The sequence below is a fragment of the Streptomyces sp. NPDC003697 genome (assembly GCF_053587115.1).
The window spans coordinates 1-57671 of the sequence record NZ_JBSFNN010000026.1; the positions used below are offsets into that span (position 1 = coordinate 1).

Annotated in this window: 44 protein-coding genes and 1 pseudogene (1 of these 45 running past the window's edge); 23 read left to right on the forward strand and 22 right to left on the reverse strand. The window is 72.5% G+C overall.

Features of this window, described 5'->3' with window-relative positions; translation table 11 throughout:
- Positions 1-332: 332 nt before the first annotated feature.
- Entirely contained in the window at positions 333-1067 is a 735-nt protein-coding gene (locus ACWDNY_RS13470) for a dienelactone hydrolase family protein (RefSeq protein ID WP_451645877.1), read from the reverse strand.
- 607 nt (positions 1068-1674) lie between these two features.
- Between ACWDNY_RS13470 and ACWDNY_RS13475 the strand changes: the two genes are divergently transcribed.
- Positions 1675-4470 carry an aconitate hydratase gene (locus ACWDNY_RS13475; RefSeq protein ID WP_451645878.1) on the forward strand — a complete coding sequence of 932 codons (2796 nt, stop codon included), beginning with the start codon at positions 1675-1677 and terminating at the stop codon, positions 4468-4470.
- 126 nt (positions 4471-4596) lie between these two features.
- Here the strand turns inward: ACWDNY_RS13475 and ACWDNY_RS13480 are convergent, their stop codons facing one another.
- Together ACWDNY_RS13480 and ACWDNY_RS13485 are read right to left on the reverse strand one after the other, a co-directional pair.
- Positions 4597-5670, reverse strand: a complete 1074-nt coding sequence (locus tag ACWDNY_RS13480) for an NAD(+)/NADH kinase (RefSeq protein ID WP_451645879.1) — start codon at positions 5668-5670, stop codon at positions 4597-4599.
- Between the two features lie 339 nt (positions 5671-6009).
- Positions 6010-9813 (reverse strand): GH92 family glycosyl hydrolase, encoded by a 3804-nt coding sequence (locus ACWDNY_RS13485; RefSeq protein WP_451645880.1) that lies wholly within the window; start codon positions 9811-9813, stop codon positions 6010-6012.
- A 574-nt stretch (positions 9814-10387) separates the two neighbouring features.
- On the opposite strand from ACWDNY_RS13485, the gene ngcE reads away from it, so the two are divergent.
- The 9 genes from ngcE (at position 10388) to ACWDNY_RS13530 (ending at position 22514) form a co-directional block, all read left to right on the forward strand.
- Positions 10388-11839, forward strand: a complete 1452-nt coding sequence (gene ngcE, locus ACWDNY_RS13490; RefSeq protein ID WP_451645881.1) for an N-acetylglucosamine/diacetylchitobiose ABC transporter substrate-binding protein — start codon at positions 10388-10390, stop codon at positions 11837-11839.
- A gap of 49 nt (positions 11840-11888) precedes the next feature.
- On the forward strand, positions 11889-12815 hold the full coding sequence (locus tag ACWDNY_RS13495) for a carbohydrate ABC transporter permease (RefSeq protein WP_451645882.1): 927 nt from the start codon (positions 11889-11891) through the stop codon (positions 12813-12815).
- A 2-nt stretch (positions 12816-12817) separates the two neighbouring features.
- Positions 12818-13741: a carbohydrate ABC transporter permease gene (locus ACWDNY_RS13500; RefSeq protein WP_451645883.1), complete on the forward strand. Its 924-nt coding sequence runs from the start codon at positions 12818-12820 to the stop codon at positions 13739-13741.
- A 246-nt stretch (positions 13742-13987) separates the two neighbouring features.
- On the forward strand, positions 13988-15187 hold the full coding sequence (locus ACWDNY_RS13505) for an ROK family transcriptional regulator (RefSeq protein ID WP_451645884.1): 1200 nt from the start codon (positions 13988-13990) through the stop codon (positions 15185-15187).
- Positions 15188-15308: 121 nt separating this feature from the next.
- Positions 15309-16430 (forward strand): sugar ABC transporter substrate-binding protein, encoded by a 1122-nt coding sequence (locus tag ACWDNY_RS13510; RefSeq protein WP_451645885.1) that lies wholly within the window; start codon positions 15309-15311, stop codon positions 16428-16430.
- A gap of 203 nt (positions 16431-16633) precedes the next feature.
- Complete coding sequence (locus ACWDNY_RS13515) at positions 16634-17425, forward strand: ATP-binding cassette domain-containing protein (RefSeq protein ID WP_451645886.1); 792 nt, start codon at positions 16634-16636, stop codon at positions 17423-17425.
- Positions 17422-18711 carry a sugar ABC transporter permease gene (locus ACWDNY_RS13520; RefSeq protein WP_451645887.1) on the forward strand — a complete coding sequence of 430 codons (1290 nt, stop codon included), beginning with the start codon at positions 17422-17424 and terminating at the stop codon, positions 18709-18711. The genes ACWDNY_RS13515 and ACWDNY_RS13520 overlap by 4 nt, the downstream gene beginning before the upstream one ends.
- A gap of 195 nt (positions 18712-18906) precedes the next feature.
- Positions 18907-20835, forward strand: coding sequence for a 1-deoxy-D-xylulose-5-phosphate synthase (gene dxs / locus ACWDNY_RS13525; RefSeq protein ID WP_451645888.1), 1929 nt, complete (start codon positions 18907-18909; stop codon positions 20833-20835).
- 152 nt (positions 20836-20987) lie between these two features.
- Entirely contained in the window at positions 20988-22514 is a 1527-nt protein-coding gene (locus ACWDNY_RS13530) for an amino acid permease (protein ID WP_451645889.1), read from the forward strand.
- An 88-nt stretch (positions 22515-22602) separates the two neighbouring features.
- On the opposite strand, the gene ACWDNY_RS13535 is transcribed toward ACWDNY_RS13530, so the two are convergent.
- The 6 genes from ACWDNY_RS13535 to ACWDNY_RS13560 form a co-directional block, all read right to left on the reverse strand.
- Entirely contained in the window at positions 22603-22974 is a 372-nt protein-coding gene (locus ACWDNY_RS13535) for an NTP pyrophosphohydrolase (RefSeq protein ID WP_451645890.1), read from the reverse strand.
- 312 nt (positions 22975-23286) lie between these two features.
- Complete coding sequence (locus tag ACWDNY_RS13540) at positions 23287-25416, reverse strand: 3-hydroxyacyl-CoA dehydrogenase NAD-binding domain-containing protein (protein ID WP_451645891.1); 2130 nt, start codon at positions 25414-25416, stop codon at positions 23287-23289.
- Positions 25413-26639 (reverse strand): thiolase family protein, encoded by a 1227-nt coding sequence (locus ACWDNY_RS13545; RefSeq protein WP_451645892.1) that lies wholly within the window; start codon positions 26637-26639, stop codon positions 25413-25415. Before ACWDNY_RS13545 ends, ACWDNY_RS13540 begins: the two co-directional genes overlap by 4 nt.
- A 362-nt stretch (positions 26640-27001) precedes the next feature.
- Positions 27002-28291 carry an HRDC domain-containing protein gene (locus tag ACWDNY_RS13550; RefSeq protein WP_451645893.1) on the reverse strand — a complete coding sequence of 430 codons (1290 nt, stop codon included), beginning with the start codon at positions 28289-28291 and terminating at the stop codon, positions 27002-27004.
- Between the two features lie 395 nt (positions 28292-28686).
- Positions 28687-29349: a LuxR C-terminal-related transcriptional regulator gene (locus tag ACWDNY_RS13555; RefSeq protein WP_451645894.1), complete on the reverse strand. Its 663-nt coding sequence runs from the start codon at positions 29347-29349 to the stop codon at positions 28687-28689.
- 518 nt (positions 29350-29867) lie between these two features.
- The gene (locus ACWDNY_RS13560) at positions 29868-30536 is read right to left on the reverse strand and encodes a DUF3000 domain-containing protein (protein ID WP_451645895.1); all 669 of its coding nucleotides are present in this window, start codon (positions 30534-30536) and stop codon (positions 29868-29870) included.
- Between the two features lie 152 nt (positions 30537-30688).
- Here ACWDNY_RS13560 and hemE point away from each other — a divergent pair, with 152 nt between their 5' ends.
- The gene (gene hemE, locus ACWDNY_RS13565) at positions 30689-31771 is read left to right on the forward strand and encodes a uroporphyrinogen decarboxylase (RefSeq protein ID WP_451645896.1); all 1083 of its coding nucleotides are present in this window, start codon (positions 30689-30691) and stop codon (positions 31769-31771) included.
- A gap of 7 nt (positions 31772-31778) precedes the next feature.
- Here hemE and ACWDNY_RS13570 read toward each other — a convergent pair whose 3' ends face one another.
- The gene (locus ACWDNY_RS13570) at positions 31779-32603 is read right to left on the reverse strand and encodes a rhomboid family intramembrane serine protease (RefSeq protein ID WP_451645897.1); all 825 of its coding nucleotides are present in this window, start codon (positions 32601-32603) and stop codon (positions 31779-31781) included.
- A gap of 124 nt (positions 32604-32727) precedes the next feature.
- On the opposite strand from ACWDNY_RS13570, the gene ACWDNY_RS13575 reads away from it, so the two are divergent.
- Positions 32728-33018, forward strand: coding sequence for a hypothetical protein (locus tag ACWDNY_RS13575; RefSeq protein WP_451645898.1), 291 nt, complete (start codon positions 32728-32730; stop codon positions 33016-33018).
- 268 nt (positions 33019-33286) lie between these two features.
- On the opposite strand, the gene ACWDNY_RS13580 is transcribed toward ACWDNY_RS13575, so the two are convergent.
- A complete protein-coding gene (locus tag ACWDNY_RS13580) occupies positions 33287-34705 on the reverse strand; it encodes an FAD-dependent oxidoreductase (protein ID WP_451645899.1) in 1419 nt (472 codons plus the stop codon).
- Between the two features lie 27 nt (positions 34706-34732).
- Positions 34733-35764 (reverse strand): DUF4349 domain-containing protein, encoded by a 1032-nt coding sequence (locus tag ACWDNY_RS13585; protein WP_451645900.1) that lies wholly within the window; start codon positions 35762-35764, stop codon positions 34733-34735.
- 176 nt (positions 35765-35940) lie between these two features.
- Between ACWDNY_RS13585 and hemG the strand changes: the two genes are divergently transcribed.
- Together hemG and hemQ are read left to right on the forward strand one after the other, a co-directional pair.
- Positions 35941-37395 carry a protoporphyrinogen oxidase gene (hemG, locus tag ACWDNY_RS13590; RefSeq protein ID WP_451645901.1) on the forward strand — a complete coding sequence of 485 codons (1455 nt, stop codon included), beginning with the start codon at positions 35941-35943 and terminating at the stop codon, positions 37393-37395.
- A 4-nt stretch (positions 37396-37399) separates the two neighbouring features.
- A complete protein-coding gene (hemQ, locus tag ACWDNY_RS13595) occupies positions 37400-38131 on the forward strand; it encodes a hydrogen peroxide-dependent heme synthase (protein ID WP_451645902.1) in 732 nt (243 codons plus the stop codon).
- Between the two features lie 46 nt (positions 38132-38177).
- Here the strand turns inward: hemQ and ACWDNY_RS13600 are convergent, their stop codons facing one another.
- The 10 genes and pseudogenes from ACWDNY_RS13600 to zapE all read right to left on the reverse strand — a co-directional run bounded on the left by ACWDNY_RS13600 (position 38178) and on the right by zapE (position 50204).
- Positions 38178-39833: an alpha/beta hydrolase gene (locus ACWDNY_RS13600; RefSeq protein WP_451645903.1), complete on the reverse strand. Its 1656-nt coding sequence runs from the start codon at positions 39831-39833 to the stop codon at positions 38178-38180.
- A 246-nt stretch (positions 39834-40079) separates the two neighbouring features.
- Positions 40080-40850: a TIGR04222 domain-containing membrane protein gene (locus tag ACWDNY_RS13605; RefSeq protein ID WP_451645904.1), complete on the reverse strand. Its 771-nt coding sequence runs from the start codon at positions 40848-40850 to the stop codon at positions 40080-40082.
- A 94-nt stretch (positions 40851-40944) separates the two neighbouring features.
- The gene (locus tag ACWDNY_RS13610) at positions 40945-41751 is read right to left on the reverse strand and encodes a DUF4142 domain-containing protein (RefSeq protein ID WP_451645905.1); all 807 of its coding nucleotides are present in this window, start codon (positions 41749-41751) and stop codon (positions 40945-40947) included.
- A 681-nt stretch (positions 41752-42432) separates the two neighbouring features.
- Positions 42433-43878, reverse strand: coding sequence for a DUF692 domain-containing protein (locus ACWDNY_RS13615; protein WP_451645906.1), 1446 nt, complete (start codon positions 43876-43878; stop codon positions 42433-42435).
- Positions 43879-44157: 279 nt separating this feature from the next.
- Entirely contained in the window at positions 44158-44886 is a 729-nt protein-coding gene (locus ACWDNY_RS13620; RefSeq protein WP_451645907.1) for a peptidyl-tRNA hydrolase, read from the reverse strand.
- A gap of 119 nt (positions 44887-45005) precedes the next feature.
- On the reverse strand, positions 45006-45203 hold the full coding sequence (locus ACWDNY_RS13625; protein ID WP_451645908.1) for a hypothetical protein: 198 nt from the start codon (positions 45201-45203) through the stop codon (positions 45006-45008).
- A gap of 17 nt (positions 45204-45220) precedes the next feature.
- Positions 45221-46060 (reverse strand): annotated as a pseudogene (locus ACWDNY_RS13630) (polysaccharide deacetylase family protein).
- Between the two features lie 156 nt (positions 46061-46216).
- Positions 46217-47737 (reverse strand): FAD-dependent oxidoreductase, encoded by a 1521-nt coding sequence (locus ACWDNY_RS13635; RefSeq protein ID WP_451645909.1) that lies wholly within the window; start codon positions 47735-47737, stop codon positions 46217-46219.
- A 208-nt stretch (positions 47738-47945) separates the two neighbouring features.
- Positions 47946-48917: a slipin family protein gene (locus ACWDNY_RS13640; protein WP_451645910.1), complete on the reverse strand. Its 972-nt coding sequence runs from the start codon at positions 48915-48917 to the stop codon at positions 47946-47948.
- Between the two features lie 180 nt (positions 48918-49097).
- Entirely contained in the window at positions 49098-50204 is a 1107-nt protein-coding gene (gene zapE, locus ACWDNY_RS13645) for a cell division protein ZapE (protein ID WP_451645911.1), read from the reverse strand.
- Between the two features lie 37 nt (positions 50205-50241).
- Between zapE and ACWDNY_RS13650 the strand changes: the two genes are divergently transcribed.
- From ACWDNY_RS13650 to ACWDNY_RS13690, 9 genes are all read left to right on the forward strand, one after another.
- Positions 50242-51072, forward strand: a complete 831-nt coding sequence (locus tag ACWDNY_RS13650; RefSeq protein WP_451645912.1) for a pyrimidine reductase family protein — start codon at positions 50242-50244, stop codon at positions 51070-51072.
- Between the two features lie 220 nt (positions 51073-51292).
- The gene (locus ACWDNY_RS13655) at positions 51293-51766 is read left to right on the forward strand and encodes an indole-3-glycerol phosphate synthase (protein WP_451645913.1); all 474 of its coding nucleotides are present in this window, start codon (positions 51293-51295) and stop codon (positions 51764-51766) included.
- Positions 51767-52092: 326 nt separating this feature from the next.
- Positions 52093-53481, forward strand: coding sequence for a UDP-N-acetylmuramate--L-alanine ligase (gene murC, locus ACWDNY_RS13660; protein ID WP_451645914.1), 1389 nt, complete (start codon positions 52093-52095; stop codon positions 53479-53481).
- A gap of 15 nt (positions 53482-53496) precedes the next feature.
- Positions 53497-53904: a peptide-methionine (R)-S-oxide reductase MsrB gene (msrB, locus tag ACWDNY_RS13665; protein WP_451645915.1), complete on the forward strand. Its 408-nt coding sequence runs from the start codon at positions 53497-53499 to the stop codon at positions 53902-53904.
- Between the two features lie 137 nt (positions 53905-54041).
- Entirely contained in the window at positions 54042-54401 is a 360-nt protein-coding gene (locus tag ACWDNY_RS13670; protein WP_451645916.1) for a DUF6479 family protein, read from the forward strand.
- Between the two features lie 210 nt (positions 54402-54611).
- Complete coding sequence (locus ACWDNY_RS13675; protein ID WP_451645917.1) at positions 54612-55838, forward strand: ABC transporter ATP-binding protein; 1227 nt, start codon at positions 54612-54614, stop codon at positions 55836-55838.
- 5 nt (positions 55839-55843) lie between these two features.
- Complete coding sequence (locus ACWDNY_RS13680; RefSeq protein ID WP_451645937.1) at positions 55844-56560, forward strand: ABC transporter permease; 717 nt, start codon at positions 55844-55846, stop codon at positions 56558-56560.
- Positions 56557-57225, forward strand: a complete 669-nt coding sequence (locus ACWDNY_RS13685) for an ABC transporter permease (protein WP_451645918.1) — start codon at positions 56557-56559, stop codon at positions 57223-57225. Before ACWDNY_RS13680 ends, ACWDNY_RS13685 begins: the two co-directional genes overlap by 4 nt.
- A 237-nt stretch (positions 57226-57462) precedes the next feature.
- On the forward strand, positions 57463-57671 hold the beginning of the coding sequence (locus tag ACWDNY_RS13690) for an ABC transporter substrate-binding protein (protein WP_451645919.1). The gene runs 763 nt beyond the window's last position; the window shows 209 of its 972 coding nt (coding positions 1-209); it begins with the start codon at positions 57463-57465; its stop codon lies off the right edge, out of view.

Here is a 57671-nt window from a genome sequence, read left to right on the forward strand (position 1 = left end):
GGCCGGCCGTATGGGGCCGCTGGGCCGATCGGGTGACCCACCCGTCCCCGACCGCGTGGCCCGGCGCGCCCCCGGGGGCGCGCCGGGCCGCATGGCGCGTGCGGCCGCCCCGGCCGTGTGGGCCCACCCCGGCCCGTGCGGGTTCGGCGCCCCATGCGAGGGCGGCGGCGAGTGAGCGATTTTGCCGTGCCAGTCGAGAGCTCCCGGACGAAGTCGGGCTGCTCGCCGGCCATCCATCGCTCGGTGGCCAGGCGGGCCGACGGGTCGGTCATGTCGACATCGGTGCGGCCCGCCCAGCCGTCTGCTTCAGGTTCGGTTTCCGAGTGGGAGCTTCAGTTGTCGGCCAGTGTGCGGTTGAGGAGGGGGAGCAGGCGGTCCCAGTGGCGACGCAGTCCGGCGGGGTCGAAGGCGTCGGTGTCGGACATGGTGAACCCGTGGACGGTGCCGGGGTAGATCTCGGAGGTGTAGCCGACGCCCGCGGCGTCCAGGTCCCGGTTGAGTTCCTCCAGGGCCTCGGGCGTCAGGTCGCTCTCGGCGTGGCCGAAGTGGACCTGCGCGGTGAGGTCAGCGAGTGCATCGGGCCCGTCCGCGCCCACGGGACCGTGGAATGCGGCGACGGCGGCCACCTGCCCGGGGTGGGCCGAGGCGGTGCGCACCGCCAGGAGGCCGCCTATGCAGTAGCCGGTCACCGCGACCGGTCCGGCGGCGACCTCCGGCTGGGCGGTGAGGAACTTGAGGTAGGCGTCGGCGTCGCTCAGGGCACGTTCGGCGGTGTGCGCCTCGATCAAGGGCATCAACTGGGTCATGAGCGCCGGCCGGGCCTCTTCCCCGATGTGCTCGGGAAGGCCGATGACCGGTGCCGGGCCGTGCCGGTAGAAGAGGTTCGGAACGAGCACGTAGTACCCGTGCCCGGCCAGTTCACGGGCCATCTCCCGCAGCACCGGCCGGATGCCGAAGGCGTCCGGGTACATCAGTACCCCTGGGTGCTGGTCGCCGCGGTCCGGGAAGGCGGCGAAGGCGTCGGCCTGGCCGTCCGTGGTGGAAATCCGGAGCGTCTTGGCGGGCATGCATTCTCCTGTCGTGGTCGATGTGTCGAGCCTGTGATCAACACGACGGAGGCGGAGCCCGCGCGGCAGCGCCGGACCCTCGACCGAGTAGTGGGGCCGCACCGGCCCGTACGGCGCTCAGAAGGGCACCGGGTAACCGATCCGTGTGTGGCGCAGTGCCGTCCCGGTATTCATGACCGCACAGCCTAACCCGCCGGGCAGAAGCCGTCGCGGCGCCGGGTGGGGGGCAGAGGGCGGCGCTGCCGATGACCTGCGGCGTCCACGTACGACAGCTCGACGTACGGCCCTGCGAGATGCACCCCAGCCGGTACGGCCACCAGCACCCGCAGCGCGATCACGTACGGCTACGTTCACTGAGGCGGAAGGCGGAACGACCGGGTTCGCTGAGTAAACGCCTCGATTCGATGAGAGCGGTCACCCAGGGCGGGGCATGACCATTCGGCCCCCATGTACTAGAGTTATCTCGACATCGAGATATCTGCCGAGTCGCCCCGCAGCGGCCGACGCCAGTAAGGGCGACCTAACTTAGCCTTACCTTAGCGGATCGGCCGATCCGTCCTGGCGGCAGGATTGCGGTGGTACGCGCACATCAATGAAGGAGACTGTCGTGTCGGCGAACAGCTTCGACGCCCGCAGCACGCTGCAGGTGGGCGACGAGTCGTACGAGATCTTCCGGCTTGACAAGGTCGAGGGCTCGGCCCGACTGCCTTACAGCCTGAAGGTCCTGCTGGAGAACCTGCTCCGTACCGAGGACGGCGCGAACATCACCGCCGACCACATCCGCGCGCTCGGCAGCTGGGACTCCCAGGCCCAGCCGTCGCAGGAGATCCAGTTCACGCCGGCCCGCGTGATCATGCAGGACTTCACCGGCGTGCCCTGCGTCGTCGACCTCGCCACCATGCGTGAGGCCGTCAAGGAGCTCGGCGGCGACCCGGCGAAGATCAACCCGCTCGCCCCCGCCGAGCTGGTGATCGACCACTCCGTCATCGCCGACAAGTTCGGTACCAACGACGCCTTCAAGCAGAACGTCGAGCTCGAGTACGGCCGCAACAAGGAGCGCTACCAGTTCCTGCGCTGGGGCCAGACCGCCTTCGACGAGTTCAAGGTCGTCCCGCCGGGCACCGGCATCGTCCACCAGGTGAACATCGAGCACCTGGCCCGGGTCGTCATGGTCCGCGACGGCAAGGCCTACCCCGACACCCTGGTCGGCACCGACTCGCACACCACGATGGTCAACGGCCTCGGCGTCCTCGGCTGGGGCGTCGGCGGCATCGAGGCCGAGGCCGCCATGCTCGGCCAGCCGGTCTCCATGCTCATCCCGCGCGTCGTCGGCTTCAAGCTGACCGGCGAGCTGCCCGCCGGCACCACCGCCACCGACCTGGTGCTGACCATCACCGAGATGCTGCGCGAGCACGGCGTCGTCGGCAAGTTCGTCGAGTTCTACGGCGAGGGCGTCGCCGCCACCTCGCTGGCCAACCGCGCCACCATCGGCAACATGTCGCCGGAGTTCGGCTCCACCGCCGCGATCTTCCCGATCGACGACGAGACCCTGAACTACCTGCGCCTGACCGGCCGCTCCGAGCAGCAGGTCGCCCTCGTCGAGGCGTACGCCAAGGAGCAGGGCCTCTGGCTGGACCCGAACGCCGAGCCGGACTTCTCCGAGAAGCTCGAGCTGGACCTGTCCACGGTCGTTCCGTCCATCGCCGGCCCGAAGCGCCCGCAGGACCGCATCGTCCTCGCCAACGCAGCCGCGCAGTTCAACAGCGACGTCCTCAACTACGTCCAGGCCCCCGAGCAGGAGTCGAACGGCGTCGAGTCCCCGGTGGACGAGGCCGTCGCCGAGTCCTTCCCGGCCAGCGACCCGCCCGCCTACGGCGACACGGAGAACGGCGCCGGCGCGCCGCGCCACAGCGCCGTCGTCCCGGGCCCGGGCCCGTCCAAGCCGGTGACCGTCACCGCCCCCGACGGCACGCAGTACGACCTGGACCACGGCGCCGTCACGGTCGCCGCCATCACGTCCTGCACCAACACCTCCAACCCGTATGTCATGGTCGGCGCCGCCCTGGTCGCCAAGAAGGCCGTGGAGAAGGGCCTGACCCGCAAGCCGTGGGTCAAGACCACCCTGGCCCCGGGCTCCAAGGTCGTCATGGACTACTACGACCGGGCCGGCCTCACCCCGTACCTGGACAAGCTGGGCTTCAACCTGGTCGGCTACGGCTGCACCACCTGCATCGGCAACTCCGGCCCGCTGCCGGAGGAGGTCTCCAAGGCCGTCAACGACAACGACCTCGCCGTCGTCTCGGTGCTGTCCGGCAACCGCAACTTCGAGGGCCGGATCAACCCCGACGTCAAGATGAACTACCTGGCGTCCCCGCCGCTGGTCGTCGCCTACGCCATCGCCGGTTCCATGAAGGTGGACATCACCAAGGATCCGATCGGCACCGACACCGAGGGCAGGCCGGTCCACCTGAAGGACATCTGGCCCTCCGAGCAGGAGGTCAACGAGGTCGTCGCCTCCGCGATCGGCCAGGACATGTTCGCCACCTCCTACCAGGACGTGTTCGCCGGCGACGCCCAGTGGCAGTCGCTGCCGATCCCGACCGGCGACACCTTCGAGTGGGACCCGGAGTCCACCTACGTCCGCAAGCCCCCGTACTTCGAGGGCATGACGACGGACCCGGCCCCGGTCGAGGACATCGCCGGCGCCCGGGTGCTCGCCAAGCTCGGCGACTCGGTCACCACCGACCACATCTCGCCGGCCGGTGCCATCAAGGCCGACACCCCGGCGGGCCAGTACCTCACCGAGCACGGCGTCGAGCGCCGCGACTTCAACTCCTACGGTTCCCGCCGCGGCAACCACGAGGTGATGATCCGCGGTACGTTCGCCAACATCCGCCTGCGCAACCAGATCGCGCCGGGCACCGAGGGCGGCTACACGCGCGACTTCACGCAGGAGGGCGGCCCGGTCTCCTTCATCTACGACGCGTCGCAGAACTACCAGGCCGCCGGCGTCCCGCTGGTCGTCCTGGCCGGCAAGGAGTACGGTTCCGGCTCGTCCCGCGACTGGGCCGCGAAGGGCACCGCGCTGCTCGGCGTCAAGGCCGTCGTCGCCGAGTCCTACGAGCGCATCCACCGCTCGAACCTCATCGGCATGGGCGTCCTGCCGCTGCAGTACCCGGAGGGCCAGAACGCCGAGTCCCTCGGTCTGACCGGCGAGGAGACCTTCTCCATCTCCGGCGTCACCGAGCTCAACGAGGGCACGACGCCCCGCACGGTCAAGGTCAGCACCGACACCGGTGTGGAGTTCGACGCGGTCGTCCGCATCGACACCCCCGGTGAGGCCGACTACTACCGCAACGGCGGCATCATGCAGTACGTGCTGCGCAGCCTGATCCGCAAGTAGGCGGCAGGGCACGACGCGGGCGAAGGGCCGCGTCCCCGGCGACGGGGGCGCGGCCCTTCGCCGTGCCCCGCGGCGAGGGGACCGGGCGCCGGGGCGGGCCGCTGCCGCCCCGGGTCCGCCGGAACGTCACTCGGCACCCGCCGGACGGGTGGGCAGGGTCGGCATGGCCAGATGGGCCAGGTCGCCCGGCGGCGGGGTCGTCACCGGCCACAGCGGAGCGGGCGTGCCGTCGGCGACCGCGGCCGGGGCGTCGGTGAGGTTCATGCGCTCGCGCAGCCGGCCGTAGAAGTCCATGGGCCCCAGACGCACCGCGCGCAGCCTGCGGGGCGCCGCGTACACGCCGATCCAGTCCCCCGGGTCGAGGACGCCGCGCACCTGGCCGTCGATGCTGACGGCGGCCCGGCCGGAGCGTTCGAGCACCCGGAACCCGATGGCTTCGTCCGGGGCCGCGACGACCGAGCGGTTGAAGGCCATGTGCGGTGCCACCGGGGTGAAGACGAGACCCTCCGCCCGCGGCGAGACGACGGGGCCGCCGGCGGCGAAGCTGTAGGCGGTGGAGCCGGTGGGCGTGGCCACCATCAGCGCGTCGGCGGAGTAGGACGCCAGCAGGCGGCCGGCGAGGTAGACGCCGACCGACACCTGGCGGTCCCGGGAGAGCTTCTCCAGCACCACGTCGTTCAGGGCGGCCACGTCCAGGGCGACGCCCCACTCGCCACCGGTCTCGCAGTCGGCGCGCACACGCGGAGCCGGCAGCAGCGGGCCGCGGCCGTAGCGCATGAGGGTCTCCATGTCCGAGGGCACCTCCAGACGGCGTGAGGCGCGCATGGTGAGCAGCATGCGCTCCTCGACCTCCAGCCCGCCCTCGTGCACGGCGTCCAGCGCCGCGCGCACCCCCGTCGCGGGCACCTCCGTCAGGAAGCCCACCCGGCCCAGGTCGACACCGAGGACGAGGGCGTCGATGGCGGCCGCGAGCCGGGCGCCCCGCAGGAAGGTGCCGTCGCCGCCCAGGGTGACGATGAGGTCGGGGTTGCCGGCCGCCGCGACCTCGTCCCGGGCACTGCGCCGCTCGGCGCCGTGCCACACGTCGATGTCCGTGCACGGCACGTCCTGTTCGGCGCACCACGTCCGGACGGTGTCCGCGGCCTCCGCGGCCTCCGCACGCCCACCGTGCACGACCAGGCCGATCCGGCTGACCGCCATGTCCGTCTCCCCGCCACCTCGCCGTCCAGGGACCCATACCACCGCCGAGGCCGCTGCGACCCCGCCGCCGGCCCGTGCGTTTGCCGCCTCGGTGGCGGGCGCACGGGGCGCCGGCCGCGGCCACCGACCGGGTGCCCGCCACCGGTGACCCGACGCAGGCCATCCTCACCACCGCCGGTCCGCGCCCCGGGACGCCACGCCGCCGCAGGACGACGACTGCCCGGGACGGCGGGGTGCCGCCGCCACGTCCGCCGGGCGGCCCGGCGCGCCACCGGCTGAGGCGGCACGGCGAAGGGGGCGGGCCCGCCGGGCCCGCCCCCTCACTCCTGCCGGTGCGCGTCAGCCCAGCAGCTCCACCTCCGCCAGCGTCGCCTCGCCGTCGAGGACCAGGCGGTACCTCTGGTACGTCCCCGGGGCGGCGATGGTGAACGGCCTCGTCTGCCTGGCCCAGGCGAAGGACTCGCCGGAGCGCCGGTCGACCGTCTTCCACCCGGTGCCGTCCGCGGACGCCTGGAGCGTCCAGCCGGTGGGCGCCGTCGCGCGGTCCGCCGACGACGTCAGCGTGTACTGGACCGCCTCGGTGCCGCGCGCGGCCGGCAGGTCCACCGTCGTCACCGTCGCGCTCGTCGCCGACGTGTCGTCGAACAGGGCGCCCGTGCCCTTCAGGACGTCGGCGCGCGGTGCCGGGACCTCGTCGCCGGTCGTGATCGACACCGGCGCCGCGTTCTTGCCGGTGCCCCACGACGACGGCCGCGGCCCCATGTCGAACTGCACGACGCCGCCCTTGGCCAGTAGCGAGTGCGGCAGGGACGTCGACGTCCAGGTGCGGCCGTTGACCTTCACACCCTGCACGTAGACGTTGGTGCGGCTGTTGCGCGGCGCGCTGACCACCAGGTCCCGCCCGTTCTCCAGGTGGACGGTGGCCTTGGTGAACAGCGGCGAGCCGATGGCGTACTCGCCGCTGCCCATCACCAGCGGATAGAAGCCGAGCGCGGAGAACAGGTACCAGGCCGACTGCTCGCCGTTGTCCTCGTCGCCGTGGTAGCCCTGCCCGATCTCGCTGCCGACGTAGAGCCGGGACAGCGCCTCACGGACCTTCGCCTGCGTCTTCCAGGGCTGCCCGGCCGCGTCGTACATGTAGAGCACGTGGTGCGCGACCTGGTTGGAGTGGCCGTACTGGCCCATCCGCACGTCCCGCGCCTCCGTCATCTCGTGGATGACGCCGCCGTAGGAGCCGGCGAACTCGGAGGAGGCGGTCTCCGGGGTGGCGAAGTACTGGTCCAGCTTGTCCGCCAGGCCCTTGCGGCCGCCGTAGAGGTTCGCCAGGCCCCGGCTGTCCTGCGGCGCGGTGAAGGCGTAGCCCCAGCCGTCCGTCTCGGTGTAGTCGTGGCCCCACACGCGCGGGTCGTACTGGGCGGAGTCCACGCGCCAGTCGCCGCCGGCGTCGCGGCCCTGGAAGAAGCCCGCCTTCGGGTCGAACAGCTTCACGTAGTCCTGGGCGCGGTTGAGGAAGTACCGCGACTCGTCCAGGTAGTGCTTCTGTCCGGTCCTGCGGTACAGGGCCTCGCCCATCCGGGCGATGCCGTAGTCGTTGACGTAGCCCTCCATCGCCCAGGACAGGCCCTCGTGCGTGTCGGTGCTCGTGTAGCCGAGGAAGGGGGAGGTGCTCATGCCCTTGCGGCCCACGCCCGAGGCCGGGGGCACCACCGTGGCGTTCTTCACCGCCGCGTCGTAGGCCGCCTTCGCGTCGAAGCGGACGCCCTTGACGTAGGCGTCGGCGAAGGCGACGTCCGAGGACGTGCCCGTCATCAGGTCCGCGTAGCCGGGGGAGGACCAGCGCGAGGTCCAGCCGCCGTCCTTGTACTGCTGCACGAACCCGTCGACCATCTCGCCCGCCTGGTCCGGCGTCAGGAAGGAGTACGCGGGCCAGGTGGTCCGGTAGGTGTCCCAGAAGCCGTTGTTCACGTACACCTTGCCGTCGACGACTTTCGCGCCGGTGTGCGTCGTGGTGTCCGGGCCGGACGCCGGCGAGAACGGGGAGGCGTAGCGGTAGGAGCCGCCGACCTTCTCGAAGCCGGAGTTCGGGTACAGGTACAGCCGGTAGAGGCTGGAGTACAGCGTCGTGAGCTGGTCCGGGGTCGCGCCCTGGACCTCGACCCTGCCGAGGATGCCGTCCCAGGCCCGCTGGGCGCGCTTCTCGACCGTGGCGAAGGACGTGCCGTCCGGTATCTCCTGACGCAGGTTGTCCTTTGCCTGGTCGACGCTGATCAGCGAGGTGGCCAGACGCAGCGTCACGGTGCGGTCGGCGCCCGCCGCGAAGCGCAGGTGGCCCTTGACGCCGCTGGAGGAGCCGTCGGTCACCGGCTTGTCGAACACGCCGTAGACGAAGAGCCGGGTGGCGCCGGTCGACAGCCCGGACTTCACGTCCGAGTAGCCGGTGACCGTTCCGTGCTCCTTGTCCAGGGTCAGGCCCGCCTGGTCGGTGGCGTTGTCGAAGATCACGCTCGCGTCGTCACCCGGGTAGGTGAAGCGCAGCGCCGCCGCGTGGTCGGTCGGCGCCATCTCCGCCCGCAGCCCGTTCTCGAACCGCACCCCGTAGTAGTACGGGCGCGCGGTCTCGTTCTCGTGCCGGAAGGCGAGCGCCCGGGCCGTGCGGCCGGTGTCGGGGGTGCCGGACGCGGCGGACGGCATCACCTGGAACGTCTGCCGGTCACCCATCCACGGGCTCGGTTCGTGGCTGGCGCTGAACGCCTGGATCGTCGGCAGGTTGGCGGTGTTGTTCGCACGTGCGTACTCGTACAGCCAGCTCAGCGAGGAGGCGTTGGTCACCGGCGTCCAGAAGTTGAAGCCGTGCGGGACGGCCGTCGCCGGGAAGTTGTTGCCGCGCGAGAAGCTGCCGCTGGAGTTGGTGCCGCGGGTGGTCAGAGCGTAGTCCGACAGGTGCGCCTTCGGCTTTTCGGGCGCGACCGGACGGATCGTCACGTCGTCCAGCCAGCCGCGGAACCTGGCCGGGCCGGTGGGGGAGTCGTAGCCGAGGAGGATCCGGTCGACCGTCCTGCCGGCGGCCACCGTGCCGATCGACGCCTCCACGGTGTTCCACTGGTTGACGTACAGCGTCTTCGCCGCGCCCTGGCCCCGGGGGGTCAGGGCGAAGCCGTGGGCGTCGGTGCCGCCCAGGTCGCTGAGGTAGGTGCCGTCGGTGAAGGCCAGGTCGACGGCGACGTTCGTGGCGTCGTAGTCGAGGTCGCCGTCCGCCATGGACGGAAAGATCCGGTACGACAGGCGGGTGTCGCGGGCGACCTTGACGTCGACGTCGAAGACCTTGTTGTAGGAGTGGGCCGACCCGGTCGCCGTGTGCCGTCCCGCGTAGCGCAGGGCCCTCGTCCCGGTGAAACCGGCACCGGCCTTGGCGGTCGGCGAGCCGGCCGGGCCGCGGTCGACGAGCGTGAGCATGTCCTGCGGCACGGGGCCGTCGCCGCCGCCGGTGGAGAACTGGACGTCGGCGAGCTGGAGGATGCCGGAGGCGCCGTTGTTCTTCGTGACCTCCAGCCGGAAGTGCTGGTACTCGGCCGGCTCGGCGAGGCTGTACGTCTTCGTCGTCAGCCGGGCGGAGAACGCCTCCCCGGAGCGGGTGTCGAGCGTCTTCCAGTCCTTGCCGTCGGCGGAGCCCTGCAGGGTCCAGTCCCTCGGGTCCCGCTCGGCGTAGTCGTTGGCCGAGGTGAGGGCGTACTGCGTGATCCGCACCGGCTTGTCGAGGTCGAACTCCACCCAGCCGGTGGTCCGGAACGTCAGCCACTTGGTGCCGGACTCGCCGTCGGCGAGGTTCTGCGCCACCTCGCCCGAACCGGCGTTCTCACCGTCGGCCCGGACGTCGGTGACGTGGTCGTTGACATTGCCCGGAACTCCCGAACTGTAGCCGCCGTCCACGCCCGAGGCCCGCTTGCTGCCGTCCGGCGCGGTGTCGACGGTGTTCAGCCAGTCCGGCGCAGGGTCGTCCGCCTCGAACGACGACGTGAACTCCCGTGCCGCGGCCGGGGCCCTGCCGGGCAGGGCGACCGCGGCCCCCTGGGACCCGGCGGCCATGACGAAGGCGGCCGTGACGACGACCGCCGGACCCCATCTGTGCCGTGCTCTGCGCTGCATACGAAGGCACCCCTCCTGTTCTGTGGCCCGTCCGCTGCGGGGTGCCGCGGCTCGCGCCGGGGGAGCGCCTGCGCGGCCCCTCGGGTCCCCACCTGGTCGCACGCCCGGCACGAGGCCGCCCCCACGGCTCGCGAGCGAGCGCCGGACAACGTTGTCACCTCTGTGCGCACGACCAGTAGGGGTCAAGTGGCCAGGGATGTCAAGGGTGTTGTTCGAGGCACACGGGCGCAAAGTCGCAAATTGCTCGGCCGGGGAATGTGTGCAGGGCTCATATTTCCGCGAGGTCTCAACTCGGAAAAGACCCTCGGTCAACCTTGCATTCGATCTTGCTCCGTCGGCCGGAAGTGGACTATACCTGTCGGCGTCCGCAGGGCCGTCCCGCTGGTCGCAAGCGGACACCGGGGGGAGCGGAATGGGTGGTTCGGCCGGTGACACGCGCCAACCTCCTTGCTTTTCGGCCGAACCCGGGACATGACGCACGAAGTACTTCCTGCACGACCCAGCTTCACCTGACCGCGGTGCCGGGGAGGATCCGGTTCACCGCCTGAGTCCTGGAGAAGGCGAGGACTTGAGCATGGGATCCACTTCCGCCGAGAACCACGGTCCGGCAGGCGTCGGCCGCCGCGACCTGATCAAGCGCTCCGCCGCGCTCGGCCTGGTTTCCGTACCTGCCATGAGCCTGCTGTCGGCGTGTGCCAGCGGCGGCGGCGACAAGCAGGGCAAGGCCAAGACCGGCAAGAAGACCGCGAAGAACCCGCTGGGCGTGAACGACGGCGCCCGGATGGAGTTCGTCCTGTTCGACGGCGGATTCGGCAAGGAGTACGCCGAGGACGCCGTCGAGATCTACAAGAAGAACTTCCCGCAGGCCACGGTGAAGTTCGCCGCGACGCAGAAGATCCAGTCGACGCTCCAGCCGCGGTTCAACCAGGGCAACCCGCCGGACCTCATCGACAACTCCGGCGCCGAGCAGATGGACATGGGCGTCCTCGTCGGCAAGGAGCAGCTCGCGGACCTCACCCCCCTGCTGGACGCGCCGTCCTACGACGACCCCGGCAAGAAGGTCCGCGACACACTGCGCCCGGGCATCGTGGAGATGGGCCAGTTCGACGGCGACAAGGTGTGGATCCTGTACTACGCCTACACGGTCTACGGGGTCTGGTACTCGCAGAAGGCCCTGGACTCGCTCGACGAGAAGTACCCCGAGACCTGGGACGAGATGCTCAAGGTCTGCGAGAAGGCCAAGAAGAAGGGCATGGCGGGCTGGACGTACGCGGGCAAGTACCCGTACTACATCCCCTTCTCGCTGTACCCGATGATCGGCAAGGTCGGCGGCCGCGAGGTCCTGGACGCCATCGACAACCTGGAGCCGAACGCCTGGAAGCACCCGGCGGTCAAGGCCTGTTTCGAGGCGTACTACGAGCTCTACCGCAAGGGCTACGTCCTCAAGGGCACCCCCGGCCTGGACCACATCCAGTCACAGACCGCCTGGGCCAAGGGCAAGGCGCTGTTCCTCCCCAACGGCTCCTGGGTGGAGAACGAGTCCGCGAACGTCATCCCGAAGGACTTCGGTCTGGCCGTCTCCGCGCCCAGCGGCCTGGACGCCTCCGACAAGCTGCCGTTCGGCACCATCTGGGCCTCCGGCGGCGAGCCCTTCGTCGTGCCGGCCAAGGCGAAGAACGCCGAGGGCGGAATGGAGCAGCTGCGCATCATGCTCAGCGAGGCGTCCAGCAAGAACTTCACCTCCAAGGTGAAGTCGCTGACCGCCTACAACGGCGGCACCGACGGCATCGAGCTCACCCCCGGCCTGAAATCCGGCGTCGCGGCCCTGGAGAAGGCCGGCGCGAACGTGGTGAATCCGCGGCTGCAGGACTGGTACGTCCAGTTGGAGAAGGAGAAGATCGGTGTGGCCGGCCTCGGCGAGATGATGGCCGGCCGCCTCACCCCGGCGGAGGCCATCAAGAAGATCCAGGGCTTCGCCGACGAGGCCGCGAAGGACACGTCCATCAAGCACTACAAGCACCAGTGAGGAACCGTCACCAGCGGCAACACCCGCCCAGAGATCGGGGTCGGCAGTAATGCAGCACGGCAAGTACCGGTTCATCGTGGGGTTCCTCGCGGTGCCCCTGGGGCTGTACGCGCTTTTCGTCGTCTGGCCGTTCATCCAGTCCATCTATTACTCCTTCACGGACTGGACGGGCCTGAGCCCCGATTTCAAGATGGTCGGTTTCGACAACTACCGGAGGATGCTCGACGACAGCATTTTCTGGAAGTCGTTGCAGCACAGTCTGCTGTTCGCCCTGCTGCTGCCGCTGGTGACGATCGGCCTGGCGCTGTTCTTCGCCTTCATGATCAATGTGGGAGGACGGCGGCGCCGCGGCGGACCGGTGATCTCCGGCGTCCGCGGCTCGTCGTTCTACAAGATCGTCTACTTCTTCCCGCAGGTGCTGTCCATCGCCATCGTCGCCCTGCTGTTCGCTTTCGCGTACAACCCGGACAGCGGGGCGGTCAACTCGCTGCTGCGCGGGATCGGGCTCGACGGCGTCCAGCCCCTGTGGCTGGGCGACCCGAACCTCGCCCTGTGGTGCGTGATGGCCGTCCTCGTCTGGTCCACGGTCGGCTTCTTCGTCGTCCTCTTCTCCGCCGGTATGGCCTCCATCCCGGCGGAGATGTACGAGGCGGCGCTGCTGGACGGCGCCAGTCGCTTCACCACGTTCTTCCGGATCACCCTGCCGCTGCTGTGGGACACCGTGCAGTCCGGCTGGGTGTACATGGGCATCCTGGCCCTGGGCGCCGAGTCCTTCGCGGTCGTGCAGATCATGACGACCGGGCCGGGCGGGCCGGACTACTCGACCACCGTCATGGTGCTGTACGTGTACCAGAAGGCGTTCCGGGACGGCCAGGCCGCCTACGCCACCACCATCGGCGTCGCCCTGCTCGTCGTCACGCTGGCCTTCGCGGCGGCCGTGATGCGGCTGGGCCGGCGCGAGCGGCTGGAGTTCTGATCATGAAGACGACCGAGACCCCCGCCCCGGTACCGGCCGAGTCCGGCGTACCCGTCACCAAGACCGACGCGCCGGCCGTGCGGCCGGCCCGGCCCCGGCGCGAGGGGGGCGTCCTCAATGCCTTCTCGCACGGCATCCTCGTGCTCTGGGCGATCATGGTGGTGATGCCGCTGGTGTGGGCGGTGATGACGTCCTTCAAGGACGACAGCTCCATCTTCGGCTCACCCTGGTCGCTGCCGGACCGGCTGCACTTCGACAACTGGGCGCGGGCCTGGAGCGACGCCCACATGAGCGACTACTTCCTCAACACCGTCCTGGTGGTGGGGGGCTCGCTCGTCGGCACGCTGGTGCTCGGTTCCATGGCGGCCTATGTGCTCGCCCGGTTCGACTTCCCGGGCAACCGGTTCGTCTACTTCCTGTTCGTCGGCGGCATGAGCTTCCCGATCATGCTGGCACTGGTCCCGCTGTTCTACGTCGTGAACAACATGGGGCTGCTGAACACGATCCACGGGCTGATCCTGGTCTACATCGCCTACTCCCTGCCCTTCACGGTCTTCTTCCTGACCGCGTTCTTCCGGACGCTGCCGACCTCGGTGGCGGAGGCCGCGTTCGTGGACGGGGCCTCGCACACCCGTACGTTCTTCCAGGTCATGCTGCCGATGGCCAAGCCCGGCCTGATCAGCGTGGGCATCTTCAACTTCCTCGGGCAGTGGAACCAGTACATGCTGCCGACGGTGCTCAACACCGACCCGGACAAGCACGTCCTCACCCAGGGTCTGGTGCAGCTCGCCGTCAGCCAGGGGTACAAGGGCGACTGGTCCGGCCTCTTCGCGGGCCTGGTGATGGCGATGCTGCCGGTACTGGCGGCCTACATCATCTTCCAGCGCCAGGTGGTGCAGGGTCTCACGGCCGGCGCCCTGAAGTAGCCCAGGGCTTTCGAGCTCCCCCTGTGCGCCCCTGCACGCCTCCGTGCACCAGTCGCCGCCCCCGTGCCGTTCCGGACGCCGGGGGCGGCTTCGGCGTGCCCGGCCCGGGGGCTTTCGCAGTGTGTCCAAGGACGCGGAAAGGGTTCAACCTCTTGACGGGAGGCAACCCGAACAGCTCAGCTTAGAGTTCACTAGTTGGACATGGACGGGGTCTCGCCGAAGCGGCCCCGCGCTCAGGAGGTCGTCGTGGAGACTCCAGGGTCGCAGTCGTCGCTGCACCGAGCCAACCTGGAGCGGGTCGTACGCGCCGTGCGGCTGGCCGGGTCCCTCACGCAGGCGGAGATCGCGAGGACCACGGGCCTGTCCGCGGCGACGGTCTCCAACATCGTGCGGGAGCTCAAGGGCGGCGGGACCGTCCAGGTCACGCCCACCTCGGCGGGTGGCCGCCGGGCCCGCAGCGTGTCCCTGTGCGGCGACGCCGGCATCGTCATCGGCATCGACTTCGGGCACACCCATCTGCGCGTCGCCATCGGGAACCTCGCCCACCAGGTGCTGGCCGAGGAGTCCGAGCCGCTGGACGTCGACGCCTCCTCGACCCAGGGCTTCGACCGGGCGGAGGAACTGGTCAACCGCCTGCTCACGGCCATCGGCCTGGACCGATCCAAGATCGTCGGCGTCGGTGTCGGCGTGCCCGGCCCGATCGACGTCGAGTCCGGCACGCTGGGCTCCACCGCGATCCTGCCGGGCTGGACCGGCACCAGGCCCGCCGAGGAGCTGCGCTCCAGGATCGGCGTGCCGGTGCACGTCGACAACGACGCCAACCTCGGCGCCCTCGGCGAGCTGGTGTGGGGCAGCGGCCGGGGCGTGCGCGACCTGGCGTACATCAAGGTCGCCAGCGGTGTCGGCGCCGGCCTGGTCATCGACGGGAAGATCTACCGCGGACCCGGCGGCACGGCGGGCGAGATCGGGCACATCACCCTGGACGAGTCCGGGCCGGTCTGCCGCTGCGGCAACCGGGGCTGCCTGGAGACCTTCGCGGCCGCGCGGTACGTCCTCCCGCTCCTGCAGTCCAGCCACGGCACCGACCTGACGATGGAGGGCGTCGTACGGCTCGCGCGCGACGGCGACCCGGGCTGCCGCCGGGTGATCGCCGACGTCGGCCGCCACGTCGGCAGCGGCATCGCCAACCTCTGCAATCTGCTGAACCCCAGCCGCGTGGTCCTCGGCGGCGATCTCGCCGAGGCCGGTGAGCTGGTGCTGGGCCCGATCAGGGAGTCCGTCGGCCGCTACGCCATCCCGAGCGCCGCGCGGCAACTGTCCGTGCTCCCCGGGTCCCTCGGCGGCCGTGCCGAGGTACTGGGGGCGCTCGCCCTGGCACTGAGCGAGATGGGCGATTCGACGCTTCTGGACGGTTTGCTGCACACGGCGTCGCCTGCCTTCACTTAGAGAACGGATGGCACCGTTGCCATCTCGTTAAGGATTTACTTCTTGACGTCGCACGTGTGGCCGAGTTGACTTCCAGCCACCTCGGCCGCAACGACGCGGCCTCGTCAGGGAGGTTTGTGAAGTGAACACGCGTATGCGTCGTGCCGCCGTTGCCGTTGCCGCTGGTGCGATGGCCGTCTCGCTCGCCGCCTGTGGCAGCGCCAAGGAGTCCGGTGGCGGCTCCAAGTCGGCCGGCAGCGAGAAGAAGAAGGGCGACGACATCACCGTCGGCCTGCTGCTGCCGGAGAACCAGACGGCTCGTTACGAGAAGTTCGACAAGCCGATCATCGAGAAGCAGATCGCGGCGCTGACGAACAACAAGGGCAAGGTCGAGTACCTCAACGCCAAGCAGGACGCGACCCTGCAGTCGCAGCAGATCGACACGATGATCACCAAGAAGGTCGACGTGCTGATCCTGGACGCGGTCGACTACAAGGCCGTCGCCCAGGGCGTGAAGAAGGCCAAGGACGCCGGCATCCCGGTCGTCGCCTACGACCGCCTCGCCGAGGGCCCGATCGCCGCCTACACCTCCTTCGACAACGAGGAGGTCGGCAAGACGCAGGGTGAGGCCCTGCTGAAGGCCCTGGGCAGCAAGGCCAAGTCGGGCAAGATCGTCATGATGAACGGCTCCGTGACCGACCCGAACGCCGCGCAGTTCAAGAAGGGCGCTCACGACGTCCTCGACGGCAAGGTGAGCCTCGGCAAGGAGTACGACACCAAGGAGTGGAAGCCGGAGAACGCCAACGCCAACATGGAGGGCGCCATCTCCGCCCTCGGCAAGGACAAGATCGTCGGCGTCTACTCCGCCAACGACGGCATGGCGGGCGGCATCATCACCGCCCTCAAGGGCGCCGGCCTCAAGACCCTCCCCCCGGTCACCGGCCAGGACGCGGAACTCGCGGGCGTGCAGCGCATCGTCGCCGGTGAGCAGTACATGAGCGTCTTCAAGTCGTACCCGCAGGAGGCCGAGACCGTCGCCAAGATGGCCGTCTCGATCGCCAAGACCGGCAAGGTCGACGGCTCGCTGAACGCGAGCACCGTCGACAGCGGCACCGACAAGGGCATCCCGGCGGTCATCGTCCCCGTCGTCTCGCTGACGAAGGACAACATCAAGGACACGGTCGTCAAGCAGGGTTACTACACGGTCGGTGAGATCTGCACGGCCAAGTACAAGGCCGCCTGCGCCAAGATCGGCCTGAACTAACACTCCCGGGGCCGCCCGAGCGGCGGCCTCGCCGACCTGCACGGGAGACCGCGCTCACTCGATCGCGCGCACCCGTGTCAGCGCGTCCGGCGCCCCGCCGCCGAAAGCCCCGCAGCACAACGGCGGGGCGCCGGACGGAACGCACCCCCCTCACTCTTCTTGTTCGAACCTCCCGCCGGGGTCAGGCTCAGGCGGCGAAGGAGATGGTTCACGTGTCCGCTACGCCCGTGCTGGCGTTGCGCGGGGTCTCCAAGCGATTCGGTGCCGTCCAGGCGCTCACCGACGTAGAGCTTGAGGTCCACGCCGGAGAGGTGGTCGCCCTCGTCGGCGACAACGGCGCCGGAAAGTCCACCCTTGTCAAGACGATCGCCGGTGTGCACCCCATCGATGACGGTGTCATCGAATGGGAGGGCAAGCCGGTCACGGTCAACCGGCCGCACGACTCCCAGAACCTGGGGATCGCGACCGTGTACCAGGACCTCGCCCTGTGCGACAACATCGACGTCGTCGGCAACCTGTTCCTCGGCCGTGAGATCAAGCGCCGCGGTGTCCTGGACGAGATCGAGATGGAGCGCCGCTCGCGCGAGCTGCTGGACCAGCTCTCGATCCGCATCCCCAGCGTCCGCATCCCCATCGCCTCGCTCTCCGGCGGTCAGCGCCAGGTCGTGGCCATCGCCCGCTCCATGCTCGGCGAGCCCAAGCTGGTCATCCTCGACGAGCCGACGGCCGCCCTCGGCGTCGAGCAGACCGCCCAGGTCCTCGACCTCGTAGAGCGCCTGCGCGAGCGCGGCCTCGCGGTCATCCTCATCAGCCACAACATGGCCGATGTGAAGGCCGTCGCCGACAAGGTCGCCGTCCTGCGGCTCGGCCGCAACAACGGCGTGTTCGAGGTCAAGACGACCTCGCAGGAAGAGATCATCTCCGCCATCACCGGCGCCACGGACAACGCCGTGACCCGTCGTGCGGCGCGCACCACCGCGGAGGCTCAGAAGTGAGCATCGACAAGACCCAGGCCACCGCCGGCGCCCCCGTGGAAGCGCCCGCCGCCGCGGCCGCCGCCGCGCCCGCCGTCGACCCCCGCCTCCTCGTGCGCGAGCAGGGATTCGCCGGCTACATCGGCGAGTTCAAGCGCAAGGTGCGCGCCGGCGACCTCGGCGCCATCCCGGTCGTCGTCGGCCTCATCGTCATCTGCGCCATCTTCCAGAGCCTCAACTCGGCCTTCCTGGGCGCGGAGAACCTCAACAACATCTTCGTCGCCATGGTGGCCACCGGCATGATGTCGGTCGGCATCATCTTCGTGCTGCTGCTCGGCGAGATCGACCTGTCGGTCGGCTCCGTCTCCGGCGTCTCCTCGGCGATCATGGCCGTGATGAGCGTCACCCACGGCGTCAACGAGTGGCTCGCCGTCGTCACCGCCCTGGCCGCCGGCGCGGTCATCGGCGCCCTGCACGGCTTCTTCTTCGCCCGGATCGGCGCGCCCGCGTTCGCCGTGACCCTGGCCGGCCTGCTGTTCTGGAACGGCTTCATGCTCCAGATCCTGGGGTCCAACGGCACGATCAACATCGACGGCGACGGCGTCATCGGCAAGCTCACCACGTACTACTTCTCGGACGTGGCCGCCGCCTACCTCCTGGCCGTCGTCGCGGTCGCCGGGTACTTCCTGTCGACCTTCTTCGGCAACCGCCGCCGCGAGGCCGCGGGCATCCCGTCCCGACCGCTGGGCGACATCGTGGTGCGCACCGTGCTGCTCGCGATCGCCGCGTTCGCCGTCGCGATCATGTTCAACCAGTACAAGGGCCTGCCCCTCGCCGTGCTGCTCTTCGCGGTCGTCCTGGTCGGCAGCGACTTCCTGCTGCGCCGCACGGCGTACGGCCGGAAGGTCTTCGCACTCGGCGGCAGCGTCGAGGCCTCCCGCCGCGCCGGTATCAACGTCACCGCGGTCCGGGTCTCGGTCTTCGCCATCGCGGGCCTCTTCGCCTCGGTCGGCGGTCTCTTCTGGGCCTCCAAGATCGCGGCCGCCAACCAGAGCGCCGGCTCCGGCGACCTGCTGATGAACGTGATCGCCGCGGCCGTCATCGGAGGCACCAGCCTCTTCGGCGGCCGGGGCCGCACCTGGAACGCGCTGCTCGGTGTACTCGTGATCACGTCGATCCAGTACGGCCTCGCCCTGCAGGGCATCGCCACCCCGATCCAGTACATGATCACCGGTGGGGTGCTCCTCGCCACCGTCGTCATCGACTCGGTCACCCGCAAGACCCAGAAGTCGGCCGGCCGCGCCTGAGCGCTCCCGGCACCGCACGGCCGTGCCCGGCACCCACGACGGTGCCGGGCACGGCCGTGCCCGGCATCGGGCCCTGCGGGATACAGCCGTTCGCGTGACCCACCACCCCCGGCCCGGACACGGGCCGCCCGGACGGAAGATTAGACTCGTCGGGCCCGGCAACAGCTCGATCAGCTCTACTGCAAGGAGGCACGGGTGCCGCTGCTGACCCGCATCAGGGGACCGCGCGATCTGGACCGGCTCAGCCCGGAGGAGCTGGACCAGCTGGCCGAGGAGATCCGGAGCTTCCTCGTCGACTCGGTCTCCAAGACCGGCGGCCACCTCGGCCCGAACCTCGGTGTGGTCGAGCTGACCATCGCCCTGCACCGGGTGTTCGACTCGCCGAAGGACCGGGTCCTGTGGGACACCGGTCACCAGGCCTACGTGCACAAGCTGCTCACCGGCCGCCAGGACTTCTCGAAGCTGCGCAGCAAGGGCGGCCTGTCCGGCTACCCCTCGCGCGCCGAGTCCGAGCACGACGTCATCGAGAACAGCCACGCCTCCACGGTCCTCGGCTGGGCCGACGGCCTCGCCAAGGCCAACCAGGTCCTGCGGCGCGACGACCACGTCGTCGCGGTCATCGGCGACGGCGCGCTCACCGGCGGTATGGCCTGGGAGGCCCTCAACAACATCGCCGACGCCAAGGACCGCCCCCTCGTCATCGTCGTCAACGACAACGAGCGGTCCTATGCCCCGACCATCGGCGGCCTCGCCAACCACCTCGCCACCCTGCGCACCACCGACGGCTACGAGAAGTTCCTCGCCCGCACCAGGGAGGTGCTGGAGCGCACCCCGGTCGTCGGCCGGCCGCTGTACGAGACCCTGCACGGCGCCAAGAAGGGCCTGAAGGACTTCATCGCGCCGCAGGGCATGTTCGAGGACCTGGGCCTGAAGTACGTCGGGCCGATCGACGGGCACGACATCGCGGCCCTGGAGTCCGCGCTGGCCCGCGCCAAGCGGTTCGGCGGCCCCGTCATCGTGCACTGCCTCACCGAGAAGGGCCGCGGCTACCGGCCCGCCGAGCAGGACGAGGCCGACCGCTTCCACGGCATCGGCCCCATCCACCCCGACACCGGCCTGCCCACCAAGGCCGCCGCCGCCAGCTGGACCTCCGTCTTCGGCGACGAGATGGTCAGGCTCGGCCGGGAGCGCAAGGACATCGTCGCCATCACGGCGGCCATGCTCCAGCCGGTCGGCCTGAAGAAGTTCGCCGACGCCTTCCCGGACCGCATCTACGACGTCGGCATCGCCGAGCAGCACGCCGCCGTCTCCGCGGCCGGCCTCGCCACCGGCGGCCTGCACCCGGTCTTCGCGGTGTACGCGACCTTCCTCAACCGCGCCTTCGACCAGGTCCTCATGGACGTCGCCCTGCACCGGTGCGGCGTGACGTTCGTGCTCGACCGGGCCGGCGTCACCGGCGACGACGGCGCCTCCCACAACGGCATGTGGGACATGTCGATGCTTCAGGTCGTACCGGGTCTGAGGCTCGCCGCCCCCCGTGACGCCGAGCAGCTGCGCGCCCAGCTGCGCGAGGCCGTCCAGGTCGACGACGCGCCGACCGTCCTGCGCTACTCCAAGGGCGTCGTCGGCCCCGCCGTGCCCGCCGTGGGCCGCGTCGGCGGCATGGACGTGCTGCGCGAGCCGGGCACGGACACCCCGGACGTCCTCCTGGTCTCCGTCGGCGCCCTGGCGCCCCTGTGCCTGGAGGTCGCCGCGTCCCTCGACAGGCAGGGCATCTCCACCACCGTCGTCGACCCGCGCTGGGTGAAGCCCGTCGACGAGGCCATGGCCCCGCTCGCCGAGCGGCACCGCGTGGTCGTCACCGTCGAGGACAACTCCCGCGTCGGCGGTGTCGGCTCCGCGATCGCCCAGACCCTGCGGGACGCCGGCGTCGACGTGCCGCTGCGCGACTTCGGCATCCCGCCGCGGTTCCTCGACCACGCCTCCCGCGCCGAGGTCATGACGGAGATCGGGCTGACCGCCCCGGACATCGCCCGCCAGGTCACCGGTCTGGTCGCCAAGCTCGACGGACGGTTCGAGCGGACGGCCGCCGGCGTCGACTCGGTGGAGCCCGCGCGCGACTGACGGTCGCGGCACGCCCGAGACTGAAGGGCCGGTTCCGCCACTTTCCACGGGTGGCGGAACCGGCCCTCGTGCGTGAACCTGCCATTGCCGGGGCATGAGCATTGCCAGCCCTCTCGCTCACGGCGAGGACGACCAGCGTGGGAGGTGGGTCCGTGGGCAGCCCGCTCTTCAGGACGAAGAACGTCGAGCAGTCGATCCGGGACACGGAGGAACCCGAGCACGCGCTGAGGAAGTCCCTGTCCGCCCTGGACCTGACCGTCTTCGGCGTCGGTGTGATCATCGGCACCGGCATCTTCGTCCTCACCGGCAAGGTCGCCAGGGAGAACGCGGGCCCCGCGGTCGCCCTGGCCTTCGTCGTGGCGGGCGTCGTCTGTGCGCTCGCGGCGCTCTGCTACGCGGAGTTCGCCTCCACGGTACCGGTGGCCGGGTCCGCCTACACGTTCTCCTACGCCTCCCTCGGCGAACTGCCCGCCTGGATCATCGGCTGGGACCTCGTGCTGGAGTTCGCACTCGGCACGGCGGTGGTCGCCGTCGGCTGGTCGGGCTACATCCGATCGCTCCTGGAGAACGCCGGCTGGCAGATCCCCGCTGCGCTGGGCGGGCGGGAGGGGGCCACCGGCTTCGGGTTCGACATCCTCGCCGCCGCCCTCGTCCTGGCACTCACCGCCATCCTCGTCCTCGGCATGAAGCTGTCCGCCCGTGTCACCTCCGTCGTCGTCGCGATCAAGGTGGCGGTCGTCCTGCTCGTGATCATCGCGGGCGCCTTCTTCGTCAGGGCCGCCAACTACCACCCGTTCATCCCGAAGCCGCAGCCCGTGGAGGGGGGCGGCAGCCGCCTCACCGCGCCGCTGGTCCAGCTGATCTTCGGCTGGACGCCCTACAACTTCGGGGTGCTGGGCATCTTCACCGCCGCCTCCGTCGTCTTCTTCGCCTTCATCGGCTTCGACATCGTGGCCACCGCCGCCGAGGAGACCCGCAACCCCCAGCGGGACATGCCCCGAGGCATCCTCGGCTCGTTGTTCATCTGCACGATCCTGTACGTGGCGGTGTCCGTCGTCGTCACCGGCATGCAGAACTACCGGACCCTGTCCATCGACGCCCCCCTCGCCGACGCCTTCAAGGCCGTGGGGCACCCGTGGTTCGCGGGCGTGATCAGCTTCGGCGCCGCCGTCGGCCTGACCAGCGTGTGCATGATCCTGCTGCTCGGCCAGACGCGGGTGTTCTTCGCGATGAGCCGTGACGGGCTGCTGCCGCGCTTCTTCTCCCAGGTCCACCCGCGCTTCCGGACCCCGCACCGGCCGACGATCCTGCTCGGCGTGATCATCGCGATCGTCGCGGGTTTCACCAGCCTGAGCGAACTCGCGGAGCTGGTGAACATCGGCACGCTCTTCGCCTTCGTCGTCGTGGCGATCAGCGTCATCATCCTGCGCCGGACCCGCCCCGACCTGCCGCGCGCGTTCCGCACCCCCTGGGTGCCGGCCCTGCCGATCGTCTCGGTGTGCGCCTCCCTGTGGCTGATGCTCAACCTGCCCGCGGAGACCTGGCTCCGGTTCGCCGTCTGGATGGTGATCGGCTTCCTGGTCTACTTCTTCTACGGCCGCTCCCACAGCCTCCTCGCCGAGCGCGAGCGGACCGCGACGGCAGGGACGGGCCGCCGGGGCGGGGACACACCGGGCTGACGCCGTACGCTCGGGCGGGGAAACCCTCAGGGCGTGGCCGGGACAGGGGCGGGAGGCAACCGGGGGCGCCCGGGAGGGGACGGGCGGCTCAGCGGCGTACCGCTCGCGGGCCGGTGACCTCCGCACCCAAGTCCGTCACCCGGCGCCGCAGTTCGCGGTCCGCCGTCACCACGAGAACGCGCCGGTCGCCGGCCCGCTGGACCAGCTCGACGATGCGGTCGTCCCCGCTGCCGGGGGCCGTCTCGACCCGGACCCCCGGCACCGGGGCGACGCCGCGTGCCGCGCCCTCCACCACGAGGACGATCTCCGCGTCGTCCGGCAGGTCCGGCAGGCCGTCGGCCGCCAGCCGGTCCCGCAGTCTTTCGGCGGCTTTTCTGCGGTCGCGCCACCAGCCGTCGGGCACCGAGCCGACGACGTTCGCGCCGTCCACGATCACGAGCAGGGAGGTGTCCGCGTCCATGCTTCCAGGGTCCCACGGTGCCGGGGAGGGCGGCGACGGGCCACGGGGGAGCCGGGCCTCGGCGTGCGCCACCGCCCGCGAAGGAGCCCCGGGCGCCGGGCCGTTGGCGGCTCCGCACGCCCGAGCCGGCGCGGGCCGGACCCGCCCTCCGGGCGTGGCAGAGGTCCGGTCGGTGGCCGGTGTCGCGGGCCCGCCCGTGCCCCGGGGGCGTGTGAGGGCCGCCGAGACCCGGCGGGACGCGGACACGCCGGTGCCCGGCACACCCGCCGGTGTGCCGGGCACGGTACGTCCCCGCGTTCGTGAGCGAAGCGGTTACGCCGGGACGCTCGCCACGCCCCGCGCCAGGAACCGCTTGCCGTTCACCCGCTCGGAGACACCCTCGCGGTCCAGGTACGGCGTGATGCCGCCCAGGTGGAAGGGCCAGCCGGCGCCCGTGATCAGGCAGAGGTCGATGTCCTGGGCCTCGGCGACGACGCCCTCGTCCAGCATCAGGCCGATCTCCTGGGCCACCGCGTCCAGGACACGGGTGCGAACCTGCTCCTCCGTGAGGACCGTGCCGCCCTGCTTCAGCAGCGCGGCGACCTCCGGGTCCAGCTCGGGCTTGCCGCTGTCGTAGACGTAGAAGCCGCGCTTGCCGGCCTCGACGACCGCCTTGAGGTTCGGCGAGACCGTGAAGCGGTCCGGGAACGCCTTGTGGAGCGTCTCGGAGACGTGCAGACCGATCGCCGGGCCGACCAGCTCCAGCAGGACCAGCGGGGACATCGGCAGGCCGAGCGGCTGCACCGCCCTCTCCGCCACCTCGACGGGAGTGCCCTCGTCGATGACGTTCTGGATCTCGCCCATGAAGCGGGTCAGGATGCGGTTCACGACGAACGCCGGGGCGTCCTTGACCAGCACCGCGGTCTTCTTCAGCTTCTTGGCGACGCCGAACGCCGTGGCCAGCGAGGCGTCGTCGGTCTGCTCGCCGCGGACGATCTCCAGCAGCGGCAGCACGGCGACCGGGTTGAAGAAGTGGAAGCCGACGACCCGCTCGGGGTGCTGCAGCTTCGACGCCATCTCCGTCACCGACAGCGAGGAGGTGTTCGTGGCGAGGATCGCGTGCGCCGGAGCGACCGCCTCGACCTCCGCGAACACCTTCTGCTTGACGCCCATCTCCTCGAACACGGCCTCGATGACGAAGTCCGCGTCCGCGAAGCCCTCGGCCTTGTCCAGCACGCCGGTGACCAGGCCCTTGAGGCGGTTGGCCTTGTCCTGGTTGATGCGGGCCTTGCCGAGCAGCTTGTCGATCTCGGCGTGGACGTAGCCCACGCCCTTGTCGACGCGCTCCTGGTCGATGTCGGTCAGCACGACCGGCACCTCGAGGCGCCGCAGGAACAGCAGGGCCAGCTGCGAGGCCATCAGGCCGGCGCCGACGACGCCGACCTTGGTGACCGGGCGGGCCAGGCTCTTGTCCGGGGCACCCGCGGGGCGCTTGCCGCGCTTCTGCACCAGGTTGAAGGCGTAGATGCCGGCGCGCAGCTCGCCGCCCATGATCAGGTCCGCGAGGGCCTGGTCCTCGGCGTCGTAGCCCGCCTGCAGGTCGCCGTCCTTGGCGGCGGCGATGATGTCGAGGGCGCGGTAGGCGGCCGGGGCCGCGCCGTGCACCTTGCTGTCCGCGATGAAGCGGCCCCGGGCGACGGCCTGGTCCCAGGCCTCGCCGCGGTCGATCACCGGGCGGTCGACGACGATCTCGCCCTTGAGGACGGCCGCCGTCCAGATCAGCGACTGCTCCAGGAAGTCGGCACCCTCGAACAGGGCGTCGGCGATGCCCAGTTCGTAGACCTGCTTGCCCTTGAGCTGCTTGTTCTGGTTGAGCGAGTTCTCGATGACGACCGAGACGGCCTTGTCGGCACCGATCAGGTTCGGCAGCAGGGTGCAGCCGCCCCAGCCCGGGACCAGGCCCAGGAAGACCTCGGGCAGCGAGAACGCCGGGAGGGCCGCGGACACCGTGCGGTAGGTGCAGTGCAGGCCGACCTCGACGCCACCGCCCATGGCCGCGCCGTTGTAGTAGGCGAAGGTCGGGACGGCCAGCTTCGACAGGCGCTTGAAGACCTCGTGGCCGCCCTTGCCGATGGCGAGCGCGTGCTCGTGCTCCTTCAGCAGCTCGACGCCCTTGAGGTCGGCGCCGACGGCGAAGATGAACGGCTTGCCGGTGATGCCGACGCCGACGATCTCCCCGTCCGCGGCCTCCTTCTCGACCTGGTCGAGGGCGCTGTTCAGGTTCGCCAGCGACTGCGGTCCGAAGGTGGTCGGCTTGGTGTGGTCCAGGCCGTTGTCGAGGGTGATCAGGGCGAAACGCCCGGCGCCCAGCGGCAGGTCGAAGTGGCGTACGTGCGCGCTCGTGACGACCTCGTCGGGGAACAGCTCGGCCGCGCCCTTCAACAGCTCAGCGGTGGTGCTCACTTGTCGCCTCCGGCGGACTCGAAGTGCGGGTTCTCCCAGACGACCGTGGCGCCCATGCCGAAGCCGACGCACATGGTGGTCAGGCCGTAGCGGACCTCGGGGTGCTCCTCGAACTGGCGGGCCAGCTGCGTCATCAGGCGGACGCCGGAGGAGGCCAGCGGGTGACCGAAGGCGATCGCGCCGCCGTACTGGTTGACGCGCTCGTCGTCGTCGGCGATGCCGTAGTGGTCGAGGAAGGCCAGCACCTGGACGGCGAAGGCCTCGTTGATCTCGAACAGGCCGATGTCGGAGATGGACAGGCCGGCCTTCGCCAGCGCCTTCTCGGTCGCCGGGATCGGGCCGTAGCCCATGACCTCGGGCTCCACACCGGCGAAGGCGTAGGAGACCAGGCGCATCTTGACCGGCAGGCCGTTCTCGCGGGCGAACTCCTCGGAGGCGATGACCGAGGCGGTGGCGCCGTCGTTCAGACCGGCCGCGTTGCCCGCGGTGACCCGGCCGTGGACGCGGAACGGCGTCTTGAGGTTCGCCAGGTTCTCCAGCGTGGTGCCCGGGCGCATCGGCTCGTCGGCGGTGACCAGGCCCCAGCCGGTCTCGCCGGCCTCGGGGGTCGTGCGGCGCACGGAGACCGGCACCAGGTCCTGCTGGATCTTGCCGTTGGCGTACGCCTTGGCGGCCTTCTCCTGCGAGCGCACGGCGTACTCGTCGGCGCGCAGCTTGCTGATCTGCGGGTAGCGGTCGTGCAGGTTCTCCGCGGTCATGCCCATGAACAGGGCCGACTCGTCGACCAGCTTCTCGCTGACGAAGCGCGGGTTCGGGTCGACGCCCTCACCCATCGGGTGGCGGCCCATGTGCTCGACACCGCCCGCGATGGCGACGTCGTACGCGCCGAAGGCGATGGAGCCCGAGACGGTGGTGACGGCGGTCAGCGCGCCCGCGCACATGCGGTCGATCGAGTAGCCGGGCACGGAGGTGGGCAGGCCCGCGAGGATGCCGGCGGTACGCCCGATGGTCAGGCCCTGGTCGCCGATCTGCGTGGTCGCGGCGATGGCGACCTCGTCGACCGTCTTGGGGTCGAGGCCGGGGTTGCGGCGCAGCAGCTCCCGGATCGCCTTCACGACGAGGTCGTCGGCGCGGGTCTCGTGGTAGATGCCCTTCGGGCCCGCCTTGCCGAACGGGGTACGGACGCCGTCGACGAAGACGACGTCCCTGACGGTACGAGGCACGATGGCTCTCCTCCAGTGTGCGGGATGGCACTGCTGCGGCGCGCAACCGCTGAGCGCGCGCTCAGGTCCATGCTACTTGTGGGTAACGTAGCTGCACAGTCCCCCCGGGGGGAGCGGCGAACGTCACACCTCCACGGCGCGGCCGAGCAGCCGATCCGGGCGCGATCCCGACGATTCTGCTCCGCCTCGGGGCCCCCTCGCGAGGAACGGGGGGTCGGCGCGCCTGGAAAGGACCACGGGAAACCGCACGACCGGCCCAGCCCACCGGCCGGCCACCGGGCGACGAGGCGCCGGCAGCCACCGGCCGGCCACCGGGCGACGAGGTGTCCGGCCCCCGGGGCGGGGTCCCTACCCCGCCGGCCCTACGCGTCGTTCGCGGACAGCGCCTCCACCAGCACCGAGGTCACCTGCTCGACCTGCCAGGGCCGCGCACCGTACCCGGCCAGGGCCGCCGCCACCGCCGTGGCGTCGGCGTCCTTCGGCGGTTCCCAGCACAGCCGGCGCACCGTGTCCGGCGCGACGAGGTTCTCCTGCGGCATGGAGAGCCGCTCGGCCAGCGCCGAGACACCGGCCCGGGCCGCCGACAGCCGGGCGGCCGCCGCCGGGTCCTTGTCGGCCCACGCCCTCGGCGGCGGCGGGCCGGCCACCTGCTGGCCGGGCTGCGGCAGCTCCGCGTCGGGCAGGGCCTTGGCACGGTCCACCGCGGCCTGCCACTGCTCCAGCTGGCGCCGGCCCATGCGGTGGCCGAACCCGTTCAGCGCGGCGAGCGCGTGCACGTTCGACGGCAGGCCGAGCGCGGCCTCGACGATCGCGGCGTCCCCGAGCACCTTCCCCGGCGAGACGTCGCGCCGCTGCGCGATCCGGTCCCGGGTCTGCCACAGCTCGCGGACAACGGCCAGCTGCCGCCTGCGCCGCACCTTGTGCATCCCGGACGTGCGCCGCCAGGGGTCCCTGCGCGGCTCGGGCGGCGGCGCCGAGGCGATGGCGTCGAACTCCTGCCGGGCCCACTCCAGCTTGCCCTGCCGGTCCAGCTCCTTCTCCAGGGCGTCCCGCAGGTCGACGAGCAGTTCCACGTCGAGGGCGGCGTAGCGCAGCCAGGGTTCGGGGAGCGGGCGTGTCGACCAGTCGACGGCGGAATGCCCCTTCTCGAGCACGAAGCCGAGCACCCCCTCGACCATGGCGCCGAGCCCCACGCGGGGGAACCCGGCGAGCCGGCCGGCGAGCTCGGTGTCGAACAGCCCGGTGGGCCGCATGCCTATGTCCCGCAGACACGGCAGGTCCTGGGTGGCCGCGTGCAGCACCCACTCCACCCCGGACAGCGCGTCGCCGAGGCCGGACAGGTCGGGGCAGGCGATGGGGTCGATCAGCGCGGTGCCGGCGCCCTGCCGGCGCAGCTGCACCAGGTAGGCGCGCTGGCCGTAGCGGTAGCCGGACGCGCGCTCGGCGTCGACGGCGACGGGGCCGGAGCCGGCCGCGAAGGCGGCGACCACCTCGGCGAGCGCGTCCTCGTCGGCGACGACGGGCGGAATGCCCTCGCGCGGCTCGAGCAACGGGATCGGCTCCCCTGTGCCAGAAGATCCGCCGTCGTCCGGAGGGGCGCCCCCGGTGGTTCGCAGTGAACTGTCTGCTGCGGTCTTTTGGGCGTCGGTCACATGTCAAGAGTATCCGTGCATGGACGGCGCCCGCCGACGGAACGTTCCGTCGACGGGCGCCGGAGGGTCGCAAACCGGTCAGCTCGGTGACACGTCCGGTCCACGACTCGCGGTGGGACGCGGTGGAACCGAGGGCCGGTCCCGTTCGCGCCGGTGGGCGTCGCGGCTCTTCGGCGGCTCGGCGAAGAGGGCTGCGGAAGCGAGGACGCAGGGCACAGGACGCAAGGGAGGAGGGACGGGGGTGGGGGAGGGGGAGACGGAGGGAAGTCTCGGTGGACGCCGGTCTTCAGGGGTTTCGTCGCGGGCGGTGGCCGGTGAAGGAAAAGTTCCGTGAGGGGGTTGCTTCGTACGGGTGATGAGTGACGGCTGACGAGTAGTGACGAGACGGCTCGCGGTCAGTGGATGATGCCGGTCCGCAGGGCCACCGCGACCATGCCGGCGCGGTCTCCCGTGCCGAGCTTGCGGGCGATGCGGGCGAGGTGGCTCTTGACGGTCAGCGCGGACAGGCCCATCGAGACGCCGATCGCCTTGTTCGACTGGCCTTCGGCGACCAGTCGCAGCACCTCCACCTCGCGGCCGGACAGCTCGCGGTAGCCGCCCGGGTGGCTCGGGGCACCCGGGGGGCGGCGGTGCAGGCGCGCGGCGGCGGCGCCGATGGGAGCGGCACCGGGTCGGGAGGGGAGCCCGAGGTTGGTGCGGGTGCCGGTGACGACGTAACCCTTCACCCCGCCCGCGAGGGCGTTGCGAACGGCGCCGATGTCGTCGGCGGCGGACAGGGCCAGCCCGTTGGGCCAGCCGGCGGCACGGGTCTCGGACAGCAGCGTGAGCCCCGAGCCGTCGGGCAGGTGGACGTCGGCGACGCAGATGTCCCGCGGGCTGGCGACGCGGGGACGGGCTTCGGCGATCGACGACGCCTCGATGACGTCGCGGACTCCGAGCGCCCACAGATGACGGGTGACGGTGGACCGGACGCGCGGGTCCGCCACGACGACCATGGCGGTCGGTTTGTTCGGGCGGTAGGCGACCAGGCTTGAGGGCTGCTCGAGGAGAACGGACACCAGGCCTCCTGGGGGTGGGGGACGGGGCCGGCTTGTGGGGATGAAGCCGGGACGAACCGTGCTTTCAAGGTCACAGTCGTCTTCGGCATCAAACCCGCTGTCCTTTAGAGAATGATCACGATCTGGTGAGTAAGAATGCGTGCAATTCAGACGTGCGAGCGAATGCCCGAAGATCGAATCGGTTCACTCGCGGCCGTTCGGGTTCGATTCGGGCTCGAATGTGGCCGTATCGACAAAGACACGGCGACGAGTCGGCATGCCGCCGCCGCGAAGATCGGACAAGAGGGCAAGAAGTCAAGAGTCCAGGAGTCGAACGGTCCGTGGGACGGTGGAGCTTCAGGAGGCCCGGGAGGCGGGCGAGGCGCTCGGCGGCCCCGGACGCGGCGCGGGACCGGGCGGGGAACCGGCAGGGGCGGGCCCGGGACAACGGCGGTCCGCCGGTCCGGGCGGCCCGGCGCCCCGGTGTGTCACCGCTCGGCTCAGGTGTCCGAAAAACGGCTGTCCGCGGGCCCGTGGGCTCAGCGCGGCTGCGGGCCGCGCCGCTGCGGCAGCGTCACCACCGACGCGTCGCCCGGCCCGGCCGGTGGCAGGCCCGCGACCTGGGCGAGCAGGTCGCACCAGGAAGCGAGGTGGGCGGCGGTGTCCGGGGCCCCGCCCAGGCTCTCCCGGGGCGTCCAGGAGGCCCGGATCTCGATCTGCGAGGCGGCAGGACGGGCGGACAGCCCGCCGAAGTAGTGGGAGCTCGCGCGCGTGACGGTGCCGCTCGGCTCGCCGGCGGCAAGGCCGCGCGCCTCCAGCGCGCCGGTCAGCCACGACCAGCACACGTCCGGCAGCAGCGGGTCGGCGGCCATTTCCGGCTCCAGCTCCGCGCGCACCAGCGTCACCAGGCGGAAGGTGCCCCGCCAGGCGTCGTGTCCGGCCGGGTCGTGCAGCAGCACCAGACGGCCGTCGGCCAGGTCCTGGTCGCCGTCGACGACCGTGGCCTCCAGGGCGTAGGCGAACGGCGCCAGCCGTTGCGGCGCGGGCACCTGCTCGACCTCGACCTGCGGCCGCAGCCGCGCGGTCCTCAGCGCGTCGACGGCGGCCCGGAAGGGCAACGGAACCGCACTGCTCCCATGGCCGTCCCCCTCCTTCCCGTCGTCCGTTCCGTCAGCGTCGTCCGACCGTCGTCCCTGAGCCGCAGCCATGCCGGGAAGATTAAGGGGAACCGGGCTGTCGTGCAGGGCAAGACACCCCACCCGGCCCTTGCGGTGCGGCGGCCCGGAACGGGCGCCGCGCCGCCGTCGGACGGCGCGGACCGCGGCGGGCGGCCCTCCGGCGCCGTGCGAGACTTGCCCCTGTGAGTGCCAACGAGACCCCCGCGGGCCGCCAGCCGCAGCCGTCGCCGCCGAAAGCCACGTACGACTCCGCCTTCCTCAGGGCGTGCAGGCGCGAGGCCGTGCCGCACACACCGGTGTGGTTCATGCGGCAGGCCGGGCGCTCGCTGCCGGAGTACCGCAAGGTGCGCGAGGGCGTCCCGATGCTCGAGTCCTGCATGCGGCCCGAGCTGATCACCGAGATCACGCTCCAGCCGGTGCGCCGGCACGGCGTGGACGCGGCGATCTACTTCAGCGACATCGTCGTGCCGCTGAAGGCCATTGGTGTCGACCTGGACATCAAGCCCGGCGTCGGCCCGGTCGTCGAGCAGCCGATCCGCTCCCGCGCGGACCTGGCGCGGCTGCGCGACCTCACACCCGAGGACGTCTCCTACGTCACCGAGGCGATCGGCCTGCTGACCGCCGAGCTCGGCGCCACGCCGCTGATCGGCTTCGCGGGGGCGCCCTTCACCCTGGCGAGCTACCTCGTGGAGGGCGGCCCGTCCCGCAACCACGAGCACACCAAGGCGCTCATGTACGGCGACCCGCAGCTGTGGGCCGACCTGCTCGACCGCCTCGCCGACATCACCGCCGCCTTCCTCACGGTGCAGATCGAGGCGGGCGCCGGCGCGGTGCAGCTCTTCGACTCCTGGGTCGGCGCGCTCGCCCCGGCCGACTACCGTCGCTCGGTGCTGCCCGCCTCCCGCAAGGTCTTCGAGGCGGTCGCCGGGTACGGCGTCCCGCGCATCCACTTCGGCGTCGGCACCGGCGAGCTGCTGGGCCCGATGGGCGAGGCCGGCGCGGACGTCGTCGGCGTCGACTGGCGCGTCCCGCTCGACGAGGCCGCGCGCCGCGTCGGCCCCGGCAAGGCGCTCCAGGGCAACCTCGACCCGGCCGTGCTGTTCTCCTCCCCGGAGGCGGTCGAGGCCAAGACCCGTGAGGTGCTGGACGCGGCCGCGGGCCTGGAGGGCCATGTCTTCAACCTCGGCCACGGCGTGCTGCCGACGACGGACCCGGACGCCCTGACCCGGCTCACCGAGTACGTGCACACGCACACTGCCCGCTGACGCGCCCTCACCACGTCTGCCGGGCCCGCGCCTGCCTGCCGAAGAGCAGGCCGCGCGGTTCCGGCGGCGGGGGCGTGCCCCGGCGCAGCGGCAGCGCGATCAGCATGCCCACCACAAAGCCGACGACATGGGCCGTGTACGCCACGGTCCCCGCGGCGGAGACGCCCTGGCCGGACGAGTACACCGCCTGCAGCCCGAACCAGAAGCCCAGCACCAGCCAGGCCGGCAGGCGCAGCGGCAGGAAGATCAGGAACGGCACCAGCACCCAGACCCGGGCCCTGGGGTACAGCACCAGATAGGCGCCCAGGACCCCCGCGATCGCCCCGGACGCGCCGATCAGCGGCTCGGCCGAGTGGGCGTTGAGCAGCGCGAAGCTGTAGCCGGCCGCGTAGCCGCAGACGACGTAGAACGCGAGGAACCGCAGGTGGCCCATGCGGTCCTCGACGTTGTTGCCGAAGATCAACAGGAAGAGCATGTTGCCCAGCAGGTGCAGCCAGCCGCCGTGCAGGAACATCGCCGTGAACACCGACAGCGCGGGGGACTTGTCGTAGGTGGGCGGCGCCACCACGCAGCCCGGCCCCTGCGGGCCCACGCCGACCGCGCCGGTCGGCACCAGCCGCGGCATCTGACCATGAATCAGCTCGCGCGGCACCGCCGCCCAGTGCTCCATGAAGGCCTGCACGTGGCACAGCTGGGCCAGGTTGCTGTCGCCCGCCACGGACCCCGCGAGACCGGGCGTGAGGAGGAACACCGCGATGTTCACGGCGATGAGGGCGTACGTCACCCAGGGGGTGCTCCGCACCGGGTTCACGTCATGAACGGGTATGACCACGAGGAAGTAGTGCCCTCGATGCGTCCGGCGAATCGGTGAACGTCGACGCCCCCGCGTGCGTATGTCTCCTCAACCGCAGGCGACCCGGCGAAGGCGGGCCGCGGGGACGACGTGAGGACAGGCGATGAACGACCGTGTTACTCCACCCATGCACGCCCTGCCCGACGGCGAGGCGGAGATCGCCCTGGTGCTGCATCTGCCGTGGGAGGACGTCGCCCGGCTCGGCCAGGAGGCCGGGCGGCTGGCGGCGCAGATGCAGCGGCCGGTGACCCTCGACGAGGCCGTCAGCCACCGGCTGCGGTCCACCCGGCCGCCGGCCGCCCATGCCAAGCCGGCCGGGGAGCAGCCTTCGGCGGTGACGGCGGCCGGCGCGGCGTCGGTGTCGTCGCTGCCGAGGCTGAACGGGACGGCTTAGGGCCTGTCGTCGACCTCGCGTCTGCCCCGCGACGCCATGCACGCACTCTCGTCGTGCCGGGCCCTGACCCGAGTACATCCGTTCGACGACAGGGCCCAGGGGCCGTCCGGCGGATCACGTCGGCAGGACACGGCGGCGCCCTCCAGCCCGGGTGAGCGTGCCGGATCCCGCGGCTCTCCGGCACGACCCGGCCTGGGCAGCCCCCGCCCGGCCGCCGTCAGGCGCCGCGTCCTGCTCGTCCGCGTCGCCGGAGCGGAACCGCGGCCCCTCAGCGAACGCTCTCGTGCACCTTCGCCGCCGCCTTGCGCGCCGCCACCAGGACGGGGTCCCACACCGGTGAGAACGGCGGGGCGTAGCCCAGGTCCAGGGCCGTCATCTGCTCCGCCGTCATTCCGGCCGTGAGGGCCACCGCCGCGACGTCGACCCGCTTGGCCGCTCCCTCCCGGCCGACGATCTGGACGCCGAGGAGGCGGCCGGTGCGGCGTTCGGTGAGCATCTTGACCGTCATGGGGGAGGCCCCGGGGTAGTAGCCCGCACGGCTGGTGGACTCGACGGTGACCGTCTCGAACTGCAGGCCCGCGCGGAGCGCGTCCTTCTCGCGCAGGCCGGTGCGCGCGATCTCCAGGTCGCACACCTTGCTCACCGCGGTGCCGACCACGCCCGGGAAGGTGGCGTAGCCGCCGCCGGCATTGGTGCCGATGACCTGGCCGTGCTTGTTGGCGTGCGTGCCCAGCGGGACGTACCGGTCCTGCCGGGAGACCAGGTCGAGCACCTCGACGCAGTCGCCGCCGGCCCAGATGTTCTCCTGGCCCCGCACCCGCATCGCCAGGTCGGTGAGCAGTCCGCCGTGGGGGCCGAGCGGCAGGCCCGCCTCGGCGGCGAGCGCGGTCTCGGGGCGCACGCCGATGCCGAGCACGACCACGTCGGCCGGGAACTCGGCGTCCTCGGTGCCCACGGCCCGGACCCGGCCCCCGTCACCGGTGAGGATCTTGGTCACCTCGGCGTCGTTGACCATGGTGATGCCCAGTCCCTCCATGGCCTCCCGCACCATGCGGCCCATGTCTGGGTCCAGCGTGGCCATCGGCTCCTCGCCGCGGTTGACGACCGTCACGTCGTAGCCGCGCTTGATCAGTGCCTCGGCCATCTCCACGCCGATGTAGCCGGCGCCCACCACCACGGCGCGCCGGCCCCCGCCCCCGTCGCCGGCACGCAGGTGGGCCAGGGTGTCCAGCAGGGCCTCGCCGTCGTCCAGGGTCTGCACGCCGTGCACGCCGGGCGCGTCGACGCCGGGCAGGTCGGGGCGGACCGGCCGGGCACCGGTCGCGATCACGAGCTTGTCGTACGGCGTCCAGGACTCGGCGCCGGAGTCGACGTCCCGCGCGCGGACCCGGCCCCCGGCGACGTCGATCCCGGTGACCTCGGTCCGCATGCGCAGGTCGATGTCCCGGGCGCGGTGCTCCTCGGGCGTGCGGGCGATCAGCCGGTCCCGTTCGCCGACGTCACCGCCGACCCAGTACGGGATGCCGCACGCCGAGAACGAGGTGAAGTGGCCTCGCTCGAACGCCACGATCTCCAGCTCGCCGGGCCCGCGCAGCCGGCGCGCCTGCGACGCCGCGGACATCCCCGCGGCGTCGCCGCCGATCACGACCAGTCGCTCTCTCGTACCCCTCGCACGGCTCATGCTCATGCGAACACGCTACGGCCCCCGCCGACTTCAGCGGTGCTCGCCCGGCTCAGGGGCCGCCCCCGGGCCAGGCGGCTCCGGGGCCGTCCGGGGCGGGGGCGGGGCCGTCGGGAGACGGCCCGGCACCAGCGGGACGGGCGTGACCGGGCGGCGCGGCAGCCGGGGCCGCACCACCTTCCGCCACAGCACCACGACGAGGGCCGCCGTGACGGCGAACGGCAGCACCGCGCCGAGCGCCAGGGCGAGCCAGCGCACCACGGTGACGAAGACGTGCCAGCCTCCGGCCAGGGCGTCCCCGAACCCGGGCTGCTCGTCGTGGGCGGTCTGCTGCACCGGCGTCCGTGACAGCGACAGGCTGATCGTGGCCAGGCTCGTGCGGTCCTTCAGGGACGCCTGCCGGGCCAGCAGCGCCTCCAGGTCCGCCTGGCGCCGGCTCAGCTCGCCCTCCAGGGTGACGACGTCGTCGATCCGCGTGGCCCGGTCCATCAGGGCGCGCACCCGGGCGACGCTGGCCCGCTGCGACCGGATGCGGCTCTCGACGTCGACGACCTGGTCGGTGACGTCCTCCGCCTTCACCGTGCGCTCCATGAGCCTGCCCGCGCCCGCCAGGCCGGCGAGGACCTCGTCGAAGGCGCCGGCGGGCACGCGCAGGACCACACGGGTGCGTTCCCCGCCGTCGCCGTCCCGGGTGGTGGTCTCGTCTCCGAGGTAGCCGCCCGCGGCCCGCACACGCGCGCGGGCCGCGGCGAGGGCCTTCGGCACGTCCCGGACCCGCACGGTCAGGGAGGCGGTGCGGACGATGTGGCTCGGGGCGAGCCTCGGCGACCCGGTGGCCGTCGCGCCCCCGTACCGGGCGCCCCCGGACCCCTCGGCGCCCGGGACGCCCTTCTCGTCGCCCGGCAGGTCCGCGCCGTTCCCCTCCGGCCGGGCCGCGCCGCCCGCGTTCCTGTCCGACGCACTGCCGTCCGAGTCGCCCGCGCCGCACCCGGCGAGCGCGAGTGCCGAGGCGAGCAGGAGCCCGGCCAGGGCCCGGACGGGCCGGAAGGAACGTCGTGCGTGCATGGGCTGCCCCCGTGGACGTGGTGACGGACTGGGCTGACTCTCTTTCGACGCCCGGGCCGCCCGGGACGTTGGCCTCTCCCGGTTCCGATGAGGTCACGGTCGGGACTCGTGACGGACACCGGACCGCGGCGGGACCGCCGCCGGGGCCGGGCGGAGCCGTTTGAGAGAGTGGGGGCATGAGCGCAACGGGTACGGGCATGCGGCACGTCGTCGTCGTCGGAGCGGGGATCGCGGGACTGGCCGCAGCGCACCGCCTGCTGCACCGCGGGGCCCGCGTGACCGTGCTGGAGGCCTCGGACCGCGTCGGCGGCAAACTGCTGCCGGGCGAGGTGGCCGGTGTGCGCGTGGACCTTGGAGCCGAGTCGATGCTCGCCCGCAGGCCCGAAGCGGTGACCCTCGCCCGCGAGGTGGGCCTCACGGACCGGCTGCAGCCACCGGCCACCTCCACCGCCTCCATCTGGACCCGCGGTGCCCTGCGCCCCATGCCCAAGGGCCATGTCATGGGCGTCCCCGGCACCGCCTCCGCCCTCGCCGGTGTCCTGTCGGAGGAGGGCCTGCGCCTCATCGGGCGCGACGCGGAACTGCCCCGCACCGAGATCGGCGAGGACGTGGCGGTCGGCGCGTACGTCGCGGCACGCCTCGGCCGCGAGGTCGTCGACCGCCTGGTCGAGCCGCTGCTCGGCGGGGTCTACGCCGGTGACGCCTACCGCATCTCGATGCGCTCGGCCGTTCCCCAGCTGTTCCGGGCGGCCCGCGCGCACGACTCCCTGACCGAGGCCGTCCGCGCCGTCCAGACCGAGGCCGCCGCCGCCCAGCGGACCGGCCCGGTGTTCACGGGCATCGAGGGCGGTGTGGGCCGGCTGCCGCTCGCGGTCGCCGACTCGGTGCGCCGGCGCGGCGGGGAAATCGTCACAGGGGCGCCCGTCACGGAGCTGCGCCGCCGCGCGGAGGGCGGCTGGCGCGTCGTCGCCGGCGGCCGGACGCTGCGTGCCGACGCCGTCGTCGTCGCCGTGCCCGCGCCGGCCGCCGCCGCGCTGCTGCGCGCCGAGTCGCCCGCGGCCGCCGCCGAGCTGGGGGCCGTCGAGTACGCCTCCATGGCCCTGGTCACCCTCGCCTACCGGCGCGGTGAGGCCGACCTCCCCGAGGGCAGCGGCTTCCTGGTCCCGCCGGTCGACGGGCGCACCATCAAGGCGTCCACGTTCGCCTCCCGGAAGTGGGGCTGGATCGCCGAGGAGGACCCGGACACGGTCGTCGTGCGCACGTCCGTGGGGCGGTACGGCGAGACCGGGATCCTCCAGCGCGACGACGCCCACCTCGTCGACGTCTCCCGGCACGACCTGCGCGAGGCCACCGGCCTGGACGCCGAGCCGCTGGAGACCCGCGTCACCCGCTGGACCGACGGCCTGCCGCAGTACCCCGTCGGCCACCATGCGCGCGTTGCCCGGATCCGCGAGCACGTCGCCGGGCTTCCGGGCCTCGCCGTCTGCGGCGCGGTCTACGACGGTGTCGGCATCCCGGCCTGCATCGCGGGCGCGTACGCCGCCGTGGACCAGCTCGGCGGTGACCCGCGCGGTGCCGAGGACCTCACCGCCCACCCGGTGCGGAGCCTGCACGGCGGAGCGGGAGAATAGCCCCATGAGTGACGACGCCCCCACCACCGAGTCCGGCAGGATCCCGAACAAGGGCAAGCTGGCCAAGGACCTCAACGAGGTCATCCGCTACACGCTGTGGTCCGTCTTCAAGCTGAAGGACGTGCTGCCCGAGGACCGCGCGGGCTACGCCGACGAGGTCCAGGAGCTGTTCGACCAGCTCGCCGCCAAGGACGTGACCATCCGCGGCACGTACGACCTGTCGGGGCTGCGCGCAGACGCCGATCTGATGATCTGGTGGCACGCCGAGACCAGCGACCAGCTCCAGGAGGCGTACAACCTCTTCCGCCGCACCAGGCTGGGCCGCGCCCTCGCGCCGGTGTGGTCGAACATGGCCCTGCACCGCCCGGCCGAGTTCAACCGCTCGCACATCCCGGCCTTCCTCGCCGACGAGACGCCGCGCGACTACGTCAGCGTGTACCCCTTCGTCCGCTCCTACGACTGGTACCTGCTGCCGGACGAGGACCGCCGCCGCATGCTCGCCGACCACGGCAAGATGGCCCGCGGCTACCCGGACGTGCGCGCCAACACGGTCGCCTCGTTCTCCCTCGGCGACTACGAGTGGATCCTCGCCTTCGAGGCCGACGAGCTGCACCGCATCGTGGACCTGATGCGTCACCTGCGCGGCTCCGAGGCGCGCAGGCACGTCCGCGAGGAGGTCCCGTTCTTCACGGGCCGCCGCAAGGACGTCGCGGAGCTGGTCGCGGGCCTCGCCTGACCGGCCCGGCGGGCCGGCCCGCCCTGCCCTGCCGGGACGTCCCGGGTCAGTGCCCGGCCCGGGTCCCGCGCGCGGACCGGCTGCCCGGCCTCTCCGGCCGGGGTTCCGGGCGCGGTGCGCAGACCGCGCGCCGCCCCGGGAGCCGGTCCTGCAGCAGATACGCCTCCAGGTGGGCGTCGACGCACCGGTTCCCGCCACCCACGACACCGTGCGTGCCCGCGTCCCGCTCGGTCACCAGGACCGAGCCGGCCAGCCGCCGGTGCAGTTCCAGGGCGCCGTCGTACGGCGTGGCCGCGTCCCGTTCCGCCGCCAGGATCAGCGTCGGGGGCAGCTCGCCCGGGCGGGTCCGCACGTCCAGGGGCCGCTGCCGGGGCACCGGCCAGTAGGCACAGGGCAGGTTCATCCACACGTTGCCCCACGTCTCGAACGGCGCCACCCGCGCGAGCCGGGTGTTGTCCCGGTCCCACACCGGCCAGTCCGTCGGCCAGGGGGCGTCGTTGCACTCCACGGCCGTGTAGACCGCGTCGGCGTTCTCCGCCCCGGCGGCCCCCTCCCGGCGCGGCGCGGCCAGGTCGACCAGCCGCCGCGGATCGCCCTTCAGGTACGCCGACAGGGCCGCGGCCGTGTCCGGCCAGGACTCGTCGAAGTACCCGGCCTGCAGGAACGCGCTCTGCAACTGCCCCGGCCCGACCGCGCCGCCGGCCGGCGCGGTGGCGAGCCGGGTCCGCGCCCGCTCGTAGCTCGCCCGCACCTGCTCGGCGGTGCGGCCGAGCCCGTACACGCGGTCGTGCCGGGCCACCCACTTCCGGAAGTCCGCCCAGCGCCCCTCGAACGCGGCCGACTGGGCGAGGTTGTCGCGGTACCAGATCCGGGCCGGGTCCGGGTTCACCGCCGAGTCGAAGACCATCCGCCGCACGTGCGAGGGAAACAGCGTCGCGTACAGGGCGCCGAAGTAGGTGCCGTAGGAGGCGCCCAGGAACGTCAGCCGGTCCTCACCGAGCGCGGCGCGCAGGACGTCCAGGTCACGGGCGTTGTTGAGGGAGGTGTAGTACCGCAGGCTCTCGCCGGTACGCCGCGCGCAGCCGCGGGCGTACGCCTTCGCCTCCGCAACACGCTCCCTCTTGTAGGCCTCCGACGGGTGCGTCGGCGCCGGGGAGGGCCCCTTGCGGACGTGCGCGGGGTCCACGCAGGACACCGGCGCGGAACGGCCCACCCCGCGCGGGGCGTAGCCGACGAGGTCGTAGGCGGCGGCGACGCGCGTCCACTGGGGCAGTGTCCCGACCAGCGGGAAGGACAGGCCGGATGCGCCCGGGCCGCCCGGGTTGTAGACCAGGGCGCCCTTGCGGGGGACTCCGCGCTCGCTGTGGCGCGGGTCCTTGCGGGTGGCCCGCACCCGGCTGACGGTGAGCCTGATCTGCTTGCCGTCGGGACGCGCGTAGTCGAGCGGCACGGACACGGTGCCGCACTGCAGGGTGCCCGGCGCGTCCGGTGCGCCGGCGCACGCGCCGAAGCCGATACCGGCCGCGCGGGCGCGCGCGGCGGCCACCGCCGTGCCGCGCTGCTCGGCGGCCGCGCCGGGGGCGACGCCGGTGCCGTGGACGATGCCGGTGCCGGGGGCGCCGCTCGCGCCTGCCGCCGGTGCGGCGGCGAGGGCGGTCAGGACCAGGACCCCGGCGGCCGAGCGGACGGCGGCGGCTCTCATGGCGTATCCCTTCGGAGCACGGCAGCGACAGAAGGGATGTTTCGTTCACTGCCCGGGGAAGGCAAGCACCACCCGGCCGGTGTCGGCGTCAACGCCCCCGAAGCGCCCCGTGCGGGCGCACGTTCCGGCGGTGCCCGCCCTGGAGCACCCCGGGACGGCCGCTTCGCGGGACGCACCCGTGCACGGCCGCCGGACGGTGCCGTGCCGGCGGGGCCGGGGGCGGCCGCGCGCCCGCTGCCGGCCCTGTCAGGGCCGGTCGCGGTGGGCGAACGCCGCACGCAGGTCCGCCTCGCCGACCGCGCGGACGCCGTGCACGGCGACGCGGGCCAGGTACGCGCGCTCGTCACCCGCGCCGTTCACCCGCAGGTCCAGGGCGCCCAGCAGCCGCTGCCCGGCCGGGGACGCCCACCGCGCGTACGGGTGCACCTCGATGCGGGCGAGGGCGAGGCAGCTGAGGGTGAGCGTGAGGGGCAGCGCGAACCAGAGGGCGAGCAGATGGCGCGGCATCCCGGTCGGCAGGGGCATCAGCAGCGCCGTCACGCCCAGCGCGAGGACGGCCAGGGCGGCCGCCCGCACCTGGCGCACCCCCGCCGCGACGGTCGTCCCCGCCCCGTCCGGCACGGCGAGACCCGCGCGGACGAGCCGGTCGGCGAGCCCGCGCACCGCGTCCGCGGCGGCCGTCGCCGCCCGCAGGGGCGCGATCCGGGACTGCCCCTCCGGACCGATCGCCGACAGGACGCACCGCTCCCACTCGTCCCGGCCGCACGGGTCGACGACCGTCGCCCAGCCGGTGTGCGCGAGCAGCAGCCGACGCTCACGCGCCATGGTGACGAGGGTCAGGTCGACGACCCGGCCGGGACCGCCGGACAGGAACGCCGCCTCGTGCAGCGTCAGTTCGCGCTCCCGGGCCGCGGCCACGTCGTCGTCGGCCGCCGCGCGTACGGCGGCCAGGCACAGCCGGGCGCACGCGGTGCCGGCGACGGCCCAGGCCGGCAGCAGGAGAAGGACCCAGAACATGCCGTGTTTCTATGCCAGAGGCCTACGAGAACGCCACGCCCTGTTCACCATCCGGACCGCGGCCCGGGGGTGACGGCCCGTCGGTCCGGGCGGGTCAGGAACGGGATGGGGGCGGGCTGGAGGCGGCAGGCGGCGGGCTGGAGGCGGCCGGCGGCATCGAGTACGAGGGCGACGCGGACGGGGCGACGGGGATCGCGTCGCCGGGCCCCGCGGTCGCGGGCGGGTCGCCCGCCGAACCGGCGGCCGAGGGGCTGCCGCTCACGGCCGACTCCCGGGCCAGGGCGGCGAAGTCGACGAGCCCGGTGGCCTCCAGGACCTCGATGTGGTCCAGCACCGTCGTGTTCGCGTCGTCGGCGAGGGCGCGCACCAGCGAGTTCTGCGTACTCACGCGGACCTGGGCGACGAGCGGGAGCACCCGGCCGTGCGCGAGGCGCACGGTGTTCGCGAACGTGCGGTCGAACTCCGTGCCCCGCGCCGCGCTCAGGTCGGCGAGCCGCTTCCGCTGCTGGGCGGTGGGTTCGTCAGGCAGCCCCAGGCCGAGCCTGGCGGCGACATCGCGGACCCGCTCGTCCAGGAGGGTGTGGCCCCGCACAAGATGCTCTCCCGCCGTCCGCACGGCCCGCGTGGTCCCCTTGCGCTCCGCCTGCTCTCCCGCGGGCAGCTCCCACAGACCGGCCAGCCGGACCGTGGTGACGAAGTCGCGGTCCTGCGCGGACAGCGGCCCGTACGGCGTCGCCACGCTCCGGGCGTTCAGCACGTTCGCGGAGGCCGCCGGGTCGGACCGGTCGGCGTACGACCAGAGCGGGAAGAGCAGCGCCGCGAGGGTCGCGGCCAGCCCGCCGACGATGATCCCGGTACCACTGAGAACGCCTCGGCCGGGAACGGGCGGTCGCGGTCGCATGGTGCCTCCTTGTGCGGCACCGCACGTCAGTGCGCTTCGGGGAGTGAGGTGACTGGCATATTACTGCGGCCGGCCAGGAGCCCCGGGCCGGGGACGAAGGCGGACATCAACCGCGCAGCGGACCGGGACGGCAGCGGTTTCCGGCGCCTGTGTACTGATAAGCGATGACAACCCCGACCAGTCGATCACGGGTCACGGCAGGGCATGTTGATCCGGGCACACCGCCTTGTCGCCGCCAGGGTTCGAGGCGATCAGCGCCGACCGACGCACGCGTGCGTGCCCAGAGCGAGCCCTCGCAGCGGCTGGGTCCCCATGGGTGGGTGGTCGAGAGGACAGTGGCCTGGCCGGCAGCCTGCCGACGGCTGCACCGCCGCCATGAACGCAATCCGAGCACTTCCTGGCTTTCGTCGGGGGTCGCAGCAGCCCCTATCAGCTATCGCCGCCTGACGCGCTGAGGTAGGAGGTGAGCCAGTTGACGGGGACGGGCGTGCCAAGGCTCTGTCGAGCCTGTCCAGCCGGCCCTCCACCTCGTCGTCCGACGCGTAGTCCGCTTGCGAAACCCCGACTGGCCCACCCACCGCCTTCACGCGGACAACGCAGGAGCGTCGGCACAGAGGTGGGGGAGGGGCCGTCAGCCGCAATGGTGGCTCACGGCTCAGTGGCGCGGCGGCGGCCGTTCGGTCATCGGCGCAGGAGGACCCGTCGGGTCGCCCGTGCCAGACGGGCCGCCGGGCGTGGTGACCGGGGCGCCGGGCCGGACCGGTCCAGCCACCACTCCCGCAGCTCGCGCCGGGCCGCCGCGTCCTCCGGTTGCCCGGCGAGCAGCAGGAAGTCCGCGAAGTCCAGCGCGTCACGCCGGTAGCCGCCGGTCATCGGGTGCCGCTGCGCGTACACGAGGAACGCGGGCCGGTAGCCCTCGCCGAGGATCACCGGCAGCTCCGGGGCGACCTTGGCCACGACACCCGCGCGCTTCGACGCGAGCGCCCTGGCCTGCACCGTCAGCCGCGCCCGGTCGAAGCCCTCCGGCACGGGTGTTCCGGCGACGAGTGCGGACAGCAGCGCGGTCTGCCCGAGCGCGAGCCGCTGCCGGGCGGACTCGGCGGCCGGGCGGTCCTCGGGCACGAGGCGGCGGTCCCCACAGGCGTCAGGCCCGACACCGGCGCTCGGCTCCCCGCCGGCGTCCGGCTCGACGCCGGCGCCCGGCCCCGCACCGGCCCCCCGGGCGGCGGAGGCCGCCCCTCGGGCCCCCGTCACGGCGTCGGTCGGCTCGGGTCGGGTGGCCGGCCGCTGCGCGGCCGCCGCTCGCCCTTTCGCCACCGCCTCCGCGATCGCGCCCAGCTCCCGTTCCAGTTCGGCCGGTGCGGGGAAGTCGTCGTCCCGTTCCAGCAGCACTCCCGGCGGCGAGACGCGTGACGCGAGGTCGGTCAGGATGTCGAGGACCGGCTGCGGCACCGGGTGGGCGTGGCTGTCGTGCCACACGCCGTCCCGCTCGAAGCCGCCCGCCACGTGCACGTAGGCGAGGGCTTCGAGCGGGAGCGCGGCGAGGGCGTCGGCCGGGTCCTCGCCGCGGTTGACGTGGTTGGTGTGCAGGTTGGCCACGTCGATCAGCAGGCGCACGCCCGTGCGGTCGGCCAGCTCGTACAGGAACTGCCCCTCGCTCATCTCCTCGCCCGGCCAGGACAGCAGCGCGGCTATGTTCTCCACGGCGAGCGGCACGGGCAGGGCGTCCTGGGCGATGCGGACGTTCTCACAGAGCACGTCGAGGGCGTCCCGTGTACGCGGCACGGGCAGCAGGTGTCCCGCCTCCAGGCGCGTCGAGGCGGTCAGCGGCCCGCCCGCGCGGACGAAGGCGATGTGCTCCGTGACCAGCGGCGAACCCAGCGCCTCGGCCCGTTCGGCGAGCGCCCGCAGCCGCCCCTCGTCCGGCCGCTCGGCGCCGCCGAGACCGAGGGAGACTCCGTGCGGCACCACGGTGACGCCCCGGGCCCGCAGCCGCAGCAGCGACTCGGGGAGATGTCCGGGGCACACGTTCTCGGCCACCACCTCGACCCAGTCGAGACCCGGCATCCGCTCCACGGCGTCCGCGATCTCCGGCCGCCAGCCGATCCCCGTTCCCAGTCGCCCCATGGTCCCCTCCTTCTGCGGCCGTCCCCCGGCCTCCCCCGATTCCCGTGCCCGTCCGTCCCCCGACGGCCGGCCAGGCCGGCCGTACCCCGGCACGGCCGTCCCGGTTGACGGGGGTATGGCCCCGGCAGCCGGCGGCGAACCGTGCCCACCGCACGTTCAGAGCAATACTTGAGGTTCGCCGGCGAGCCCCCGGTGCCCGCCCGGAGGTACGCAGGGGAGGAACCCGGCGTTCACCCGGTGGCGGCCGGGGGTGTTCAGCGACGGGTCACGGACCGGCGTTCAGCGCAGCGCCGGATGGTCGGCGACCACCGTGCAGGAGCCCGGCGCGATCTCCGTGAAACCCGCGTCGCGCACCACCGGCAGCGCGCTCGAGGTCAGTTCACGCCAGTGGCCGGAGGTCGCGGTGCGGACGGCGAGCGGGAACCCGGCCTCCCGCCAGGCGGCGCGCTCCTCGTCCGGCAGCTCCCACCAGGCCAGTTGGGCGCCGTGACCGGCCTGGGCCATCGCCTTGCCGGCGGACATGTCCAGTTCGGGGCTCATCCACAGCACCGGAGCGGAGCGGTCGGCCTCCGCCGGCGGTTCAAGGTCGTCGAGGTCGGTGCCGGAGACCTGCAGCTTTGCCAGGTCCCTGGGCCAGCCGTCCAGTGGGACGGGCGGGAACACCCGGACCTCGGCCGTCCGGCCGGTGACCGTGATGCCGGGCAGGGCCTCGGCACGCCGCCACTCGGCGCCACGGGCCCGCCGTACCACCTTGCGGATGCGGGCGTCCTGCCAGTCCCGCACCGCCTGGGCCCACTCGCCCTCGCCCAGCGACCGCTCGTCGCTCAGCATCACCAGCACCGCCCGCGCGGCGGTCTCGAGCGCGTCGGTGCGGGCCGGGGGAGTGGCCCGTTCGACGCGGACGACCAGCGGCAGCACGAACTGCGGGACCTGGTCCCGGGCGCCGGGCGCGGAACGGAAGGGGCTGCCGCCGGGGCCGGCGGGTGCGATGGTCTGGTCGGTGCTCACGGCCTCCAGTCTGCCAGGCACCTGCCGGGCGCCCCCTGCGCCCCCGCGCCGCCCGACGCGCCCGGGTCACCGCCGCGGCGGCCGTGACCTGCGCGCTCACCGTGCGGGACGGGCGGAGGTCACCCGGAGCAGGCCGAGCGCTGCGCCTCCTGCCACTCGCAGACCGGGCACAGGGTGATCCCCTTGTACGACTCCGGATACTCCGTGGGCTCCCGGCACAGCACGCACTCCGCGTACGGCGGCCCGTCGTCCCGCACTGCCTCCGGCGGGTGGGTGTCCTGGGAGCGGCAGTAGCCGTCCGTGCGGTCGTCACTCATGCGTCCAGCGTAGGACGTCACGGCCGGCCGCTCGCCGCCCCGATCAGCTCGGACACCTTCACGAAGCGGAAGCCCCGCCGGCGCAGTTCCGGGACGACGGTCCGCACGACGCGCTCGGTGGTCGGGGCGGCGCTGCGGGTGCAGTGCATGATCACCACCGAACCCGGCCGCACGCCCTCCAGCACCTGCCGCGCCACCGCGTCGGCGTCCGTCGCGAACGCGTCGCCGCTCACCACGTCGCACTGCACCGCCGTGACACCGAGCCCGCCGAGCGCGCGCAGCGCCCGGTCGTCGTAGCAGCCGCCGGGGAAGCGGAAGTACGGCATCGGGTGCGGCACGCCCACCGCGCGGAAGGCGGCATAGGCGCGCTCCACCTCCGACCGCATGCGGTCCGCGGACACGGTCGGCAGGCGTAGCAGTCGCCGGTGAACGCGTAGTGGCTGTAGGAGTGGTTGGCCGGCTCGAAGAGGGGATCGCGGCCGATGGAGCGGGCCTGGTCGGGGTACTGCTCGGCCCAGCGGCCGGTCATGAAGACGGTGGCCGGCACCTTCAGCGCGCGCAGCGTGGCGAGGAGCGCCGGGTTGTCGAAGTGCTCGCCTGCCGCGGCGCGGTTCCCCTGGTCGGCGGTCATGTCCGCGTCGAAGGTGAACGCGACCGTCCGGCCCTTCGTGCGCGGGCCGTGGGTGAAGGCGGGAGTGAGCCCGGCGGGGCCGGGGGCGAGGGACGGGGGCCGGACGGGTGCGGGGGTGGTCCGTGGTCCTCGCCGGAGCCGGACGGCTTCCGCTCGCACCCGGAGCGGGAGCCTGCCCCGAGCCGCAGGCGGCGAGGGACGCTCCCAGCGCGCAGACGGCGGCCAGGCGCCGCACCCGCCATCCACGGCGTACCGGTCGTACACATCGGATCACCGGATGACCGTAGGACGGTTCGCCAGTCATATGAACGGCGGCGCGGCGGCGGGGTCACCTGCCCGGCCGGGCGTCTCGTCCGGCGTCCGCGCGGCCCCCGCAGGGCCCTCACACGTCCCGCGGCTCCAGCGGCCGGGTCGCCGGGCCCTGGACGACCTTGCCGTCCGTGTCGAAGCGGGACCCGTGACAGGGGCACTCCCAGGCACGCTCCGCCGCGTTGAAGGAGACCAGGCAGCCCATGTGGGTGCAGCGGGCGGACACGGCGTGCGGGTGGCCGTCCTCGTCGCGGTAGACGGCTACGCGGTCGCCGCCCGCGCGGACCACCGCGCCCTCTCCCGGTGGGACCGCCTCGACGGGCGGCACGGGCCGCAGCCGGTCTCCGACGAAGTGGCGGGCGACCTGAGCCTGGTGCTTCAGGAACGACGGTGCCTCCCGCACGGTCGAGAGCAGCCGGCGCGGATCGTAGAGCTCGCGCCACGGGCTGTCCTGGCCGGTGATCAGCGCTGTCAGCAGCCGCGCGGCCATCATGCCGCCGCTCATGCCCCAGCCGCCGAAGCCGGTGGCGACGTACGTGTGCCGGGCGCCGGGGTGCAGCAGCCCGACCAGGGGCACCGTGTCGGTGGGGTCGTTGTCCTGCGTGGCCCAGGCGTGGGTCAACGAGACGTCGGGGAAGTGCTCGCCGGCCCAGGCGGCCAGCCGGTCGAAACCGGTCCGGGTGTCGCCGGTGCCCGGTGTGAAGCGCTCACCGGTGACCACGAGCAGTCGCTTCCCGGGCTCCGGGTGCGGCGCCGTGCGGACCGAGCGGGTGTTCTCGTCGGGGGTGATGTACATGCCGCCCGGGTCGCGGCCGGTGTCGATCGTCCCGGCGACGACCAGTTCCCGGCGTGCGGAGAGGCGGGTGAACAGCAGGGCGCGGTCGAAGACCGGGTAGTGCGTGGCCACCACGACGTCCCGGGCGGTCACGGTCGCGCCCGTGCTGGTCGTCAGCCGGCACGGCCCGTCCTCCTCCAGACCGGTCACGGTGGTGTTCTCGTACACCTGCCCACCGCGCGCGACCAGGTCGCCGGCCAGGGCCAGCAGGTACTTGCGGGGATGGAACTGCACCTGACCCGTCACCTCGACCGCGCCCGCCACCGGGTACGGCAGTCCCGTCTCCGTCACGAACGAGGCCGGCAGCCCCGCCTCCCGTGCGGCCTCCGCCTCGGCCCGCAGCTCGTCCACGCGGCCCGCGTCGCAGGCATAGGTGAAGGCGCTGCGCCGCTCCCACTCGCACTCGATGCCCAGTTCGTCCACGAGGGCGGCCGCGCGCTCGATCGCCTCGGACTGCGAACGGGCGTACAGCCGCGCCGCCTCCGGTCCGCGGGTGCGCCGCAGCTTGTCGTAGATCAGCGTGTGCAGCGCGGTGAGCTTGGCGGTCGTGTGCCCGGTGACGCCGGCCGCCACCCGGTGCGCCTCCAGCACCGCCACCTGCCGCCCGGCCCGCGCCAGTTCGTGGGCCGCGCTCAGCCCGGCCACCCCGGCGCCGATCACGGCGACGTCGACGTGCAGATCCACCTCCAGGGTGGGACGGGACGGGCCGGGAGCCGTCTGGAGCCAGTACGAACCACGGACGTGCGGGTGCTCGCTCATGGGCTCCGGATACCCCGTCGCCGGCCGCTCACCGTGCGGCCGCGGACGGACACGCGCCGTGCGGGGTCCTCGCCGGCCGCGGTGCCGGGCCCCCCGGTCGCGGTGGCCGCTCTGCCTCCCGGCCCAGGCGGACGGCGGGGCTGTCCCGCGCACGCACGGGTGCGCCGGCGGGGGCACGCCCGAGGGGCGGTGCCCCGACCGGCGTTGTTCAGGTCTCCGTGACGAGCCGCTCCCCGGCGGCCCGGGACGTCTCGGTGCCGAGGGACTGTCCGACGGGCCGGGGCGCTGCCACGCCGGCGGCCTGCCCGGCGGAGTCGCGCGGGCCCGCGGTCCGCTCGGCCGACTGCTCGACGGCCCGTGGGGCGTCGCCGTCCGTATCCGTCGTGTGCGGGACCGGCCGGGAGGTGCTCGGCTGGGCCGACTGCTGGGCCTTGTCCACGAACCGCAGGAGCTCGACCGGGAAGGGCAGGACGAGCGTGGAGTTCTTCTCGGCGGCGACCGCCACCACCGTCTGCAGCAACCGCAGTTGCAGCGCGGCGGGCGTCTCCGCCATCTGCTGGGCCGCCTCCGCCAGCTTCTTGGAGGCCTGCAGCTCGGCGTCCGCGTTGATGATGCGGGCCCGCCGCTCGCGGTCGGCCTCGGCCTGCCGGGCCATGGAGCGCTTCATCGTCTCCGGCAGGGAGACGTCCTTGATCTCCACGCGGTCGATCTGCACACCCCAGCCCACGGCCGGGCTGTCGATCATCAGCTCCAGACCCTGGTTCAGCTTCTCGCGGTTGGACAACAGGTCGTCCAGGTCGCTCTTGCCGATGATGGAGCGCAGGGAGGTCTGCGCCATCTGGGAGACGGCGAACCTGTAGTCCTCGACCCGGATGAGCGCGCTCGGCGGATCGACGACCTTGAAGTAGACGACGGCGTCCACGCGCACGGTGACGTTGTCCCGGGTGATGCCCTCCTGGGCGGGGATCGGCATCGTGACGATCTGCAGGTTCATCTTGTGCAGCTTGTCCAGGAACGGGACGATCACCGTCAGACCGGGCGGACGGACCTCTCCGAGGAGCCGCCCGAGCCGGAGCACCACTCCGCGCTCGTACTGCTTGATGATCCGCACCGCCGCCGCGGAGTACACCAGGCCCACGCAGACCAGGGCGATCACAGCGGACACCAATATCTGAAGCATGACGACGGCCCCCTCGTCAGGCGCTTGCCCCTTTTGCAGCTGTTTCAACGATATGCCCGGTCCGATGCCGGGGTCGAGAGAGGACCGCGGCCGGTTCACAGGGGTGGGCGGCAGGCGTGGTGCGGGCCTGCCGCGGGGGGACGAGGAGGGACCCGGCCCGGCGCGGGGGTGAGGGGCTCGTCAACCCTGCTCGACGAGCCCCTTGGCGTCCCGCGCCAGCGCGGTGAGCCGGGAGATCGCCCGGAAGTACTTCTTGCGGTAGCCGCCGTTCAGCATCTCCTCGCTGAACAGCCGGTCGAAGGCCACGCCCGAGGCCAGCACGGGGACCTCGCGGTCGTAGAGCCGGTCCGCGAGCACCACGAGGCGCAGCGCCGTCGACTGGTCCGGCACCGGGCGGACGTCGGTGAGGCACACCGCGCCGACCGAGTCGGTCAGCGCGCCGTAGCGGCTCGGGTGGACCCTGGCGAGGTGCTGCAGCAGCTGCGGGAAGTCGTCCAGCGAGGCGCCCTCGGTGGCGTACGCCGCCTTGGTGACCTGCTCGTCGGAGTACGGCGCCGGCGCTTCGGGGAGGCCGCGGTGGCGGTAGTCCTCGCCGTCGATGCGCAGGGTACGGAAGTGGGCGGACAGCCCCTGGATCTCCCGCAGGAAGTCGGCGGCCGCGAACCGCCCCTCGCCCAGCTTGTCCGGCAGCGTGTTGGAGGTGGCCGCCAGGGCGACGCCCGCGTCGACGAGCCTGCCGAGCAGCGTCGAGACGAGAACGGTGTCGCCGGGGTCGTCGAGTTCGAACTCGTCGATGCACAGCAGGCGGTGGCCGGAGAGGGTCTCGACCGTCTTCTGGAAGCCCAGGGCGCCCACCAGGTTGGTCAGCTCGACGAACGTGCCGAACGCCTTGCGGGCGGGCTCGGCCGGGGTGGCGTGCCACAGGGAGGCCAGCAGGTGGGTCTTGCCGACGCCGTAACCGCCGTCGAGGTAGACGCCGCGCGGCCCGGCCGGCTTCGGGGCCCTGGCCCTGCCCCGGCCGAAGCCGAGGAACCCGCGCCTGCCGGAGCCGGCGGCCGCCGCACCGTCGAGCCCGGCGGCGAAGTCGTCGAGGACCCGCACGGCCTCCGTCTGGCTGGGCTGCTTCGGGTCCGGGATGTACGTGGCGAAACGCACCGAGTCGAAGCGCGGCGGCGGCACCATCTCGGCGACCAGGCGGTCCGCGGGGACGTGCGGCTCGCGGGCGCACAGCGACAGCGGGCCCCCGTCGGTGAGGTTGCTGAGCCCGGAGGCGGAGGAGGACGACACGGTTCACCAGCTTAAGCGGCGTGGAACACTGCTCGGCATGCGACGCCTGTTCCCTGTGACCGACGAGACAGCAGCCCCGGCCCCTCACGGGACGGGAGGGACCGGCGGGACGGGCGCGCGCGGCGCCGGAGCGGTGGACCGCGAGTGGTCCCTGGCCGAGCTGGCCGCCGCCTACGCCTACCCGGAGCCGGCATCCGGGGGCCGGCGGCCCTGGCTGCGCGCCAACATGGTCGCCACGCTCGACGGCGCGGCGCAGCACGAGGGGCACTCGCAGCCCATCTCCAGCGCCGCCGACATGCGGGTCTTCGGCACGCTGCGCGCCCTGGCCGACGTCGTGGTCGTCGGCGCGGAGACCGTACGCCAGGAGGGGTACCGTCCGGCCCGCGCGCGCAAGGAGTTCGCCGCGCTGCGGGCGGGGGCCGGGCAGGGGCCGGCGCCCGCGATCGCGGTCGTCAGCGCGAGCCTGGAGCTCGACTTCTCGCTGCCGCTGTTCACGTCGCCGCTGGTACCCACGCTGATCCTGACCGGCGCCGCGGCGGCCCCGGACCGCCTGGCGGCGGCGGAGAAGGCGGGCGCCAAGGTGGTGATCGCCGGTGACGGGGTCGGTGTCGACCCCGCCCGCGCCGTGCGGGCGCTGGCCGAGCGCGGCCACACCCGGCTGCTGACCGAGGGCGGTCCGCGACTGCTGGGGCAGCTGGTCACGGCCGGCGTGCTGGACGAGCTGTGCCTGACCGTGTCCCCCATGCTCACCGCGGGGGACGCGCAGCGCATCGCCGGCGGGCCGCGGATCGCGGTGCCGCAGCGGTTCGTCCTCGCGTCGCTGCTGGAGGAGGACGGTTTCCTGTTCAGCCGGTACCGGAGGGCCTGAGGGGCGGCTGGTCACTTGCCGGAGGCTCGCGGGCGCCCGTCCCGACGGCTGCGGCGCCTCGCCCGGGATCGTCGGAATTGATCGTTCCGGTTGGTCCGCGCCGGGCACACTAAATCGCGGCCGTACCTGTGCGATCACGGGGCAGGATGGTTTCCGCAGGGGCTGGCACTGGCCCACGGAGGACAGAGGGCCGACGGCCCTCGGAGCAGAAGGGGCGCCTGTGTTCACAAGCGTATTGATGATCGAGAAGGCGCTGACGTCCGCCGACGTGGAGTTTGTCACGAGCCTGCACGGGGAGGAGCCGGTCTCCTTCCACGTCCTGCTCCAGCCGCGCGGCGACCAGGCGGACCGGCTGCTGCGGGCCATCGACGACATCGCGCTCGGCGAGATCGACGAGGCGGCGCGGGAGGGGGAGACCCCGGAGGGCGAGGACGCGAAGGAGCTCGGCGAGCGGGCCCTGGAGGTGTCCCTGAAGGCGCTGCGCGGGTCGGGCGGCGAGGCGGAGGGGCGGCTGGTCGAGGACCATCCGCTCGACGCGCTGAAGGCGCTCGTCGACGAGATCCGCGCCGACGAGGTGATCGTCCTCACCGATCCGCACTACGTGGAGGAGTTCTTCCACCGGGACTGGGCGTCGCGGGCGCGGCACAAGGTGGGGGTGCCGGTGTTGAAGCTGTTCTCGCACAGCAAGGCGTAGGCGCTCCGCCGGAGGCGGGGTGGAGGTGGGGGCGGGGGCTTGCGGTGCGGTGTTCCCCGCGGGTGGGTGGGGGTTTGTCGCGCAGTTCCCCGCGCCCCTTCGGGGGGTTGTGGTGTGGTGTTCGCTGCGGGGTGGGTGGGGGCTTGTCGCGCAGTTCCCCGCGCGCCTTTGGGGGATTGTGGTGTGGTGTTCGCTGCGGGTGGGTGGATCCCTGGGGTGTTGTGGGGGCGTCCCACGCGCGGGGGTGGGGACGTACGGAATAGGCTAAGGGCGCTCTCCTGTGGGAGGGCGTGATCGTCGACGTACGGACCCCTGGAGAGAGACACATGGCAGCCGGCCTTCCCACCGCCATGGACCGACCGCACTTCATCGGCATCGGCGGCGCCGGAATGTCGGGCATCGCCAAGATCCTCGCGCAGCGCGGCGCCAAGGTGGCGGGCAGCGACGCGAAGGAGTCCGCGACCGTCGAGGCCCTGCGCGCGCTGGGCGCGACGGTGCACATCGGCCACACGGCCGGGCACCTGGCCGACGACGCGAGCTGTGTGGTCGTCTCCTCGGCCATCCGCGCGGACAACCCCGAGCTGGCCCGCGCGGCCGAGCTGGGCATCCCCGTCGTCCACCGTTCCGACGCCCTGGCCGCCCTGATGGAGGGCCTGCGCCCGATCGCGGTCGCCGGTACCCACGGCAAGACCACCACCACCTCGATGCTGGCGGTCTCGCTCACCGAGCTCGGCCGGAAGCCGTCGTACGCCATCGGCGGCGACCTCGACGCCCCCGGATCCAACGCGCTGCACGGCGGGGGCGACATCTTCGTCGCCGAGGCCGACGAGTCGGACCGCAGCTTCCACAAGTACGCGCCCGAGGTCGCCGTCGTCCTCAACGTCGAGCTCGACCACCACGCCAACTACGCCTCGATGGACGAGATCTACGAGTCCTTCGAGGCCTTCGCCGACCGTATCGTGCCCGGCGGCACGCTGGTGATCAACGCCGATCACGGGGGCGCCCGGGAGCTGACCCGCCGGCTGGCCGGGACGGTGCGGACCGTGACGTACGGCGAGTCCGAGGACGCCGACGTGCGGGTCCTGTCGGTGCTGCCGCAGGGCCTGAAGAGCGAGGTCACCGTCCTGCTCGACGGCAAGGAGCTCACCTTCGCTGTCTCCGTCCCGGGCCGCCACTACGCGCACAACGCCGTCGCCGCGCTGGTCGCGGGCGTGTCCCTGGGCGTGCCGGCCGAGGAACTCGCCCCCGCGCTGGCCGCCTACACCGGCGTCAAGCGGCGCCTGCAGCTCAAGGGTGAGGCGGCCGGCGTCCAGGTGATCGACTCCTACGCGCACCACCCCACCGAGATGGCGGCCGACCTGGAGGCGATGCGCGCCGCCGCGGGCGACGCCCGGATCCTGGTCGTCTTCCAGCCCCACCTCTTCTCCCGCACCCAGGAGCTGGGCAAGGAGATGGGCGGGGCGCTCGCTCTCGCGGACTGCTCGGTCGTCCTCGACATCTACCCGGCCCGCGAGGACCCGATCCCCGGCGTCACCAGCGAGCTGATCATCGAGGCCGCCCGGGCGGCGGACGCGGACGTCACGGCGGTCCACGACAAGGCCGAGGTGCCGGACGTGGTCGCGGGAATGGCGAAGGCCGGTGATCTCGTTCTCACCATGGGCGCGGGCGACGTCACCGACCTTGGACCGCGCATCCTGGACCGTCTGTCGAAGTGAGGGGCTGAGGACCACATGTCCTACGACGTCGAGAAGCCGGACGAGCAGTGGCGGGCCGAGCTCACCCCGGCCGAGTACGCGGTGCTGCGCCAGGCCGCCACGGAGCCCGCGTTCACCGGTGAGTACACCGACACCAAGACCACGGGTGTCTACTCCTGCCGGGCCTGTGGCGCCGAACTGTTCACCTCGGACACGAAGTTCGCGTCGCACTGCGGCTGGCCGTCCTTCTACGACCCGAAGGACACCGACGCGGTCGAGCTGGTCGAGGACCGCTCCCACGGGATGGTGCGCACCGAGGTGCGGTGCGCCCGCTGCGGTTCGCACCTCGGGCACGTGTTCGAGGGGGAGGGATACCCCACCCCCACCGACCAGCGGTACTGCATCAACAGCATCTCCCTCCGGCTGGCGCCCGCAGGGGAGTAGACCCCGGCCGGGACCGCCGGCCGGCTCGCGGCGTCCGCTTTGCGGTGACCGCGCTCGGTGGGACACTGTGTGACACGGGTGACGTCTCCGGACATCACCGCAACTCTTCGCGTTCCGCAGAGGCGGGTGGGAAGAACATGGACACAGCGTCCAACGTCGTACTGGCGGCGTCATGGGGCCCGCTCGGCGCCTTCGTCCTCGGACTCGTCGTCGTGGTCGGCGGTCTGGTGTGGGCCGTCTGGATGGGTATCCGCGTCATGCGCCGGGAGCCCGACAGGCCCAGGGAAGTCGAACAGCCGCACCTGCCGGTGACCGGCGCGATCCACGAAGTCCGCGAGGTCCGGGAGCCGGACGAGGTGCACTGCGACGACGGCGTACGGCTCATGCCCTACGAGATCCACCGGGCCGGCACCCGGCGCAGCAACGACCAGCACCGCCACCGCTGGAGTCCGGGCGGCAGCGGGTCCTTCGGCAGCGGCGGCCCCGGGGCGACCTGACGCTCCGGCCGGGCGGCCGCACCCGTGCGGGGCGGGCCTCGGCCCGCCCCGTTCTCCGCGTTCCGGGGTTTCCGGTCACGGCGGTGGCCCCGCGCAGCGTGTCGGCCCCGGCGGTCCCCGGGGTCAGGGTCTAGACTCTTTCGCTCACGGTCCGTGCGGCCGTGGCCCGAAGTCCGCCACTGCTGCCAAACCCGAAGGATGTCCGGCGTCTTGATACGGATGGAATCAGTCACCAAGCGGTACGCGGACGGCACGGTGGCGGTCGACCGGCTGTCGCTGGAGATACCGGACCGCTCGATCACCGTCCTGGTCGGACCGTCCGGCTGTGGCAAGACCACCACTCTGCGGATGATCAACCGGATGGTCGAACCGAGCGAGGGAACGATCCTCCTCGACGGCGCCGACATCCAGCAGCAGCCCGTCGACTCCCTGCGCCGGTCGATGGGATACGTCATCCAGAACGCCGGGCTCTTCCCGCACCGCACCATCGTCGACAACATCGCCACGGTGCCCCGCCTGCTCGGCTGGAGCAAGCAGCGGGCCCGATCCCGGGCGGCGGAGCTGATGGAACGCGTCGGACTGGACGCCTCGCTCGCCAAGCGCTACCCGTACCAGCTCTCCGGCGGCCAGCAGCAACGCGTCGGCGTGGCCCGGGCGCTCGCCGCGGACCCGCCGGTCCTGCTCATGGACGAGCCGTTCTCGGCCGTCGACCCGGTGGTCCGCAAGGGGCTCCAGGACGAGCTGCTGAAGATCCAGGAGGAGTTGGGCAAGACCATCGTCTTCGTCACCCACGACATCGACGAGGCCGTCAAGCTGGGCACCATGGTCGCCGTCCTGCGCACCGGGGGCCGGCTCGCCCAGTTCGCCCCGCCCGCCGAACTGCTGTCCGCCCCCGCCGACCCCTTCGTCGAGGACTTCCTCGGCACCGACCGCGGCATCCGCCGGCTCTCCTTCTTCTCCTCCCGGCGGCTGGAGCCGGACCCGGCCCCGGTCGTCGCCGTGGACGCCACCGCCGAGCAGATCGCCGCCGTCCGCGCCGCCGCGGGCGCGCCCCACCTGCTGGTCACGGACACCGGCGGCAGGCCCCTGGGCTGGAGCGAGCCGGACGAGCTGACCGCCGGGCAGGTGGACCCGGCCCGACTGCTGCCGCACGGGCGGCCGTTCCGGTACGGGACGGAACCGCTGCGGGCCGCGCTGGACTGCGCCGTGCTCTCGCCCACCGGGTGGGCGGTCGCCGTGGACGCGGACGGACGGACGGTCGGCGTCGTCTCCCAGGCGGCCATCGCGGACGCGATCCGCAGCGCGCACGCCGAGGACCGTGCCGAAACCGAACGCGCCGACGCCGAGGACCGCGCCCGGGAGGCCGCCGGGGACCGCGCCGCCGCCCCCGCCCCCGCCCTCGCCGGGGACGGCGCCGACGCCGAGGTCGCCGGATGAACGGCATGGACCGCTTCTTCGACATCCCCAGCGACCTCCAGCACAGCTGGCTCGGGCTGGTCGGCCTCCATCTGCGCGAGGCGCTGCTGCCGGTCCTCGCGGGTCTGGTGGTGGCGCTGCCGCTCGGTCAGCTCTGTGTGCGCTTCCGCCGGCTGTACCCGCCCGTGCTGGGTCTGACGACCGTGCTGTACGCCGTCCCGTCACTGGCCTTCTTCGTCGTCCTCATCGACTACACCGGTCAGACCGAGCTCACCGTGATGATCCCGCTCGCCGTCTACAGCCTGGTCGTCCTCGTCCCCGCGATCGTCGACGGGGTCCGCTCGGTGCCGCAGGAGACGCTCGCCGCCGCCACGGCCATGGGCTTCGGGCCGGTGCGGCGCTACGTCCAGGTGCAGCTGCCGATCGCCGTGCCCGCCATCATCGCGGGGCTGCGGGTGGCCGCCGTCTCCAGCATCAGCCTCGTCAGCGTCGGTATGCTGATCGGCAACCAGGGCGCGCTGGGCAACCTGCTCTACGACGCCAACCAGTACCACCGGCCCGAACTCGCGGTGAACTCCGTGCTGACCACCGCGGTGCTGGCGGTCCTCGTCGACGCCGTACTGATCCTGCTGCGTCTGCTGCTGACCCCGTGGATGCCGCGCGGCATCCGGCGCGGGGCACCGGCCGCCGACGAGGTCCGGCCCGAACCGGCCGCCGCTGCCCTGGAGGACGTCGCCCGGTGAACGTACTGCACTTCGTCAGCGCCTTCTTCAGCGACGGCGCCCACTGGCACGGTTACGACGGCATCCCGGCCCGGCTGGCCGAGCACCTCCGCTACTGCCTGATCGCGCTCGGCCTCGCCGCCGTCGTCGCGTTGCCGGCCGGCCTGCTCACCGGCCACTACGGGCGCGGCGGCAACACCGTGGCGCTGATCGCCACCGCCGGGCGGGCCCTGCCGAGCTTCGGCCTGCTGGTGCTGATGTTCATCGTGTTCGGGTTCGGCCTGGTGCCCGTCATGGTCCCGCTCGTCGTTCTCGCCGTACCGCCGATCCTGGTGACGACGTACGAGGCGATCCGCTCCGTCGACCCCTCGCCGGTGGACGCCGCGCGGGGAATGGGGATGCGCGAGTTCCGTGTCCTGTTCCAGGTCGAACTCCCGGTCGCGCTCCCGCTGATCCTCAGCGGCCTGCGCTCGGCGGCCATCCAGATCGTCTCGACGGCGACCATCGCCGCGTACGTCAGTCTCGGCGGCCTCGGCCGGTACATCATCGACGGCCTCTACCAACGCGACTACGAGAAGGTCGTCGGCGGCGCCACGCTGGTCGCCGTGCTGGCGCTGGTGACGCTCTCGGTGTTCTGGGCGGCCGCCCGGATCGCGGTGTCGCCAGGGGTGCGCCGCGGCGGCTGACGACCGTGACGCCTCCCGCCGGCCCGGCACGGGCCGCCTGCTCCGCCCTGTCCGGGCGGCGCGGCGGACCACCGCAGGATCCGCACAACCGGGCACGCGCCGAGCCCGGTCGGTGACCCGGCCGGGCTTGACTGCGACAGAACCGGCTGGATTGGATCGACGGCGTACGGCGCCGCACGCGCACCCCTGTCCACGCCACCCTGCTCATCCGCCCCCTCTCAGTCCGGAACGGAAATCGTGACCTCCAACGCGAAGAGCACCAGGTCCAGCACGAGACACTACGGCCCGGCCGCCGTCGCCCTGGCCGCCGGCGCGGCGCTGGCCGCCGTGTGCGCCGGCTGTTCGTCGTCCTCCGGCGACGGCTCCGGCAACCCGCTCGCGGAGGGCGGGGGCGACGGCTCCACCGTCGTCGTCGGCTCCAACAACTTCGCCGAGTCCACCCTGCT

Excerpts from the sequence above, each read along its gene's own strand:
- ACWDNY_RS13580 (WP_451645899.1), bottom strand. The coding sequence starts at position 34,705 with ATGAGCATGAGCCGTGCGAGGGGTACGAGAGAGCGACTGGTCGTGATC.
- ACWDNY_RS13485 (WP_451645880.1), bottom strand. The coding sequence starts at position 9,813 with ATGCAGCGCAGAGCACGGCACAGATGGGGTCCGGCGGTCGTCGTCACG.
- ACWDNY_RS13495 (WP_451645882.1), top strand. The coding sequence starts at position 11,889 with ATGCAGCACGGCAAGTACCGGTTCATCGTGGGGTTCCTCGCGGTGCCC.
- ACWDNY_RS13480 (WP_451645879.1), bottom strand. The coding sequence starts at position 5,670 with ATGGCGGTCAGCCGGATCGGCCTGGTCGTGCACGGTGGGCGTGCGGAG.
- ACWDNY_RS13670 (WP_451645916.1), top strand. The coding sequence starts at position 54,042 with ATGGACACAGCGTCCAACGTCGTACTGGCGGCGTCATGGGGCCCGCTC.
- ACWDNY_RS13615 (WP_451645906.1), bottom strand. The coding sequence starts at position 43,878 with ATGGGGCGACTGGGAACGGGGATCGGCTGGCGGCCGGAGATCGCGGAC.
- ngcE (WP_451645881.1), top strand. The coding sequence starts at position 10,388 with ATGGGATCCACTTCCGCCGAGAACCACGGTCCGGCAGGCGTCGGCCGC.
- ACWDNY_RS13560 (WP_451645895.1), bottom strand. The coding sequence starts at position 30,536 with ATGGCTGCGGCTCAGGGACGACGGTCGGACGACGCTGACGGAACGGAC.
- ACWDNY_RS13625 (WP_451645908.1), bottom strand. The coding sequence starts at position 45,203 with ATGAGTGACGACCGCACGGACGGCTACTGCCGCTCCCAGGACACCCAC.
- ACWDNY_RS13635 (WP_451645909.1), bottom strand. The coding sequence starts at position 47,737 with ATGAGCGAGCACCCGCACGTCCGTGGTTCGTACTGGCTCCAGACGGCT.
- msrB (WP_451645915.1), top strand. The coding sequence starts at position 53,497 with ATGTCCTACGACGTCGAGAAGCCGGACGAGCAGTGGCGGGCCGAGCTC.
- ACWDNY_RS13600 (WP_451645903.1), bottom strand. The coding sequence starts at position 39,833 with ATGAGAGCCGCCGCCGTCCGCTCGGCCGCCGGGGTCCTGGTCCTGACC.
- ACWDNY_RS13515 (WP_451645886.1), top strand. The coding sequence starts at position 16,634 with ATGGTTCACGTGTCCGCTACGCCCGTGCTGGCGTTGCGCGGGGTCTCC.
- ACWDNY_RS13470 (WP_451645877.1), bottom strand. The coding sequence starts at position 1,067 with ATGCCCGCCAAGACGCTCCGGATTTCCACCACGGACGGCCAGGCCGAC.
- ACWDNY_RS13610 (WP_451645905.1), bottom strand. The coding sequence starts at position 41,751 with ATGCGACCGCGACCGCCCGTTCCCGGCCGAGGCGTTCTCAGTGGTACC.
- hemQ (WP_451645902.1), top strand. The coding sequence starts at position 37,400 with ATGAGTGACGACGCCCCCACCACCGAGTCCGGCAGGATCCCGAACAAG.
- ACWDNY_RS13605 (WP_451645904.1), bottom strand. The coding sequence starts at position 40,850 with ATGTTCTGGGTCCTTCTCCTGCTGCCGGCCTGGGCCGTCGCCGGCACC.
- ACWDNY_RS13680 (WP_451645937.1), top strand. The coding sequence starts at position 55,844 with ATGGACCGCTTCTTCGACATCCCCAGCGACCTCCAGCACAGCTGGCTC.
- ACWDNY_RS13650 (WP_451645912.1), top strand. The coding sequence starts at position 50,242 with ATGCGACGCCTGTTCCCTGTGACCGACGAGACAGCAGCCCCGGCCCCT.
- hemG (WP_451645901.1), top strand. The coding sequence starts at position 35,941 with ATGAGCGCAACGGGTACGGGCATGCGGCACGTCGTCGTCGTCGGAGCG.
- ACWDNY_RS13640 (WP_451645910.1), bottom strand. The coding sequence starts at position 48,917 with ATGCTTCAGATATTGGTGTCCGCTGTGATCGCCCTGGTCTGCGTGGGC.
- ACWDNY_RS13585 (WP_451645900.1), bottom strand. The coding sequence starts at position 35,764 with ATGCACGCACGACGTTCCTTCCGGCCCGTCCGGGCCCTGGCCGGGCTC.
- murC (WP_451645914.1), top strand. The coding sequence starts at position 52,093 with ATGGCAGCCGGCCTTCCCACCGCCATGGACCGACCGCACTTCATCGGC.
- ACWDNY_RS13535 (WP_451645890.1), bottom strand. The coding sequence starts at position 22,974 with ATGGACGCGGACACCTCCCTGCTCGTGATCGTGGACGGCGCGAACGTC.
- ACWDNY_RS13500 (WP_451645883.1), top strand. The coding sequence starts at position 12,818 with ATGAAGACGACCGAGACCCCCGCCCCGGTACCGGCCGAGTCCGGCGTA.
- ACWDNY_RS13575 (WP_451645898.1), top strand. The coding sequence starts at position 32,728 with ATGAACGACCGTGTTACTCCACCCATGCACGCCCTGCCCGACGGCGAG.